Origin of the sequence: Arthrobacter sp. Leaf337, assembly GCF_001423745.1 — a bacterium.
In the GTDB taxonomy this organism is placed as follows: Bacteria; Actinomycetota; Actinomycetes; order Actinomycetales; family Micrococcaceae; genus Arthrobacter.
Map to the genome: position 1 here is coordinate 112470 of NZ_LMPC01000029.1, position 57671 is coordinate 170140.

Sequence of the window (57671 nt, forward strand, 5' to 3'; positions counted from 1 at the left end):
GGGCGACACCTTCGGTGCCGTCTCCGGTGTTGCCAAGGGCGGCTACGTCCTGGCCGAAGCGTCCAAGGACGGCAAAACCGCAGACGCCCAGGTCATCCTGATCGGCACCGGGTCCGAGGTCCAGCTGGCCGTGAACGCCCGCGAAGCGCTCCAGGCCGAAGGCATCCCAACCCGCGTGGTGTCGATGCCGTGTGTCGAGTGGTTCAACAAGCAGGACGCCGCCTACCGCGACGCCGTCCTCCCGGCCAGCGTCAAGGCACGTGTCTCCGTCGAAGCCGGGCTTGCCCTGGGCTGGAAGGAATTCGTTGGCGACGCCGGCCGTTCCATCAGCCTCGAGCACTTCGGCGCCTCCGCCGACTACAAGCGCCTCTTCCAGGAATTCGGCATCACCGCCGAAGCAGTCACCGCCGCCGCGAAGGAATCCCTCGCAGGTCTCGCCAACTGATCCAACACCACGGTTCCGGGGGACCCAGGTCCCCCGGAACCCATGATTTCCAGGAGTTAATGACATGACTACCCCCACCCAGCAGCTCTCGGACGCCGGCGTCTCGATCTGGCTTGACGACCTCTCCCGCGGCCGCCTGCAGACCGGCACCCTGCGCAAGCTCATCGAAGAGAAGAACGTCGTTGGCGTCACCACCAACCCGTCCATCTTCCACGCCGCCATCACGACCGGCCACGACTACGACACCGTCATCGCAGCCCAGGCAGCGGCCGGCGCCACCGTTGAAGAGACCGTCTTCGAAATCACCACCACCGACGTCGCCGACGCCTGCGACCTGTTCGCTCCCGTAGCCGCCGCGACCAAGGGTGTTGACGGCCGCGTGTCCATCGAAGTGGATCCCCGCCTCGCCTGGGACACCGCCGGCACCATCGCCGAAGCGAAGCACCTGTACAAGAAGGTCGGCAAGGACAACGTCCTGATCAAGATCCCGGCAACCCTTGAAGGCCTCGAAGCCATCACGGCGACCCTGGCCGAGGGCATCAGCGTCAACGTCACCTTGATCTTCTCGCTGGAACGCTACCGCGCTGTCATCAACGCTTTCCAGTCCGGCCTGGAGCAGGCCAAGGGCAACGGCCACGACCTCTCCAAGATCCACTCGGTCGCGTCCTTCTTCGTCTCCCGCGTGGACGCCGAAATCGACAAGCGCCTCGACGCCGTCGGAACCGACGAAGCCAAGGCACTCAAGGGCAAGGCCGGACTGGCCAACGCCCGCCTGGCTTACCAGGTCTATGAAGAACTCTTCTCCACCGAACGCTGGGCCCTGCTGGCCGAAGCCGGCGCCCTGCCGCAGCGTCCACTGTGGGCTTCCACCGGTGTAAAGGACCCGGCCTACCCGGACACGCTCTACGTCACCGAACTCGTCGCACCCGGCGTGGTCAACACCATGCCGGAGAAGACCCTGGACGCCACCTTTGACCACGGCGTCGTCACGGGCGACACCGTCACCCGCGGCTACGACGACGCGAATGCAACGCTGAACGCCCTCGACGCACTGGGGATTTCCTACAACGAAGTCGTGGCACTGCTTGAATCCGAAGGCCTGGACAAGTTCGTGGCCAGCTGGAAGGAACTGCTGGGTGACGTCGAAGGCGCCCTGGCCTCTGCACGGAAGGCTTCCTAACCCATCATGAGCACACTCAGCTACGACGCCACCGGCGCAGCCCGCGAGGCACTTGAGCAGCACCTCCCAGCACTGCTGGAAGACCGCATTGCCACCCGGATTTTCGCGAAGGACCATACCCTGTGGGGTCCGGACGCCGAACAGGAATCCGCCATTCGGCTGGGCTGGGTCGAGGCGGCTACCGTCTCCCAGCCCCTGGTCAGCGGCATCCTGGAACTCCGCGATGCACTGAAGGCCGAAGGCGTGACGCGCATTGTCCTCTGCGGCATGGGCGGCTCCTCGCTGGCACCTGAGGTCATCGCGGGCACCGCTGGCGTCGAGCTGACTGTGCTTGACAGCACCGACCCGGAACAGGTCAGTGCTGCATTGGTGGACCGTCTTGCCGAAACCGCGATTGTGGTTTCGTCCAAGTCGGGTTCCACGGTGGAGACGGATTCCCAGCGTCGGATCTTCGAGCAGGCCTTCACCGACGCCGGCATCGATGCCAAAAGCCGCATCGTGATCGTCACCGATCCGGGCTCACCGTTGGACAAGGCCTCACGGGAGGCGGGCTACCGCGCCGTCTTCAACGCCGACCCCAACGTCGGCGGCCGCTTCTCGGCACTGACCGCCTTCGGACTGGTCCCCTGCGGCCTGGCCGGAGTGGACATCCAGGGTTTCCTGGATGAAGCCGAAGAGGCAGCCGAAATCCTCAACGAGGACGCACCCGAGAACATCGGCCTCGCCCTGGGAACGGCCCTTGGCGGCACCAACCCGCTGCGCAACAAGATCGTCATTGCGGAAGACGGATCCGGCATCGTCGGCTTCGCCGACTGGGCCGAACAGCTCATCGCCGAATCCACCGGCAAGCTCGGCACCGGAGTACTTCCGGTCGTAGCCGGCCCGTCCGCGCCGGAGGTCACCTCGGGTGCGGCTGACGTCCTGGTGGTGCGCCTGGTGGCGGCCGACGCCGACGACGTGCAGCTCGGCGAAAACCAGGTCGCCATTGCCGGCGGCCTGGCAACGCAGATGATGGTGTGGGAATTCGCAACGGTAGTGGCCGGCCGACTGCTCGGCATCAACCCGTACGACCAGCCCGACGTCGAGGCCGCCAAGATAGCGGCCCGCGGACTGCTGGACGCACAGCCGGAGCCGACCCCCGCCAATTTCGTCGACGGCGCCATTGAGGTCCGCGGCGGCGACTGGCTGGGTGATGCCTCCACGGCGTCCGCAGCCGTGTCCGCACTGCTCTCTCAGCTCGCTGACGACAGCTACCTCAGCGTCCAGGCCTACTTCGACCGGCTGGCTTACGCCCCGTTCGAAGGGGTCCGCGACCAGCTCGCTGCGGCCACCGGTCGTCCGGTGACGTTCGGCTGGGGCCCGCGCTTCCTCCACTCCACCGGCCAGTTCCACAAGGGAGGACCCGCCATCGGCGTGTTCCTGCAGGTAACTGCCGACTCCCCCACGGACCTGTCCATCCCGGAGCGGCCGTTCACGTTCGGTGAGCTGATCTCGGCGCAGGCCACCGGCGACGCCCAGGTTCTCACCGAGCACGGCCGTCCCGTCCTCCGCCTGCACCTCACGGACCGCGCTGCCGGCGTGAAGCAGCTGCAGGACATTGTTTCAGAGCTCGCCGGCCAGGCAGCATCCCACACTGAAAGTTAAGGCACCGAAGCAACCATGCCAGAAACTGAAAACGGCAGCAGGAAATCTGCTGGGCGGGGCCGCAACCCGCTGAGGGACCCCCGGGACCGCCGGCTGAATCGTATTGCCGGTCCCTCCTCGCTGGTCCTCTTCGGAGTAACCGGAGACCTCGCCCGCAAGAAGCTCATGCCTGCTGTGTATGACCTGGCTAATCGTGGCCTGCTGCCGCCGAGCTTTGCCCTGGTGGGCTTTGCCCGGCGGCAGTGGGAGAACGAGGACTTCGCCGCCGAGGTGAAAGCTGCCGTGATGGCCTACGCCAGGACCCCGTTTGATGAGGCGGTGTGGAACCAGCTTTCGGAGGGCATCCGGTTTGTCCAGGGCGAGTTCGACGACGATGACGCCTTTGAGCGGCTCGGCGACACGATCGATGAACTGGATGAGCAGCGCGGAACGCGCGGGAACCACGCGTTCTACCTGTCCATCCCGCCGAAGGCGTTCGAGCAGGTCTGCCGGCAGCTGTCCAAGCATGGCCTGGCGCAGGCGGAGGGCGATAAGTGGCGCCGTGTGGTCATTGAGAAGCCGTTCGGGCACGACCTTGAGTCGGCCCGGCAGCTCAATGACATTGTGGAGTCCGTGTTCCCGCCGGATGCGGTGTTCCGGATCGACCACTACCTGGGCAAGGAGACGGTTCAGAACATCCTGGCGCTGCGCTTCGCGAACCAGCTGTTCGAGCCGCTCTGGAATGCCAATTACGTTGACCACGTCCAGATCACCATGGCCGAGGACATCGGCACCGGCGGCCGGGCCGGCTACTACGACGGCGTGGGCGCTGCCCGCGACGTCATTCAGAACCACCTGCTCCAGCTCCTGGCGCTGACGGCCATGGAGGAACCTATTTCCTTCAACGCCGACGACCTGCGGGCCGAGAAGGAAAAGGTTCTGGCTGCCGTAAAGCTCCCGGATGACCTGTCCACCCACTCGGCGCGCGGTCAGTTCGCCGGCGGCTGGCAGGGCGGCGAGCAGGTCCTCGGCTACCTGGAGGAGGAAGGCATCCCCGCCGACTCCACCACGGAAACCTACGCGGCCATCCGCGTGGACATCCACACCCGGCGCTGGGCCGGTGTGCCGTTCTACCTGCGTGCAGGCAAGCGGCTGGGACGCCGCGTGACGGAAATTGCCGTCGTCTTCAAGCGCGCCCCCAACCTGCTGTTCCGCGACCACGGCGAGGACGACTTCGGCCAGAACGCCGTGGTCATCCGGGTCCAGCCCGACGAAGGCGCGACCATCAGGTTCGGATCCAAGGTTCCCGGCACGCAGATGGAAGTCCGCGACGTGACGATGGACTTCGGCTACGGCCACTCGTTCACCGAGTCCAGCCCCGAAGCGTACGAGCGGCTCATCCTGGATGTGCTGCTGGGCGAACCGCCGCTGTTCCCGCGGCACCAGGAAGTGGAACTGTCCTGGAAGATCCTGGATCCCTTTGAAGAGTACTGGGCAAGCCTGGGCGAACAGCCCGAGCCGTACGCCCCCGGAAGCTGGGGCCCGGCCGCGGCCGACGAGCTGCTTGCCCGTGACGGACGAACCTGGAGAAGGCCATGATCGTAGATCTTCCCGATACAACAACCTCAGCCATCTCCAAGAAGATCATGTCCCTGCGCGAGCAGGGCGGCGTGATCGCACTCGGACGGGTGTTGACCCTCGTGGTGGTCACTAAGTCCGGGCTGGAAGAGGAGGCCATCGAAGCGGCCAACGACGCCAGCCGGGAACACCCCTGCCGGATCATCGTCCTCGCGGACGCCGGCGCCAGCGCGCCGACCCGCCTGGACGCCCAGATCCGTGTGGGCGGGGACGCCGGTGCCTCCGAAGTGATCGTGCTGCGGGGTTACGGCGAGCTCGCCGAGGAAAGCGAGTCCCTCGTGGCCGCACTGCTGCTCCCCGACGCGCCGATCGTGGCCTGGTGGCCGCACGGTGCACCCAAGAGCGCGTGTGAGACCTCCATCGGCCGGATAGCCCACCGCCGGATCACCGACTCCGCCAACGAGGAGGACCCGCAGAAGGCGCTGGACAACATCCGCAACACCTACAAGGCCGGCGACACCGACCTCGCCTGGACCCGCCTCACCAACTGGCGGATACAGCTCGCGGCCGTTCTCGACCAGGTGGACTCCTCGCCCGTCACGGCCGTCGCCGTGGAAGGCGCCTCGGACTCCCCCAGCACCCTCCTCCTGGCGGCATGGCTGACATTGGCCCTGGATGCCCCGGTGACCATCGTGGCCGACCCCGCCGGAACCGGCATCCGCCGAGTTCGGCTGAGCCGTGCCAGCGGCGACGTCCAGCTGTTCCGTCCCGGCCTGTCCGTGGCGGAGCTGACCCAGCCGGGCCAGCCGGCACAGCGCATCTCGCTCCCGCGCCGAAGCCTGCGCGACTGCCTCGCCGAAGAACTCCGCCGACTGGATCCCGACGAAGTGTTCGGTGAAGTGATTACTATTGGACTGCCCCGTACAAATCTAAGGAGTGTCCGTCCCAGTGAGCGCTGATCCCAGAGTAAGCATCCACCCCGACTCATCCGTATTGATGGCGGCCATCGCAGCGCGGCTCATCACCAAACTCGTGGACGTCCAGGACAAACACGGTGAGGCGACGGTGGTGCTTACAGGCGGCACTGTGGGGATCGGAACGCTCAAGGCGGTTGCCGACTCCGCGGCGGCACCGGCCGTGAATTGGTCGAAGGTTAATTTCTGGTGGGGCGACGAGCGATTCGTTGGCGGCACCGACAGCGACCGGAACACGCTCCAGGCCCATGAGGCCCTGCTGTCCCACATAGCGGTTGACCCGGAACGGGTGCACGAACCGGGTTCAACGGACGACTTCGCCAGCCCGGAGGAGGCTGCCGCCGACTACGCGCGCCGCCTTGCCGAGGCAGCCGCGGAGGAGCATGCCGCGGACATGTCCGATGACCGTCCCGAGAACCCGGGGACACTTCCCCGGTTCGACGTGGTCCTTCTTGGCGTGGGTCCGGATGCCCATGTGGCCTCGTTGTTCCCTGAACAGGCAGGCATCAGGGAAAAGGAGCTCACGGTCGTGGGGGTCCGGAATTCTCCGAAACCCCCACCCGAACGGATTTCCCTGACCCTACCGGCAATCAACACGGCCAGCGAGGTCTGGATGGTTGTCGCGGGCGAGGACAAGGCCGGCGCTGTGGGGCTCGCCCTGGCTGGCGCCAACCCGGTTCAGGTTCCGGCGGCTGGGCCCACCGGGCGCTCACAGACGCTCTGGCTGATCGATGAGAATGCAGCCGCACGGGTTCCCGAGCAGCTAGTCCGTAAAGGTCCCGCGGGCTCGTAGCCGTTCCAGCGCTCCAGCCAGCACATCTTCTGCGTCCTGGCTGGAGCGCCGCTCTTTAACGTACTCAAGGTGACTCTTGTAGCCTTCTTCGGCATGATGCGGGAGCTCGACCCGGCTCTCGTCCCGCGATGCCATGCCTCCGCAGCGGCGGCAGTCCCAGACGGCCGGTATCTGGTCTTCCGGGAGCTTAATGAAAACTGGCCGCGTCTCGTGTCCCTTGGCGCACCAATAAGAAACACGAATACGCGGCAAGCGTTCACCGACGACGTCGTTAGGCTGAATTTTTGGGGCCGACCCTTCGGCCGCCCCGACACGGGTTCCCCGGAACCCTGAAGCAGCATGCACCATCGGGAACTCCTGGCTACTTGACTGACCGGTATTGGACACCAACAGCCACAGTGTAATTCGGAGTTCCCGACGGCGGCAGGGCCGTTAGTACCGGGAATGTGTAAATTCCTGGAAAATTCCCGGTCCCGATTCTGTGCGGAAAAGCAGCTGCTAGGAGTCGCCGCCGGAGAAGCGCATCAGCAGGCCGAGCGCGATAATAACAACGCCCCAGGTGACCCCGAGGATGACCGTGAACCTGTTGAGGTTGCGTTCGGCCACGCCGGACGAGCTCAGGCCCGAGCTCATGCCGCCGCCGAACATGTCCGACAGACCGCCGCCCCGTCCCTTGTGGAGCAGGATGAGCAGCGTCAGCAGGAGGCTGGTGATGCCCAGGAGGATCTGCAGAATGACATGAAGAACGTCCACGACGGCCTTTCAGAAGTTGATGATTGCGGGGGTCACGCCTGTGTCCGGACTAATCCGTCAGCAGGTGACTCTCGAACCTGACAATATTAGCAAACTCAGCGGGATCGAGGCTGGCCCCGCCCACCAACACGCCGTCGACGTCGCGTTCGTTGAGGATGGCCGCGACGTTGTTGGCCTTGACCGAACCGCCGTAGAGCAGGCGGACCTTCGCGGCGACTTCGTCACCGAACAGGCTGACGAGTTCGGCCCGGATGGCAGCACACATTTCCTGGGCGTCCTGCGGTCCGGCAACCTCGCCGGTGCCGATGGCCCAGACGGGCTCATAGGCGACCACGAGTTCAGCGGCTTCTTCGGCGGCAAGGCCCTCGACGTCGGCGCGGAGCTGGTCAAGGGTGTGCTGGACATGGGTCCCGGCCTGCCGGATTTCCAGGCCCTCGCCGACGCAGAGCACCGGGGTGACGCGGTGGCGGAAGGCAGCCTTCACCTTGGCGTTCAGGACTTCGTCGGACTCGTTGTGGACGGTGCGCCGTTCGCTGTGGCCCACCAGGACGTACTTGCAACCCAGCTTGTTGAGGAACTGGCCGCTGATATCACCGGTGTAGGCACCCGAATCGAACTGCGACAGGTCCTGGCCGCCGTAGACGACCTCCAGTTCATCGCCCTGAACCAGGGTCTGGACGCCCCGAAGGTCGGTGAAGGGCGGGAAGACAGCAACTTCCGCGCGGCTGTAGTCATGCTTGGCATCAGACAGGGTCCAGGCCAGCTTCTGCAGCAGGGTGATGCCCTGGACGTGGTCCATGTTCATCTTCCAGTTGCCGGCGATGAGGGGCGTGCGGTCGAACTTGCCGTTCGTTGACGTTGTCACGTGTTCTCCAAAAGTGCTTGTCCAAAAGGGGCTGGTGATGGAAACAGCCGGCAGGGCCCCCGGATATTTCAGCGGGGTGCCCTGCCGGCTGGAGGATCTAGCGGTCCAGGACGCTGAGTCCCGGCAGTTCCTTGCCTTCGAGGTACTCCAGGCTGGCGCCGCCACCCGTGGAGATGTGGCCGAACTGGTCGTCCGCGAAGCCCAGCGTACGGACGGCAGCTGCGGAATCGCCGCCGCCGACAACGGTGAAGGCATCCGCCTCAGTAAGGGCCTGCGCGATGGCACGGGTGCCGCCGGCAAATGCTTCGAACTCGAAGACACCCATGGGGCCGTTCCAGAACACGGTCTTGGCACCCTTGATCCGGCCGGCGAAGGCAGCCGCCGATTCGGGTCCGATATCCAGGCCGATGCCCTGTGCTCCGAAGCTGCTGCCTTCGATGGCGTCAGCGCTGACCGTCTCGTGGTCGGCATCCGCGGCGAACTTGGCCGCGACCACGACGTCCGTGGGCACGATGAACTCAGTGCCTGCGTCCGCCGCCCGCTTCAGGTAGTCCTGCACCACGGGGATCTGGTCTTCTTCCAGCAGGCTTCCGGCCACTTTGTGGCCCTCGGCTGCGAGGAAGGTGAACAGCATTCCGCCGCCTACCAGGATGGTGTCCGCCTTGCCGATCAGGTTGTCAATGACGGCGAGCTTGTCCGAGACCTTTGAGCCGCCGAGCACCACAACATAGGGCCGCTGGGTCTCCGTGGTGAGCTTGCGCAGCACCTCGACCTCGGTGTGCACGAGGTCGCCCTGGTACGACGGCAGCCGCGTGGCGACGTCGTACACGCTGGCGTGCTTGCGGTGGACGGCGCCGAAAGCATCATCCACAAACGCGCCGTTATCACCGGTCAATGTCACCAGCTCGTCCGCAAAGGCGCCGCGTTCGGCGTCGTCCTTGCTGGTCTCACGGGCATCGAAACGGACGTTTTCAAGAACCAGCGCTTCGCCGTCCTGCAGCGAAGCGGCAAGCTCCTTGGCCGAAGCACCAACGGTGTCCCCGGCCAGGGCGACCTTGAAGGACGCCAGCTCAGCCAGCCGCGTCACGGCGGGCTTGAGGGAGTATTTTTCTTCCGGGGCGCCCTTGGGGCGGCCGAGGTGGGCTGTGACCAGCACGCGGGCACCGGCGTCCGTGAGCTTCGTCAGTACTGGCAGGGAGGCCTTGATGCGGCCGTCGTCAGTCACTTCAGAGCCGTCGAGCGGCACATTCAGGTCACTTCTGACCAGAATGTACCGCCCGCGGACACCATCAGCGATCAGTTCGTTGAGGGTGTGGAATGTCATGTGTCTAACCCTAGCCCAGCTTGGCTGCGACGAGCTCCGTGAGGTCGACAAGGCGGTTCGAGTAGCCCCATTCGTTGTCATACCAGGAAACAACCTTGACCTGGTTGCCGATGACCTTGGTCAAACCGGAGTCAAAGATCGACGATGCCGGGTCGCCCACGATGTCGGAGGAGACGATCGGCTCATCCGTGTAGGTCAGGAAGCCCTGGAGCGCGTCGGACTCGGATGCCTTCTTCAGCGCTGCGTTGACTTCTTCAACGGTGGTCTCGCGGGATACGGTGACCGTGAGGTCGGTGGCTGAACCGGTGGGGACGGGAACGCGGATGGCGTAGCCGTCCAGCTTGCCCTTGAGCTCGGGAAGAACCAGGCCGATGGCCTTGGCCGCACCGGTGGAGGTGGGGACCATGTTGATGGCGGCGGCGCGGGCACGGCGCAGGTCGTTGTGCGGGCCGTCCTGGAGGTTCTGGTCGGCGGTGTAGGCGTGGATGGTGGTCATCAGGCCACGCTCGATGCCGAACTCGTCGTTGACTACCTTGGCCAGCGGGCCGAGGCAGTTGGTGGTGCAGGAAGCGTTTGAGATGATGTGGTGCTTGGCGTTGTCGTACAGCTCGTGGTTCACGCCCATCACGATCGTGATGTCCTCGTCAGAGGCCGGGGCGGAGATCAGGACCTTCTTGGCGCCGGCGTCGATGTGCTTCTTCGCGGCAGCAGCCTTGGTGAAGAAACCGGTGGACTCGATAACGATGTCAACACCCAGCTCGCCCCAGGGGAGGTTGGCGGGATCGCGTTCGGCGAGAACCTTGACGACGTTGCCGTTGACGACGATGTTGCCGTCCTTGACCTCGATGGTCTCCTTCAGGCGGCCGCCCACGGAGTCGTACTTGAAGAGGTGGGCCAGCGCCTCGGGGCTGGTGAGGTCGTTGACTGCAACGATCTCGAGGTCAGCGCCCTGTGCGAGTGCTGCGCGGAAGTAGTTGCGGCCGATACGGCCAAAGCCGTTGATACCAATACGGGTCGTCACTTTTTCAGTCTCCTTGGTGCTTGTAGAAGCACAACTAGTTGAGCGGGCGTTCAAGCCAACTAACAGATCCCGCACGCCATTGGGCAGAGATGATTACCAGATCGGAGGGCGACCAGCCACATTGCTGAAGGCTAACCGCCTTCCGTGATCCATCTTACGTTTAAGTAGGTCGGCCCCCGCAAGTGCGGGGGCCGACCTTCCACGATTCGGTCCTAAACGGCCTAAATGTGAAGTTTGTTACAGGCGGGTGTCGTGTCCGTCACGCTTAGAGGGTGATGAGGCCCGTAGCGTTCTGGCGCGCACCGTCGAAGCGCTTGGCGACGTCGGCCCAGTTAACGATGTTCCAGAATGCCTTGACGTAGTCGGCCTTGACGTTGACGTAGTCCAGGTAGAAGGCGTGCTCCCACATATCGAGCATGAGCAGCGGCGTGGTGCCGAGTGCAACGTTGCCCTGCTGGTCGTACAGCTGCTCGATGACGAGGTTTCCGCCGATGGGCTCGTAGGCGAGGAAGCCCCAGCCCGAACCCTGCAGGCCGAGCGCGGCAGCGCTGAACTGCGCACGGAAGGCGTCGAAGGAACCGAAGGCATCGTCGATGGCCGCGGCCAGTTCACCCTCGGGCTTGTCGCCGCCGTCCGGAGACAGGTTGTTCCAGAACACGGAGTGGTTGACGTGGCCGCCGGTGTGGAAAGCCAGGTCCTTCGAAAGGCGGTTGATGTTGGCGAAGTCGCCCTTGTCGCGTGCCTCAGCCAGCTGGGCCAGCGCGTTGTTGGCGCCGGCCACGTATGCAGCGTGGTGCTTACTGTGGTGCAGCTCCATGATGCGGGCGGAGATGTGGGGCTCCAGCGCTGCGTAGTCGTAGCTAAGTTCAGGCAGTACGTACTCGGTCACAAATTCCTCCATTGTCGTGGACGGGTTGTCCGGTTTGCTAACTCTCGGATTGTGCATCCGGATGACTGGTCACCCGGAAATTTAGCGGGTTTCCGTTACCCGGTCTCGATTCTAGGGGCGCCGTTACTCGTCCAGCATTTCCGGCGTCACATTGGCCTCGGTCCCGGGGATTCCCAGGTCGAGGGCACGCTTGTCCGCCATCGCCAGGAGCCTGCGGATCCTGCCGGCAATGGCGTCCTTGGTCATGGGCGGATCTGCCAGCCGGCCGAGTTCGTCCAGGCTGGCCTGCTTGTGCGCCACGCGCAGTTCACCCGCGTATTTCAGGTGGTCCGGGACGTCGTCACCGAGGATCTCCAGGGCGCGGTCCACCCTGGCCCCGGCGGCCACGGCAGCCTGCGCCGAGCGGCGCAGGTTGGCGTCATCGAAGTTGGCCAGCCTGTTGGCCGTGGCCCGCACCTCCTTGCGCATGCGGCGTTCTTCCCAGACCATCAGGGCGTCGTGCGCGCCCATTCGCGTGAGCAGGGCGGCGATGGTGTCGCCGTCCCGGATGACCACGCGGTCCACTCCCCTGACTTCGCGGGCCTTGGCCTGGATGCCGAGGCGGCGGGCCGCGCCAACCAGCGCCAGCGCCGATTCGGGTCCTGGACACGTCACTTCCATGGCGGAGGAGCGGCCCGGTTCGGTCAGCGAGCCGTGGGCCAGGAACGCCCCGCGCCACACGGCTTCCGCGTCGGCGGCGGAGCCGTTGACCACGGCCGAGGGCAGCCCCCGCACGGGACGCCCGCGGGCGTCCAGCAGCCCGGTCTGGCGGGCGAGGGCTTCGCCGTCCCGCACCACCCGGACCACATACCGGTTGCCGCGGCGGAGCCCGCCGCCGGAGACGACGATGATCTCGCTCTGGTGGCCGTAAACCTCCGCGATGGCCGCCCGGAGCCGGCGCGCCGTGGACGCGAGGTCCACCTCCGCTTCGATCACGATCCGGCCCGAAATGATGTGGAGGCCGCCGGCGAATCGCAGCATTGCGGAGACTTCAGCCTTGCGGACCGAGGACTTCTTAATGTCCAGGCGGGACAGTTCTTCCTTGACTGATGATGTCAGTGCCATGGCACCTTCCTAACTGTTCCCGAAAATATCGTGGTACGCCGTTGCCAGACGCAGGGGGTCGTGGATCGGACGGCGGCTCGACGCCCCTACTTTACCCAACACCACCTCGGCACCCAGCATCCCGGCGGCCTGCTTGAACTCCTCGACGTCCGGCACGGACACGGGGTCCGCGAGCACGACGTCGATGCTGAAGTCGGGCGCATAGCTGCGCAGCACATGCAGGTGGTCGGCGGCGGACATTCCGGAGGTCTCCTTGGTGTCCGTGGCCAGGTTCATGGTGAGGCACCGCCTCGCGGGCGTATCGGAAAGCGCCTGGCGCATCTCCGGCAGCAGCAGGTGCGGCAGCACGGAGGTGTACCAGGACCCGGGGCCGAGGATGACCCAGTCAGCCAGTTCGATGGCCGTCAGGGCTTCGACGCAGGCATGTGCCGATTCCGGCAGGAGCCGGACGCTTTCCAGCGAACCCGCCACCGCACACTTGGCCTGGCCTCGGACCGTCTCCAGGGTGGACGTTCCGTCCGGACCGGGCACCCGGACTTCGCCTTCGATCGTCAGTGGCTCACTGGACATGGGCAGGACCTGTCCGCGGGCACCGAGCAGCGCGCCGGCCCACTTCAGGCCGCCCACGGTGTCACCCAGCAGCTCCCAGAGGGTGACGATGAGCAGGTTGCCCATGGCGTGGTCGTCCAGGGAACCGCCGCGGCCTGCCCCCGGCTTGAAGCGGTGTTGCATGACGTCCCGCCAGGTCCGGCCCCAGTCGGTGTCGTCACACAGTGCCGTCAGTGCCATCCGGAGGTCGCCGGGCGGGAGGACACCGTACTCCTCGCGCAGGCGGCCGGAGGACCCGCCGTCGTCCGCTACGGTGACGATGGCGGTCAGGTCGGAGGTGAGCAGGCGAAGCGCGGACAGCGAAGCGGAGAGCCCGTGGCCCCCGCCGAGGGCGACGACGGACGGCCCTTTGTCCAGCTGCCCGCCGATGGTCCCGCCGGCAGGCGGAACCAGGGGCAGCGGCCCGGTAAGCAGTCCCATTACTCCCGGCCCAGGTCCCGATGCGTGGTGGTCACAGTGACCCGGGGATACTGTGCAAGCTTCTTTGACAGCTCCATCGCGACCGCGACCGACCGGTGCTTGCCGCCGGTGCAACCCACGGCGATGGTGGCGTAGTGCTTGTTCTCCCGGCGGTAGCCGTCCAGCACGGGCTCGATGGCCAGGACGTAGCGGTCCACGAAGCTCTTGACCCCTTCGGCCTCAAGGACGTAGTCGCTGACGTCCTTGTCCAGGCCCGTGTGCGGGCGGAGCTGCGGAACCCAGTGCGGATTCGGGATGAAGCGCGCGTCGACCACGAAGTTCGCATCCACCGGCAGGCCGTACTTGAAGCCGAAGCTCATGACATTGAGCCGCAGGGCCACGGGGCCGGTTTCACTGAAGAGTTCAGTGATGGCCGTGGCCAGCGCGTGGACGTTGAACTCGGAGGTGTCCAGCACAATGTCTGCGGAATCGCGGAGTTCATGCAACAGCTCCCGCTCCGCGGCGATGCCGTCGAGGATCCGTCCGCCTTCCTGGAGCGGGTGCGGACGGCGGCCCTGCTCGAAACGGCGGACCAGGACATCGTCATTGGCGTCCAGGAACAGGACGCGGAACGTGACACCGCTCGCCTCAAGGGTTTTCAGCGCGGTCCGGATATCAGTGAAGAGCGCCTTGCTGCGGACGTCCACCACCACGGCGAGCTTGGGTATGGACTGCGGGGCGTGGGACACAAGCTCAGCCAGGGTGCCGAGCATCTGCGGCGGAAGGTTCTCCACCACATACCAGCCATGGTCCTCGAGGGCGTCCGCAGCGGTGCTGCGTCCTGCCCCGGACATACCCGTCACGACGAGCAGCTCCGCTTCAACGGGCCTGACGGGCGTCATGCCGTCCTGTTCCGCTTCGGATCCTGCCGTTGACTCTGCCATGAGCAATGCCCCATTCCTGCTGTGTAATTCGACGCAACCGCGCGTTCCGCTTCAGGTCCTTACCCTAGCTAAGTTTCAATGATTTCGCCGGTGGTCATGTTGATTGCCGGCGCTTCCGCCCCCGAGGCTGCGGCAGCGCTGCTGAAATGGCTGACAATGGCGTCCGCCAGCGAGGGTCCGATGCCCTTGGCTGTGGCCAGTTCGGCCGCACTCGCTGTGCGGATGCTCTTGACGGAGCCGAACTGTGCCAGCAGTGCTTTGCGTTTGGCCTCGCCCAGGCCCGGGACGCTGTCCAGGGCCGAAACCGTCATGGCCTTGCCGCGCTTCTGGCGGTGGAAGGTGATGGCGAAGCGGTGGGCTTCATCGCGGATGCGCTGGAGCAGATAGAGTCCCTCGGACGTCCGCGGCAGGATCACCGGGAAATCACTGTCCGGGAGCCAGACCTCTTCAAGGCGCTTGGCCAGGCCGACCACGTAGACGTCCTCGATCCCGAGCTCCGCCAGGGCACGTGCGGCGGCATTGACCTGGGGCTTGCCGCCGTCCACCACTACAAGGTTGGGCGGGTAGGCGAATTTTGCCCGCGGGGCGGGGGTGGTGGTGTCCTGCATGGAAGCGACGGCCAGGGCCTCAAGCGCGGCCTGGTGGCCGGGAAGTTTCGCCGCTTCCGCATGAGCCTCCTGCTCCTGGAGGTAGTTCCGGAAACGCCTCGTGAGAACGTCGTGCATGGCGGCCGTGTCGTCCGTGGCTGCCGCGCCGGTGATGGAGAATTTGCGGTAGTCGGACTTCTTGGGAAGGCCGTCTTCCACCACCACCATGGAGGCCACCACGTTGGTCCCCTGCACGTGGGAGATGTCGAAGCACTCGATGCGGAGCAGCGCCACAGGTAGGTCGAGGGCTTCCTGGAGTTCCTGCAGGGCCAAGGACCGGTTGGTCAGGTCTCCGGCCCGGCGCGACTTGTGCAGCTTCAGTGCATGCTCGGCGTTTTCCCGCACCGTGGACATGAGCGCTGCCTTGTCGCCGCGGCGCGGGACCCGGATGTCCACCTTCGCGCCCCGCAGGCCGGAAAGCCACTGGGCGAGTTCGTTTGCGTTGCTCGGCTCTTCGGGCACCAGGACTTCGCGGGGCATCCGTCCCTGCGTTTCACCTTCTTCGCCATAGACCTGCTGGAGCAGGTGCTCGACGAGGTCCGGCGTCGTGAAGTCTTCGACCTTCTCCACCACCCAGCCGCGCTGGCCGCGCACGCGGCCGCCCCGGACATGGAACACCTGCACGGCTGCCTCCAGCTCGTCCTCATGCAGCGCGAAGATATCGGCGTCAGTGTCCTCCGCGAGAACCACGGCGTTGCGTTCGAAGACCTTCCGGAGGGCGATGATGTCGTCCCGGACCCGGGCGGCACGCTCGTAGTCAAGCTCGGCAACAGCCGCGGCCATGTCCTTTTCCAGCCGCCCGATGAAGCGTTTGGCTTCGCCGCCCATGAAGGAACAGAAGTCCTCCGCCAGTGCCCGGTGTTCCTCCGGCGTCACCCGGCCGACGCACGGCGCGGAGCATTTGTCGATGTAGCCGAGCAGGCAGGGCCGCCCGCTCGCCTGCGCCCGCTTCAGGACCCCGGGGCTGCAGCTGCGGACCGGGAAGACGCGCAGCAGCGTGTCCATGGTTTCGCGAATGGCTCCGGCCGTGTACGGGCCGAAGTAGCGGGTGCCCTTGCGGCGTTCTCCGCGCAGCACCTGCACGCGGGGGAACTTCTCCCCCATGGTGACGGCAAGGTAGGGGTAGGTTTTATCGTCGCGGAAAACGACATTGAACCGCGGCTTGAATTCCTTGATCCAGGTGTACTCCAGCTGGAGCGACTCAAGCTCACTTCCGACGACCGTCCACTCCACACTGCTGGCAGCGTGGACCATGGCGTACGTCTTCGGCAGCAGCCCTCCGGGATTGGCGAAGTACGAGTTCAGGCGGGACCGCAGGCTTTTGGCCTTGCCGACGTAGATGACCCGGCCGTGCGGATCCCGGAAGCGGTACACGCCCGGGTTGGTTGGAATCTCACCCGTTTGGGGTCGGTAACTAGCTGGATCTGCCACGATTCAAGTCTACTGACGCTGCAGGGGACTTCCGGACAAAGGGACTTCCCTGCAATGATCTTCCCGCCGGCAGACTCCCGGCCGGGGGCCTCCGGCCGGCGGCCGAAGGCGCTACTCCGCGGCCTTGCTTTGGTTGTAGCTGGTGGAACGCTCCTGGCCGCTGAGCTCTGCAATGGCGTCCATGATGCGGTCCGTGACCTGGCGCCGCGCCGGCAGTGAGTGGTCCGGTCCCGTCTTTTCGAAGTACAGCGGCTCGCCCACCTTCATGGTGAAGTGCTGCGGCTTCACGCCGTTCTGCCCCGCGGGCTGGAGGTTTTCGGTGCCGATGAGGCCGACGGGAATCACGGGCGCTCCGGTGGTCAGGGCAAGCCAGCCGACGCCGGTGCGGCCACGGTATAGGATACCGTCCCTGGACCGCGTGCCTTCCGGGTAGATGCCGATGCCTTTCCCGGCCTCGAGGATGTCCAGCAGCGTCTTGAGGGCTGCCACGCTCGCAGCCTGCTCCCCTCGCTCCACCGGAATGGAGCCTACGGATTCGAAGAAGGACTTCATGACCTTCCCCTTCACCCCGCCCGTGGTGAAGTATTCGGCCTTGGCGAAGAAGGCCACCGGACGTGGCATGAGCGCTTGCACGATCACGCTGTCCAGGAAGGAGAGGTGGTTTGGCGCCACGATGAACGGTCCCTCCTTGGGGACGTTTTCCAGCCCGATGACGGTGGGCCGGCAGGTTCCGGAGATCAGCGTGCGGGTGGTCCAGCGGATTGCATCAAACAGTGCCATCGTTGCGCACCTCGCTTAGGGCAGCGGCGCGTACGGCATCCATGCCTTCAACCACCGCGACGAGGTCTGTTGTGGAGTGCACGATAGCCACGGCGCCGGCCTCATGCAGTTCGCCGTCGGGAGCGAATCCCCAGCTGACGCCGATGCAGTCCAGCCCGTTGGCCATGGCGCCGGCCACGTCCTGGGCGCGGTCCCCCACCATGACGGCATGTTGTGTGCGGAGATCGGACATGGCGGCGGCAATGATCTCCGTCTTTCCGCGCGGGGCGTTGGTGTGGGCGGCCTCATCGGCCGCCGAACCGCGGATGAAGCTGAAGGAGGCCGCGATGCCATGGTGGTCCAGCACGATCCGCGCGAGCCCTTCCGGCTTCTGCGTAGCAACGGCAATCGGACGGCCCGCGACGGCGTAGCCTTCGAGGAGTTCCCGGATGCCCGGGTACAGGCGGCTCTGGGCGATGCCGGTCTCAAGGTAGTACGCCCGGTACAGGCGGATGACCTCCGCCAGCTGCTCCTGCGGAACTCCTGCGATATGGAGGAGGGAGTCGCTGAGTTTCGGACCGATCATCGCGTCCAGTTGGGCCTGGGCAGGGACCCTGATGCCGAGTTCGGTAAGGGCCGCGGAGATTCCGCCCGTTATTCCCCCCGCCGGATCGACAAGAGTGCCGTCCAGGTCGAAGATCACGGGCACTGTTGAAAGGGTCACCGGCTTAGTTTCCCACAACTGCGCGAATGGCTGAAACTCGCATTCCCCGGCGGGAATACTTCTTCCCGCCGGGTCAGCAAGCTCCAGCCATTCAGCGTGCTTGGGACTCCGGCTAGCTGAGGATCTCCGCCAGGAACGAGGCCGTGTAGCTCGTGGTGGACTTCGCGACCTGTTCGGGGGTGCCGGTTGCGATGATCTGTCCGCCGCCGGAACCGCCGTCGGGCCCAAGGTCCACGATCCAGTCCGCGCTCTTGATGACGTCGAGGTTGTGCTCAATGGTGATCACGGTATTGCCCTTGTCCACCAGGCCCTGGAGGACCATGAGGAGTTTGCGGATGTCCTCAAAGTGCAACCCTGTGGTGGGCTCGTCCAGGACGTAGATGCTGCGGCCGTTGGACCGCTTCTGGAGTTCAGCAGCCAGCTTGACGCGCTGGGCTTCACCGCCGGACAGCGTGGTGGCGGGCTGCCCCAGCCGCACATAGCCAAGGCCGACGTCCACCAGCGTGCGGAGGTGGCGGGCGATCGGGGTGAAGGCGGCGAAGAAGTCCGCCCCCTCCTCGATGGGCATGTCCAGGACATCTGCGATGGTCTTGCCCTTGTAGTGGACTTCCAGGGTTTCCCGGTTGTACCGGGCGCCGTGGCAGACCTCGCAGGGCACGTAGACGTCCGGCAGGAAGTTCATTTCGATCTTCAGGGTGCCGTCGCCGGAGCAGGCCTCGCAGCGCCCGCCCTTCACGTTGAACGAGAACCGCCCGGGCTGGTAGCCGCGGACTTTGGCTTCGGTGGTCTCGGCGAAGAGCTTTCGGATGTTGTCGAACACACCGGTGTACGTGGCGGGGTTGGAACGCGGAGTCCGGCCGATGGGGCTTTGATCGACGTGCACCACCTTGTCCAGGTGCTCAAGGCCCTGCACGGCCTTGTGCCGTCCGGCCACCTGCTTGGCGCCGTTGAGCTTGTTGGCCAGCACCTTGTAAAGGATTTCGTTGACCAGCGTGGACTTGCCGGAACCGCTCACGCCGGTCACCGCCGTCAACAGACCCAGCGGGAAGGCGGCATCCACATTGACCAGGTTGTTTTCCCGGGCTCCGATGACCTTGAGCTCACGCTTCTTGTCGTACTTGCGCCGCTTCTTGGGAATTTCGATTTTCTTCCGGCCGGAAAGGTAGTCACCGGTGAGGGACTCCGTGTTTTCCAGGAGTTCCTTGTACGAACCGGAATGCACCACCTGGCCGCCGTGTTCGCCGGCGCCGGGTCCGATGTCGACCACCCAGTCGGCCTCCTGGATGGTGTCTTCGTCGTGCTCCACCACGATGAGGGTGTTGCCGAGGTCGCGCAGGCGGGTGAGCGTTTCGATCAGCCGCCGGTTGTCCCGCTGGTGCAGGCCGATGGACGGTTCGTCCAGGACGTAGAGGACGCCGACCAGGCCGGAACCGATCTGGGTGGCCAGCCGGATGCGCTGCGCTTCGCCGCCGGACAGTGTGCCGGAGGGACGCTCCAGGTTCAGGTACTCCAGCCCGACGTCCAAAAGGAAGGTCAGTCTCGCCTGGATTTCCTTCAGGACCTGGTGGGCAATCTGGGCTTCACGGCCGGTCAGCACCAAGGTGTCCAGGAAGTGCGCGCATTCACGCATGGGCATGGCGGCGACCTCGGCAATGGACTTGCCGTTGATCAGCACGGAGAGCGAGGCCGGGTTGAGTCGGGCGCCGTTGCAGGCCGGGCACGGAATCTGCCGCATGTACTCTTCGTACCGGTCGCGGGCCGAGTCCGAGTCCGTTTCCACGTGCTTGCGGTGCACGTACTGGATGACGCCCTCGAAGCCGGTGCTGTACTTGCGCTCCCGGCCGAAGCGGTTGCGGTACTGCACCACGACCTTGTGGTCCTTGCCGTGCAGCACGGTCTGCCGGATGTCCTTCGGCAGCTTCTGCCACGGCGTGGTCATCGAGAAGCCAAGCTCCTTGGCCAGCCCTGACAGCAGCCGGTTCCAGTACTCGCTGGTCGCCGTGCCGAGCGACCATGGCGCGATGGCGCCCTCACCCAGGGAGAGCTCGCCATTGGGAATGATGAGTTCCTCGTCAACTTCCAGCTTGGTGCCGATGCCGCTGCAGGCGGAGCACGCGCCGAAGGGGTTGTTGAAGGAGAACGAGCGGGGTTCGATTTCGTCGATGGCAAGAGGGTGCTCGTTGGGGCACGCGAGGTGCTCGGAGAACGCGCGGACCCGTTCCGGATCCCCCGCTTCGAGGTCCACGAACTCCGCCAGGACGCGGCCCTCGGCCAATCCGAGTGCGGTTTCCACGGAGTCGGTCAGGCGCTGGCTGATGCCCTCCTTGACCACGAGCCGGTCCACCACCACTTCGATGGTGTGCTTGAACTGCTTGCCGAGCTTGGGCGGGTCGCTGAGCTGGATCAGCTTGTCATCCACCCTGGCCCGCGAGTAGCCCTTGGCCGTGAGTTCCTTGAAGAGCTCCACGAATTCGCCCTTGCGCCCGCGGACAACGGGAGCAAGCACCTGGAAGCGCGTGCCTTCCGGCAGTTCCAGTAGCTGGTCCACGATCTGCTGCGGGGTCTGCTTGGCCACTTGCTCCCCGCAGATCGGGCAGTGCGGACGGCCCACACGGGCCCAGAGCAAACGCATGTAGTCGTAGATCTCGGTGATGGTGCCCACCGTGGACCGCGGGTTCTTGCTGGTCGATTTCTGGTCGATGGAAACGGCCGGGGACAAGCCTTCGATGAAGTCCACGTCCGGTTTGTCCACCTGCCCCAGGAACTGCCGTGCGTAGGCAGACAGGGATTCCACATAGCGGCGCTGGCCCTCGGCGAAGATCGTGTCGAACGCCAGGGACGATTTTCCGGATCCGGACAGGCCGGTGAAAACGATCATCGAGTCCCGTGGCAGGTCCAGGTCCACGTTCCGCAGATTGTGCTCCCGTGCCCCTTTCACGACGAGCCGGGAAAGGTCAGGGCGCGCCGGTTTTCCCTGGTTCAGGGGGACGACGGCGGGGCGGGCATCAACGGCTGGTTCTTCAGCTACGGCTTTAGGCACTCACTAATGCTAATCGAAAACTTCTTCGAATTTCTATTGAGGGCGCCTATTCGGCGTCGTACGCGGCTGCCAGCAGCTGCACTGCCTCCGCGAAGCTGGCGCCCTGCGCCTTTGCCGCCGTGGCGAATTCGGCCGCAGCCGCGGTCAGGGAGGTCCAGGCCTCGTCCCGGGCGCAGACGATGGTTCCGTGCCTGCCGCGGGTGGCGACGACTCCTGCCGCCTCCAGCTCCTTGTAGGCGCGGGCCACGGTGTGCGGCGCCACGCCCAGTGCTGCGGCAAGGCTGCGCACGGCGGGCAGCCTCGTCCCGGGGGCAAGGGTGCCGCTGTCCGCCCGTTCGATGATGTTCAGCCGCAGCTGTTCGAAGAGCGGCACGGTACTGCCCTGGTTCGGCTTCCAGGTCCCCGGAAATTCCTGCACGCCGCTCACAGGCCGGACTCCGGCGCGCGCAAGGTCTCTTCCCCGCCGGCAAACTGTGCGGCGTACAGCCTGCCGTAATGGCCGTTGGCCGCCAGCAGCTGTTGGTGGTTCCCTTGCTCTACGATTCGTCCATGGTCCATGACCAGAATTAGATCAGCGTCCCGCACGGTGGACAAACGGTGGGCGATGACGAAGCTGGTCCGTCCCCGCCTCAGCCGCTGCATTGCCTGCCGGATCTGCACCTCTGTGCGCGTGTCGACGGAGCTCGTCGCCTCGTCCAGGATCAGGATGCTCCGTCCGGCGAGGTGGGCGCGGGCAATGGTGATGAGCTGCCGCTGGCCCTGGCTCAGGGTGTCGCCGTCGTTGCCCAGCACGGTCGCGTAGCCGTCCGGAAGGGCCCTCACGAAGTGGTCCACCAAGGTTGCTTCGGCAGCTTCGAGAATGTCTGCCTCGCTCGCGCCGGGACGGCCGTATTCAATGTTCTCCCTGATGGAACCGGTGAACACCCAGGCGTCCTGCAGCACCATTCCGATCAGGGAGCGCAGCTCGTCGCGGGAGCGCCCGGTGATGTCTTCGCCGTCAATGGTGATCCGGCCGGAGTCGAGCTCATAGAACCTCATGAGCAGGTTCACCATGGTGGTCTTGCCCGCACCGGTATGGCCCACGATCGCGACGGTCTGCCCGGGCTCGGCGGTGAAGGACAGTTCTTTGACCACCGGCACGTCACGGCTGTAGCCGAAGGTGACGGCGTCGAACACCACCCGGCCGGCGGTGACGCCACCTTCCGTCGGCCCGCCTTCGGCCGGACCGGCGTCCGGCGGGTCAGCCTCGGCCGTGTCCTCACCCGTGCCGTCGCGTGGAATCTCCGGCGCGTCCAGCAAGGCGAACACGCGTTCAGCCGACGCCACGCAGGACTGGATCAGGGTCAGCATGCCGCCGATCTGGCCGATCGGCTGGCTGAAAAGCCTGCTGAACTGGATGAAAGCCTGGACCCCGCCGATGGTCATGGCACCTGTCGTGACCTGCAGGGCCCCCACCACGGCCACCGCAATGTAATTGAGATTTGAAACAAACACCAGGAGCGGCTGCACGGCGCCGGAAACGTACTGGGCACGTGCGCTGGTCCGGAAAAGCCTGTCATTGCTGTTAGTGAAGACCTCGGTGGCCATCCCCTGCCGGCCGAAAGCCTTAAGAACCTCGTGCCCCGTGATGTACTCCTCCAGGTGCGCGTTGAGCTCACCCGTGGTGGTCCACTGCTCGGAAAAGTGCGCCTGGGACCTGCGGGCGATCAACACAGTCACCACCGTGGAAAACGGCACGGTCACCAGGGCAATGACCGCCAGAAGCGGCGAAAGCCACAGCATCATGGACAACGCGCCGAGGAGCATCAGCACCGACAGGATCAGCTGGTTCAGCAACTGGTTCATTGCCTGCGAGATGTTATCGACGTCGTTCGTTGCCCGGCTGAGGACGTCGCCGCGCCGCTGCTCGTCGAAATGCGCGGACGGTAGCCTCGCCAGTTTGTCCTCCACCGCGGCCCGCAGCCCGTAGCTCACCCGTTGCACCGCAAGGGCGGTCACCGCTCCCTGGACCCAGCTGAACACCGACGCACCGATATACATCACCGCCACGATCACCAGCAGGGCGGCCAGCTGCTGTTCGTTGAAGGTCCCTCCAAAAACACCTTCAACCACGACGTCGGTGGCGTCACCCAGCAGCTTGGGGGCCGACACGTTGAGCGCAACAAACGCACATGTGGCACCCACGGCTGCGAGCATGCGCCATTTAACTGGCCGGAGCAGTCCAAGGAGGCGCCTCCCGGCGGCCCAGGCGCCCGCACCCGCTCCGGCCACCGCCGTTGTCGGTGTTGTGGTGGCTGTGCTCATAGCCGGCCTCCCAACGCGAGCTGAGAGGCGGCGATTTCCTGGTAGACCGTCGAGGTGCGCATGAGTTCGGTATGCGTCCCCTGGGCAACGAGCCTGCCCTGGTCCAGCACCAGGATGAGTCCGGCGTCAAGGATGGTGGCGATGCGCTCCGCCACGATGATGACGGTGGACCGGTGCGTGAGCGGGACGAGGGCCTGGCGGAGGCGGGCGTCCGTGGCGTAGTCCAGCGCCGAAAGACTGTCGTCAAAAAGGTACACGGGAGCGTCCCGGAGCAGAGCGCGGGCGATGCACAGGCGTTGGCGCTGCCCGCCGGAAAAGTTTGTTCCCCCCTGGCTTACGGGGCTATGGATACCGTCCGGGAGGTCGCGCACAAAGTCCTCCGCCTGGGCGGTGCGGAGCGCGCGAAGGAGGTCGTCGTCGCTGGCTTCCGGGACCGCTATCCTCAGGTTCTCTGCCACGGTGCCGGAAAAGAGGTAGGCGCGCTGGGGCACCAGAGACAGGCTGTCCCGCAGGAAATGCAGCGGAAGTGATTTGACGTTGTGGCCGCCGATCAGCACCTCCCCGGAAGTGGTTTCCAGGAACCGGGGCAACAGGTTGAGCAGCGTTGACTTTCCGCTGCCCGTGGAACCGATGATGGCGGTGATTGTGCCCGGCGAAGCAGTGAAACTGATGCGGTCCAGCACAGCTGCTTCCGCTCCGGGGTAAGCAAAAGTGACGTTGCGGAATTCCACCGTGCCGCCGGGGGTGCGCCGCGCGTGCGGCAGTCCGGCCCGGGAAATCGGCGGATCCGCGATCGCGGGGCGGGTGTCCAGTACGGCCTGGATCCGCTCAGCGCACACGGCGGCGCGGGGAGCCGTCATCAGTACGTACATCGCCATCATGATGGCGATGAGGATCTGCAGGATGTAGGCGATGAAGGCCGTCAACGAGCCGAGCTGCATATCCCCGGCCTGGATCCGGTGGCCGCCGAACCACACCACGCCCACCGATGACAGGTTCACCACGATCATGATCAGCGGCAGCATCGCTGCCACCAGCAGCGCTGACTGCAGGTTGTTGCGGGTCAGTCCACGGTTGACGACGGCGAAGCGGTGCGCCTCGTGTGCTTGGCGGACGAAGGCGCGGATGACGTTGGCTCCGATGATCTGTTCGCGCAGCACCCTGCTGATGCGGTCGATCAGGACCTGGCCCTCCCGGTACAGGGGCACGAGCCGGCGCACGATCACGAACATGATGAGCACCAGCACGGGAATGATGGCCACCACAATGCCGGACAGCACCACGTCCTGGTTGAGGGCCAGCACGATTCCGCCGATTCCCATTGCGGGAGCGGCCACGAGCATGGTGAAGACCAGCACGGCCAGCGCCTGGATCTGCTGGACATCATTGGTGGCACGGGTGACCAGGCTGGGTACGCCGAAGGCGCCAACCTCCTGCGAGGAGAGCGACTGGACTTTGGCGAAGAGTTCCTGGCGGAGCTGGTGGCCGAGCTTCATGGCCACGTTGGCGCTGAAGTACCCGGCGCCAAGGGCAGCCGCCACTTGGACGGCGGCTATTCCGGCCATCCAGCCGCCCAGCCGAAGGATAAGGTCGGTGTTCCCCTTGACGATTCCGTCATCGATGACGGCGGCATTGAGCGTGGGCAGCAACAGGTTGGCCGTGGTCTGGACAAGCTGCAGCAGCACGATGGCCAGCACCACCGGCTTATGCTCGGCGAGCAGCCGCAGCATCATGCCTCGGAGCACCGCACCTCCCCCCGCCGGGACGGCATGTCAGCCCCGTTTCCGCGCGACTGCGAAGATCCTCCGGAACGGAAAGACGGTGCCGTGGGCGGTGGCAGGATAGGCGTCCCTGAGCAGCGCCGAATATTCGGCTTCGAATTCCGCGGCCTCGGCCGGGGCGAGCGCCGACAGCACAGGCCGCAGTCCTGCGCCCCTGACCCATTCCAGGACCGGATCCGGTCCGTGGAGAACCTGCTGGTAGGTGGTCTCCCAGGCGTCAGCGTCGCAGCCGGCGTCGAGCATGATGTTCAGGTACCCGGCGGGTTCAGCCACGGCGTCGTCGTGGCGCAGGATGCCGCCGAGAGTATCCTTCCAACGGCCGGACTCGGCGAGTTGCCTCATCAGCACATGCGAGGGCGAACGGAAATTTCCGGGAACCTGCAGGGCGAACCAGGCGCCGGGCCGGAGTGCCTCGAGCCAGCCGGCCAGCAAGGCGGGGTGGCCGGGGACCCACTGGAGGGCCGCGTTGGACACCACCACGTCGGTTTGGTCCGAGGGCATCCATTCGGTGATGTCCTGCAGCGCGAAGGAAAGGTTGGCGGACTGTGCCTGCTCCGCTGCCTGCCGCAGCATCTCGGCGGAGGAGTCTATTCCCACGACGTCGGCCTGGGGCCAGCGCTCTGCGAGGGTGGCCGTCAGGTTGCCGGGGCCACAGCCGAGGTCCACCACGTGCCGGGGCTTCTCAGCAAGGACCCGGGCTGTGAGGTCGAAATACGGCCTGTCGCGATGGTTCCCGAACTCCACATACTTCGCAGGATCCCACTTCAAAGACGCCCTCCAATGACTCGTGCTGTTGCCGTCAGGCCGAGCCTAGCCCGGCCCGGCCCCGCGACCAAGGAAGAACCACCATTGGCGGCGGGCACTAAGCTTGAAAGCAATGAAACTCGTTGAGCAGCTCCCTGTCCCGGCCGAACGCACCTCCAGCGGGACGGACCATGATCCGGACGAGCTCTACACCCGCTTCGTCGAATGGACGGAAAGCCGCGGACTGTCCCTTTACGCCGCCCAGGATGAAGCCATCATGGAGCTGGCGTCCGGGGACAACGTCATTCTGGCCACTCCGACGGGTTCGGGCAAGTCCCTGGTGGCGATCGCCGCGCACTTCCAGGCCATGGCGAGGGGTGACCGCAGCTACTACACGGCTCCCATCAAGGCCCTTGTCTCGGAGAAGTTCTTCGCCCTGTGCGAGATCTTCGGGGCCGAAAACGTCGGCATGATCACGGGTGACTCCGGGGTCAACCAGGACGCCCCCATTATCTGCTGCACGGCTGAAATCCTTGCCAACATTGCCCTGCGCGAGGGCGCCGGAGCAGATCTGGGCGCGGTGATCATGGACGAGTTCCACTTCTACTCCGACCCCCAGCGGGGCTGGGCCTGGCAGGTACCGCTGCTGGAGCTCCCGCAGGCGCAGTTCCTGCTGATGTCCGCCACGCTGGGTGACGTCAGCCGCTTTGAGGCCGGCCTCACCGAGTTGACGGGGCGTCAGACGACGACCGTCAGTTCTGCTGAACGCCCGATTCCGCTGCACTACTACTACGAGCAGACGCCGGTCCACGAGACCTTGGAGGAGCTGCTCTCCACAAAACAGGTCCCGGTTTATGTGGTCCATTTCAGCCAGCTTGAGGCGATCGACCGCGCGCAGAACCTGATGAGTATCAACGTCTGCACCCGCGAGGAGAAGGACAAAATCGCGGAGCTCATTGCCGGTTTCCGTTTCGCGGCCGGCTTCGGAAAGACCCTGAACCGGCTGGTTCGGCACGGCATCGGCGTGCACCACGCCGGCATGCTGCCCAAGTACCGGCGGCTGGTGGAACAGTTGGCGCAGGCCGGCCTGCTCAAGGTCATCTGCGGGACGGACACACTCGGCGTGGGCATCAACGTGCCCATCCGGACCGTCCTGCTCACTGCCCTGAGCAAGTACGACGGCGTCCGCACCCGGCTGCTGAACTCGCGCGAGTTCCACCAGATCGCGGGGCGCGCGGGCAGGGCCGGCTACGACACCGCCGGCACTGTGGTGGTGCAGGCTCCCGAGCACGTGATCGAAAACGTCAAGGCGATGGCCAAGGCCACTGCCAAATTCGGCGATGACCAGAAGAAGCTCCGCCAAGTGGTCAAGCGGAAGCCGCCGGAGGGCTTCGTGTCCTGGGGCGAGCCCACCTATAACCGTCTGGTGGACTCCGTCCCGGACCCGCTGACGTCGAGCTTCACCGTCACGCACGCCATGCTGATGAACCTGATGGAACGGCCCGGTGACCCCTTCAAGGCCGCCCGGCGGCTGCTCACGGAAAACCACGAACCCCGCAGTTCCCAGCTGCAGCTGATGAAGAAGGCCCTGGGCATCTACCGGGAACTTCTGGCCGCCGGAGTGGTGGAGCGGATTCCGCCCGGGGAACAGGGCCCCGATGGCAGGACCGTCAGGCTCACGGTCCACCTGCAGGCCAACTTCGCGCTGAACCAGCCGCTCTCGCCGTTTGCACTGGCCGCGCTCGAGCTCCTGGACCCGGAGTCGCCGTCGTACGCCCTGGACGTGGTGTCCGTGATCGAATCCACGCTGGAAAAGCCCCGGCAGATCCTGTCTGCCCAGCAGAAGAAGGCCCGCGGCGAAGCCATTGCAGCCATGAAGGCCGACGGCATTGAGTATGACCAGCGCATGGCCATGCTGGAGGACGTCACCTACCCCCAGCCGCTCGCGGAAATCCTGGGCGAGGCCTTCGACGTCTACCGGAAGGCCGCACCCTGGATCGGCGATTTCGAACTTGCCCCCAAGTCCGTGGTCCGGGACATGTACGAGCGGGCGATGAACTTCGGCGAATTCGTCCAGTTTTACGGGCTGGCGCGTTCCGAGGGCATTGTGCTGCGGTACCTCGCCGACGGTTTCAAGGCGCTACGCCAGACGGTTCCGCAGGACTCCCTGCGGGAGGACCTCGAGGACCTGATTGCCTGGCTGGGCGAGCTGGTCCGGCAGGTCGATTCGAGCCTCCTGGACGAATGGGAGGAGCTGACCTCCGGCGCCGCACCGACGCCGCACGACGCTCCCCCGCCCCCGCCGCCGTCGCTGACGTCCAACATCCGGGCCTTCCGCGTGATGGTCCGCAACGAGATGTTCCGGCGCGTGGAGCTTTTCGCCGACGAGGCGGCCTCAGAACTCGGCGAACTCGACGCCGCTGGCGGCTGGGACGCCGACCGCTGGGAGGACGTCCTGGACGACTACTTTGACGAACACAACGACATAGGCACGGGACCGGACGCCCGGGGGCCGGGCCTGCTGATCATCACCGAAGAGCCGGGGACGTGGAAGGTCCGGCAGATCTTTGACGATCCCGCCGGCAACCACGACTGGGGGATCTCGGCGGAGGTGGACCTGGCGGCCTCCGACGAAACCGGAACCGCAGTGGTCCGGGTAACGGACGTGAACCGGCTGTAGTCGCTAGTAAACTCGAATGATGAGTGCAATCCGGCCCGCCACCGTTGAAGATGTCCCCGTCATCCTGCAGATGATCCACGAATTGGCTGTCTACGAGAAGGAACCCGACGCCGTCCGGAACACACCGGAAATGCTCGCCGGGGTCCTGTTCGGCGAGAACCCGAGGGTCTTTGCCGCCATGGCCGAGAACGAAGCCGGCGTGGTCCGGGGCTTCGCTCTCTGGTTCCTGAACTATTCCACCTGGGAAGGTGTCCACGGGATCTACCTCGAGGACCTGTATGTGACTCCGGAGGCGCGCGGCGAGGGCCACGGCAAGGCGCTGCTGCAGCACCTGGCGGCCACCGCCGTCGAACGCGGTTATGCACGGGTTGAGTGGAGCGTCCTTGACTGGAACGAACCGTCCATAAACTTCTACAAGAAACTGGGCGCATTCCCCATGGAGGAATGGTCAACATTCCGGCTGACCGGGGAAGCCCTCGAGTCGTTCGGGACCGCCCGTGAGGCGCACGTCCTTGGCTGATCTTCCGATGACCGGACTGGCGGCCGTGGGGATGTTGGAGGCTGCGGCTGCCGCCCATGTGCCGGCTGTCCCCCACACGGTTAGAGCACGGCACGAGTACCGCGGAATGCGGACGGCCGAGCACTTTTTTGAGGTGCCGCTTGACCACTTCAATGGCGGCGCCGGGGAGACGATCACCGTGTTTGCGCGGGAGTACGTCTCCGCTGACCACAGTGAGGAAGACGCCGCCAGGCTTCCCTGGCTGCTCTACCTGCAGGGCGGCCCCGGCGGAAGGGGCAACCGGTTTCCCTCCCTCGGTGGCTGGAGCAAAGCCGCCGCCAGGGACTTCCGGATCCTCATGCTGGACCAACGCGGCACAGGTCTGTCCGCCGCGATCGACCGCAACACCCTCCCGCTCCGCGGAAACGACGCCGACCAGTTGGAGTACCTGACCCACTTCCGGGCGGATTCGATTGTGGCTGACGCCGAGGCGATCCGGCATGCCCTCGGGTCCGGCCCGTGGACCATCTACGGGCAAAGCTACGGCGGCTTCTGCGCGCTGAGCTACCTCTCCTACGCCCCGGAGGGACTTCGCGAGGCGCTCATCACCGGTGGGCTTGGGCCGCTCCACGGACCTGCCGACAGGGTGTACCAGGCCACCTACCGCCGCGTGGCCGCCCGCAACGCCGAATACTTCAAGTCGTACCCCGAGGACCGTGCTACGGTCAGCCGGATTGCCCGGCACCTCCGCGAAACCGAGGAGCACCTGCCCGACGGCCAACGGCTCACCGTAGAGCGTTTCCAGATGGTGGGGTCCTACCTGGGCGGAAACACCAGGGTGGACACCCTGCACCACCTGCTGGAGGACGCCTTCGTGGCCACGCCCGACGGCGACCGCCTCTCCGACTCCTTCCTGGAGCAGGTCCGCGCCATTGTCACCCGCGCAGGGAACCCGCTGTACGCCCTCATGCACGAGTCCATCTACGGTCAGGGGGAAGCCACGGACTGGGCCGCGCTGCGGGTGCTCCAGGACTTTCCCGAGTTCCGCCCCGACGCCGCCGAGCCCCTGCTGACCGGCGAAATGGTCTATCCCTGGTACTTCGAGCAGGACGCGGCGCTCCGTCCGCTGCGGAATGTTGCCCGGCTGCTGGCCGAGAAGTCCGATTGGAAGCCGCTTTACGACCCGGAACGGCTTGCCTCAAACACCGTTCCCGTTGCCGCCGCGGTGTACAGCGAGGACATCTACGTCGACCGGGACCTCTCCCTGGAAACGGCGTCCGCCGTTCGCGGACTCCAGGTCTGGGAGACCGCGGACTTCCACCATGACGGCATTGCGGACGACGGCGAAGGCATCTTCGGGCGCCTGCTGGGAATGGTGCGCTCAGTCCGCAAGTGAGCGGCCGCCGGCGGTTCCGGACACCCGTCCCGCGTGCCCGCCTGCCCGTCCGGGCAGGAGGGCCATGACGGCGGCGGCAAGCACGACGCCGGCAACCGCGCCTCCGGCCAGGTTGAGTCCGGGGTAACCCGCCCAGCTGAGGATGACGCCGGAGGACGCGCCGCCTACGGCGCCCGCTGCTCCCATGAGCATGTCCGAAACGCCCTGGACCATCACACGTTCCTCCTGGCGGACGCTTTCCGCCAGGAGCGTGGACCCGGCGACCGTGGCGGCGGACCATCCGAGTCCCAGCAGTACCAGTCCCACGGCCACGGCGGTGGTTGACCGCTGACCGGCACCGGCCACGGCCACAGCTGCGACCAGCAGGGCGAACCCGATGACCACCGTCTGCTTTCGTCCCGCCTTGTCCGTCAGCCACCCCATCACGGGCGACAACGCGAACATCCCGGCGATGTGCAGCGAGATCGTGAAGCCAATGATCACCAGAACGTCGCCCGAGGCCATGTGCCCGGCGTGGGCGGCCGCGCCGGGCCCGGCGACCAGCTCCTGCAGGTGGAGGGGCGTCACGGACATCACCCCCACCATGACGGCATGGGCTCCCACGACGGCGGCCAGCGCCAGGATGGCGGACGGCGAGCTGCGGGCAGCGCGCAATCCCCGGGCAAGGGCGCCGCGCCGTGGCGTGACGGCTGGTGGCTGGCTGGCTTGTTGCTGGCCGGTGGGTTGTTTGGTTGCCGGTTGCTGGCCGGCGGCCGCGAGCTGCCGGGCGAACAGCAGCGGGTCAGGCCGGAGCCCTGCGAGCAGAAGGACACAGGCCAGCACAAGCCCGGCGGCGGAAATGATGAAGGGGCCGGCGATGGGCGGGAGCCCGACTGCCTGGCCCACAACCGCGCCGGGCTGGATGAGGTTGGGTCCCGCCACCGCGCCGATGGTGATGGCCCAGACGACGGCGGACAGGGAGCGCCCGCGATGCTCGTCATCGGCGAGGTCCACGGCCGCGAAGCGCGCCTGCAGGTTTGAGGCCGTGCCGACTCCCACTCCGGCAGTGCCCAGGAGCAGCAACAGGAAGCTCCCGGAGACTACGGAAACCACGATGCCCGCGACACCGGCGAGGGCGGCCGCGAGACCTGTCACCAGCCCGGCCAAGCGCCCGCGGCGGTCCGCCAGCGAAGCCAGCGGCAGCGCGGACAAGGCGGCGGCGAGGGTCATCACGGTGGAAACGGAGCCTGCCCAGGCGCTGGAACCGGAGAGGTCTACCGCGAGCAGTGAGCCGATGGAAACAGTGGCTCCCGTGCCGATTCCGCTCAGAAGCTGCGCCGACCCCAGGAGGATGACGGTGCGCCGCTGGACGCTATGGCGTTGCAGGGTCCGCCGCTGATCGTGGCGCACGCCGGGCTCCGCCCCGGAAGTATTTGCCATCCCTAGAGCATAGTCCTGCCCGTGCCAGGACAAACAGGCCCGTCAGACGCAGGCAACCCCGGCCAACGATATGACCGGGGTTGCCTGGCAGGTAGCTGAAACGGTGCGGTGACTACTCGGCGTCGCTCATGCTCTTGCGGGCGTCCTCTTCGAGACGGGCGTCCAACTTCGACTGTGCAGCCTTGGAGCTCACCAGGCTGGCGATCACGGCGACAACGATGGTGCCCACGATGACAGCCAGCGACACGAACGTCGGGATCTCCGGAGCCCACTCGATGTGATGGCCGCCGTTGATGAACGGAAGTTCGTTGACGTGCATTGCGTGGAGGACCAGCTTGACGCCAATGAATGCCAGGATGAAGGACAGTGCGTGCTTCAGATAGATCAGGCGGTTCATCAGGCCGCCCAGCAGGAAGTACAGCTGGCGCAGGCCCATGAGGGCGAAGAGGTTTGCGGTGAATACAATGAACGGGCTCTGGGTCAGGCCGAAGATCGCCGGAATGGAGTCGACAGCGAACAGCAGGTCGGTCAGGCCGATCGTGACAAAAACGATCAGCATCGGGGTGAAGACCTTCTTGCCGTTAACCGTGGTGCGCAGCTTGCCGCCGTCGAACTTCTCCGACATCGGAATCACCTTGCGGAGCCTCGCGATCAGCGGGTTTTCCTTGTCCTCTTCGTCCTCGCCCTCGTCCTGGGCCTGCTTCCAGGCGGTCCAGAGCAGGAAGGCGCCGAAGATGTAGAAGACCCAGCTGAACTGCTCGATCACGATGGCGCCGAGCAGGATGAAGATGCCGCGCAGGATCAGCGCGATGATGATGCCCACCATCAGCACTTCCTGCTGGTACTTACGGGGCACGGAGAAGCGCGCCATGATGATGATGAAGACAAAGAGGTTGTCGATGCTGAGGCTGTATTCCGTCACCCAGCCGGCAACGAATTGGCCGCCGAACTCCGGGCCGGTGAAGGCGAACATCGCGCCGGCAAAGACCAGGGCGAGCGATACGTAGAACGCCACCCAGAGGCCGGCTTCCTTCATGGAAGGTTCGTGGGGGCGCCGGACAACCAGCAACAGGTCAATGAGGAGGATGAGGCCGAGGACGACGAGTGAGCCGACCTCGAACCAGACGGGTAGTTCGAGCACAGGGATGCCTTTCGCAGGGTACAGAGATGCGGTGTAAGTCTCTCCGGCTTGCCTGCGCACTTGGTGCTGAAACGGCAGCCCGCTACGCCCGGCAGGGCATCTATGCCGTGCGTGTTGACGATCGTAGCGCTTGGGATACTCCCCTACGTGACAACAACTTTACCCTAGGCGTGGCCGGCGGCCTGCATCTGCCGCAGTTCCTTCTTCAATTCCCCTACTTCATCTCGCAACCGGGCGGCCAGTTCGAACTGCAGTTCGCCGGCCGCGGCGTGCATCTGTTCCGTCAGCTGCTCGATCAGGCCCACAAGGTCCTCCGCCGGTGCGGCCGCGAGGCCGTCCTGGCGCACCTTTGACGCGCCCTTGCCCTTGCCCCGGGTTTTCCCTGCAGCGGCCAGCAGTTCGCGGGTGTCCGCATCCTCCTTGGCCAGCTGGTCCGTGATGTCCGCGATCTTTTTCCGCAGCGGCTGCGGGTCGATGCCTTTTTCCGTGTTGTAGGCAACCTGGATGGCACGGCGGCGGTTGGTCTCGTCGATCGCGTGCGCCATGGAATCGGTGATGCGGTCGGCGTACATGTGCACCTGTCCCGACACGTTACGGGCGGCGCGGCCGATGGTCTGGATCAGGGAGGTTGAGGACCGTAGGAAGCCTTCCTTGTCCGCGTCGAGGATGCTGACCAGCGAAACTTCGGGGAGGTCGAGGCCTTCCCGGAGCAGGTTGATGCCGACCAGGACGTCGAAGACACCCATCCGGAGTTCCCGCAGCAGCTCCACCCGGCGGAGCGTGTCCACGTCGGAGTGCAGGTACTCCACCTTCACGCCGTGGCCCAGCAGGTAGTCGGTCAGGTCTTCCGCCATCCGCTTGGTGAGGGTGGTGACCAGGACACGTTCGTTCTTCGCGGTGCGGGTTTTGATCTCCCCCAGCAGGTCATCGATCTGGCCCTTCGTGGGCTTGACCACCACCTCAGGGTCGATCAGGCCGGTCGGACGGATGATCTGCTGCACGAAGCCGTCGGACTTGCCGAGTTCGTACTTGCCGGGAGTGGCGGAGAGGTACACGGTCTGGCCCACGCGCTCCTGGAACTCGTCCCACTTAAGCGGCCGGTTGTCCATCGCCGAGGGCAGCCGGAAGCCGAAGTCCACCAGGTTCCGCTTGCGGGACATGTCGCCCTCGTACATGGCACCGATCTGAGGCACCGTCACGTGGGACTCGTCGATAACCAGCAGGAAGTCATCCGGGAAGTAGTCGATGAGGCAGTGCGGCGCCGTGCCGCGGGCGCGGCCGTCAATGTGCGACGAGTAGTTCTCGATGCCGTTGCAAAAGCCCATCTGCTGCATCATTTCGAGGTCGTATGTGGTGCGCATGCGGAGCCGCTGGGCTTCCACGAGCTTATTCTGGCTTTCGAGGACCTGCAGCCGTTCGGCCAGCTCGTCCTCGATCCGCTTGATGGCCCGGGCCATTCGTTCCGGTCCGGCCACGTAGTGCGAAGCAGGGAAGACGTACATCTCGTCTTCGTCCCGGATCACCTCGCCGGTCAGGGGGTGGAGCGTGTGGATGTTCTCGATCTCATCGCCGAAGAACTCGATCCGGATGGCCAGTTCCTCGTACATCGGGATGATTTCCACGGTGTCGCCGCGGACCCGGAAAGTGCCGCGGTGGAAGTCCATGTCGTTGCGGGTGTACTGCATGGAGACGAATTTCCGAAGAAGGTCGTCGCGGTTCATCTCCGCGCCCTTGCGGAGCGTCACCATCCCGGCGATGTACTCTTCCGGAGTGCCCAGGCCGTAGATGCAGGACACGGTGGCCACCACGATCACGTCACGTCGGGTCAGCAGGGAATTGGTGGCGGAGTGGCGGAGGCGTTCGACCTCCTCGTTGACGGAGGAGTCTTTCTCGATGAAGGTGTCCGTCTGCGCCACATAGGCTTCCGGCTGGTAGTAGTCGTAGTAAGACACGAAGTACTCGACGGCGTTGTTCGGAAGCAGTTCGCGGAATTCGTTGGCCAGCTGCGCGGCGAGGGTCTTGTTCTGCACCATCACCAGCGTGGGACGCTGGACCTGCTCAATGAGCCATGCCGTCGTCGCGCTTTTACCGGTACCGGTGGCGCCAAGCAGCACTACGTCCTTTTCGCCGTTCTTGATACGCTCGGTCAGCTCCGCGATGGCGGCCGGCTGGTCGCCCGCCGGCTTGAACTCACTGATGACCTCGAACGGAGCCACGACACGGTTGATTTCCTGGGCAAGACTCATGAATATAATCTACCGCCGGGCTCTGACAACGTGCCCCAATTCAGCTTTGGGCAGTACCGCTGACGGCACCGGCAGCCGCACCAGTGGCTGACGCTGTTGCGTACGACGGCGGCTGCCACCCCGTGCGCTGCACCCACGCGTCCATCCTGCCGGCAGCATGCTCCGCGAACCATGCTTCCTTGTCCGCCGCGTAGCCCGCCGTCGACTTGTCTACGCTGTGGAGGGCGGCGACCCTCCGCTTCTCGGCCAGGTAGTCGCTCCTGGCCGCAGCATCGCCACGGAGCCAGTCCCGGAAACACAGGGCAAACCGCCAGCCGGGCGAGCCCGCGGGCCGGACATGCAGGTTGACGGGCCGGCCGGGGTCGGCGTTCCCGTGCAGGCGCTTGGCCCAGTCGGCCGGATCAGGGTGCGACGGTTTCGGGCTGTCGGCAAACACTCCCGGCCACAGCGGAAAGCCCGCCGCGGCGAGGAGCAGCGCGATCCGGTCCGCCGTCGCAAGATCCGCAACGGTCAACTGGAGGTCAATAATGTCTTTGGCGTCAAGCCCCGGCACGGCGGTGGAGCCGATGTGATCCACCGCCACGATGTCCGCGGGAGCCGCAACCTGCAGCCGGGCGGCGAGGCGGGCGGCTTGGGCTTCCCACGTCGGATCGGCTGGCGCAAGCACCGGCCCGCCCGTCCGCGGCGCCGCCCGCTGCTTGCTGATGTTATCCGCAAAAGGGGCCAGCCGACTGGTCCACAGGACGTCAACGGCGGCTTTTAGTTCATCAATGCTTCCGGAGTTGTCCAGCACTACGTCCGCGGCGGCCAGGCGGTCGTCCCTGGCGGCCTGCACCGCCATCCGTGACCTGGCCTGCTCTTCGGTCATGTTCCGCAGTTCCACCATGCGCCGCACCCGCACCTCATCGGGTGCATCCACTACCAGCACGAGATGGAAATTGCTGCCCTGGCCCGTTTCCACGAGCAAGGGAATGTCCTGTACGACGACGGCGCCGCCGGGGGCGGCGTCAATCATCGCGGCGGCCCGCTCCCGGACCAGGGGATGAACGATGCCGTTGAGCACCGCGAGCCTCTCCGGGGCGCCAAACACCAGCGCGCCAAGCCGGGCCCGGTCCAGCCCGCCGTCCGCAGCCAGCATGTCCGCCCCGAATGCTTCCACCACGCGGCCTAGTCCGGGGGTTCCCGGCTCCACCACCTCACGAGCGAGGGCATCGGCGTCGACCAGGACGGCCCCCAGTTCGCGCAAACGCAAGGCTACAACTGACTTCCCCGAGGCGATGCCGCCCGTCAACCCGATCTTCAGCACCCCACCAGACTAGTCCCCACCCACCGCCACCCCTGACCGCGAGGGCCCATCCCCGGACTAGACTTGGGCGGTGCAAGAGCATGAAAGCAGGGCCACTGCCTACACCACCCTGGCGGCCGGGCCGGATTTCCGCCATGAACTCGAGATCAAACGGTCGCGGTTCATCACCGTGATCCGGCGTAGCGGTGACGAAGAAGGCGCAAGGAACCTGGTGGCCGGACTGCGCAAGGAATTCCACGACGCCCGGCACCACTGCTCCGCCTTCGTCCTGGGACCGGACCGTGACATCCAGCGCTCCAACGACGACGGCGAGCCGTCCGGAACCGCCGGCATCCCCATGCTCGAGGCCCTCCTCCGGCGGGAGACATTGCCCGGGGTGACTGACCTGAGCGACGTCACCGCCGTCGTCGTCCGCTATTTTGGCGGGATCCTGCTCGGTGCGGGCGGTCTGGTACGCGCCTATTCGGAATCGGTGTCCTCCGCGCTGGACCTGGCACCGCTGGTCCGGCGCCGCCGGCTTCGGATCTGCTCCGTGGAGGTTCCGCACTCCGCCGCCGGAAGGCTGGAAAACGACCTCCGCGCCGCCGGCTATGTGATGGCGGAGACAAGCTACGGGGCGAGGACCACTGTTCTCAGGGTGGCCCTTGCCGACCAGCCTGACGAACTCGACCGGGCCGCCGCACGGCTTGCGTCCCTGACAGCCGGCAGCGCCGTCCTGCGGCCGGAAGAAGCGGAATGGATCGATGTCCCCTTCTGAACAGTCTTCGCATTCTGAATACGCACCGCTCCTCGCGGGCAGTGTGGAGCTGCTCGACGTCAACGAGGAAGTTTTGGCAGCGCTGCTGGACCTGGCCCTCTCGGACGCCGCTGCCGACGAGGTCACTCCCCCGTTGGGTGCCACCTCCGGCTGGAACGCTGAGCGGATCGGCTGGTTCCGTGACTACCACCGCGCTGCGGCGGCCGGCCTCGACAGCCCGGCCGGCCAGAAATCCTGGGCTGTCAGTTTTGGCGGCCGGGTGGCCGGCTCGATCCGGCTCAAGCGCACCGGAACCACCACGTCCGGGATGGCGTCGCTGGAAACCGGGCTGTGGCTGGGCCGCAGCTTCCGGGGACGGGGAATCGGCCGGGAAGCATTGAAAATTGTCTGTGCTGTGGCGTTAGGCTCCGGCGCTGCGTGGCTTCAGGCAGAAACCACTGCCGGAAATTCAGCAGCGCAGGCACTTCTGCGTTCCGCGGGCGCGGAGCTGGCTGCAGACGGTGCGGGTTCCCAAGTGACTGCGCGGATGAAGCTGCGCTGAGGCTGCCTCGCCACGCGGCCGGGCCGGTGGTTGGATGGATGGACAGTGTCCGGCTGAGTTGAGGAGGCACCAGGTGGAAGATCCCTTCGACCTTGAACGGTTCGTGCAGGCCCAGGATGCCAACGGGACCTACCAGAGGGCCCTCGAAGAGCTAAAAGACGGGGAGAAGCAGAGCCACTGGATGTGGTTCATCTTCCCGCAGATCGCCGGCCTCGGACAGAGCGCCACGTCCCGGAAGTATGCCGTCACGTCGCTGGCGGAGGCGAAAGCTTATCTGGAGCACCCGGTGCTTGGTCCGCGACTCCTTGCCTGTGCACGGGCTGTTGCCGCCCACACCGGACTCAGCGCCGTCGGGATCTTCGGCGGGATCGACGCCCGGAAACTCCAATCCTCCATGACGCTGTTCCTGCGGGCGGACCCTGCGGAACCGATCTTCCTGGAAATCCTCGACCGGTACTTCGACGGCGTCCCGGACCCCGCAACCGACCGGCTCCTGGCTTAACGAAAAAGGTGGCCGCCCCCTTTCGGGGACGGCCACCTTCAGCTAGCTAACAGCCTGGCACCTGAAGATCCCGTCCTCAGGCCAACCGGGAAATTAGTTGCCGGTCAGCTTCTCGCGCAGTGCTGCAAGAGCCTCGTCCGAAGCAAGCGTGCCTGCACCGGTCTCGGCTGCAGCAGGCTCGGAGGAGTAGCTGGTGGTGCCGGAATCGCTGTCACCGGACGTTGCAGCTGCAGCGTCGTCGGCAGCGTGCTGGGCAACCTGCTTCTTGTGTGCTTCCCAGCGGGTCTGGGCGTCAGCGTACTGCTGCTCCCAGGCTGCGCGCTGGTTCTCGTAGCCTTCAAGCCACTCGTTGGACTCCGGGTCGAAGCCCTCCGGGTACTTGTAGTTGCCCTCTTCGTCGTACTCAGCGGCCATGCCGTAGAGAGCCGGGTCGAATTCGGTGCTGTCGGCGTCAACGCCCTCGTTAGCCTGCTTGAGGGAGAGGGAGATGCGGCGGCGCTCGAGGTCGATGTCGATGACCTTGACGAACAGCTCGTCGCCAACGGAGACAACCTGCTCAGCCAGCTCCACGTGGCGGACTGCCAGCTCGGAGATGTGCACGAGGCCTTCGATGCCGTCTTCGACGCGAACGAACGCACCGAACGGAACGAGCTTGGTGACCTTACCCGGAACAACCTGGCCGAGGGCGTGGGTGCGGGCGAAGGTCTGCCACGGATCTTCCTGCGTAGCCTTGAGCGACAGGGAAACACGCTCGCGGTCCAGGTCGACCTCGAGAACCTCGACGGTGACTTCCTGGCCAACTTCGACGACCTCGGACGGGTGGTCGATGTGCTTCCAGGACAGCTCGGAAACGTGAACCAGGCCGTCTACGCCGCCCAGGTCCACGAAGGCACCGAAGTTGACGATGGAGGAAACGACGCCGGGACGAACCTGGCCCTTTTCCAGCTTGTTGAGGAACGTGGAGCGGACCTCGGACTGGGTCTGCTCGAGCCATGCACGGCGGGACAGCACAACGTTGTTGCGGTTCTTGTCCAGCTCGATGATCTTGGCTTCGATCTGCTGACCGATGTACGGAGCAAGGTCGCGCACACGGCGCATCTCGACGAGGGATGCGGGCAGGAAGCCGCGCAGACCGATGTCGAGGATAAGACCACCCTTGACAACCTCGATGACGGTACCGGTGACGACACCGTCTTCTTCCTTGACCTTCTCGATGTCGCCCCAGGCGCGCTCGTACTGAGCACGCTTCTTGGAGAGGATCAGGCGGCCTTCTTTGTCTTCCTTGGTGAGCACCAGGGCTTCGACCTGATCGCCAACGGAGACGACGTCTCCGGGATCAACGTCGTGCTTGATGGACAGCTCGCGGGAGGGGATGACACCTTCGGTCTTGTAACCGATGTCGAGCAGAACTTCGTCGCGGTCGACCTTGACGACGGTACCCTCGACGAGATCTCCGTCGTTGAAGTACTTGATGGTGGCGTCGACTGCTGCGAGGAAGTCCTCAGCGGTACCGATGTCGTTAATCGCGACTACGGGGGTACCGGGCTTCTCGGTGGAGGTGATGGTCATGTAGTAGGGGCTCCGTTGTGGATAGTTAGTCGGTCAGGCGGACCGCCGCCCACCCGTATTGACGAGTGCGCGGATGTTGGCAGAACGCATGGTTCTACCAGGTTCATCCTGATTTGTGGATTCTAGATACGCGCACATAGTACACGCCCGTTTATTCTAGTCGTACCCTCCAACGCCGGTCAAAGCGGCAGGGGCGGGAACGGCGGCCCGAAACCCCTTTAGAAATGCGTCAGGCAGTGGGGCGCGCGTTCGACGGCGAACATGAGCCTTGCCCGGAGTGCGGCACCGGACGTGTGTTCCCGAATCCGCCCCGCCGCCTTCAACGTCACCGGACACACGGCGCCGAGGTAGATGGAGGCGAGATCGGCCACGTCCATCGACAGGTCGGGGCGCGCCCCTGCCTGTGCTCCCGAGACACTGGCCTCGCCGCCGCTGACGTCAAGGATGAACGTTCCGCCGGCGAATCCCAGGGCATCTTCGAGCTCCAGGACCAGCCGTCCGCCTGCGGAGTATCGGCGGGCACCGAGCGCCTGAACGCTGTCCAGGATCCGGAGCCAGAGCATATCCCGGTGGTCGGAGGCTTCGACGCAGCGCGGGTCCGCAAGCGCCCACACCAGAGGATCGTCCACCGGTGCGTCCGCCCAGCTGACACGCTGGATGAGGTCGATGCTGCCCAGGAACTGCCAGAGCTCCAGGTAGGCATCATCCGTTGCTGCCACCAGGTCCACGATTTCCACCGTGTAGGGCTTGGTGTCCCAGCCGGCGAATTTATACGAGACGTAGCCGTCCACTGCTCCGGCAGCGTCGTAATGCAACGCGCACTTGATGGCTTCATCTTCGTTGCCGTCGCGGCCCACAGTTCCGGAGATGTTCTGCCGGTAGGCATCCTGCCGGACGATGGAACCGGGAGTGTGGCGGTGAACGCGCTCGAACACTTCAGGGGCCAGTTCGAGGAGCACCTTCCGGTCGGCGATCTCCACCGTGCCGGAAGGCTGGTGGCGGAGATCGAACCGTGGTCCGGTATCCACCTTGATGCTGCGCTCAAACGTTGCAACGCCGTAGCCGAACCTCCCGTAGATGGAGCCCTCGGAGGCGGTCAGCGCCGCAATCGCCAGACCGTCCGCCTTCGCCGCGGTAAGGTCTTCGGTCATCATTCGGCGCAAAAGGCCCTGACGCCGGTGGGTTCCGCGCACGGTCACTGCCGTCACCATGTGCGTGAGAAGCTGGCGGCCGTACCCGACATTCAGTTCCCGGCGGAGCGTGCCGAATGTTGCCACGGGGACACTGGCACCCAATGAATGCTGTGCCACTGCACCCGTCTGGTAGACGCCGGTCAGCTCGCGTCCATCCGTGCGGTACATGGCCATGATCTTGTCCACGTATTCGTCGTTCCGGCGGGTGTCGTGGAATCCGAAGCCCACGGCCTGGATCCAATCGGTTCCCTGCTCATAGCCGGGCACACCCTTCTCCGCTGCCCTGAATCGACGGATCTCGTACTTTTCTGCCACGTGCTGCTCCCCCTTGAACCGAATGAACCACCGCGCGGGACGCCGTGTCGGCGGCGCCCTGCGCGTCCTAAAACTGCTAGTGCCCGGCGTCGTACCAGCTCGGACCGACGCCGATCTGGACGTCCAGCGGCACGCTGAGGGCCGCGGCGGAGCCCATCTGCTCGGTGACCAGCTTCTCCACTGCAACACGCTCGCCGGGGGCAACTTCAAGCACCAGTTCGTCATGGACCTGGAGGAGCATGCGCGATTTCAGGCCCTGGGCCTTCAGTTCCGCGTGCACGCCCAGCATGGCCCGTTTGATGATGTCTGCCGCCGAGCCCTGGATCGGTGAGTTCAGCGCGATGCGTTCCGCATTTTCGCGCAGCTGCCGGTCCGTGCTGGTGAGGTCCGGTAGGTACCGCCGACGGCCCTCGATGGTGGCGGTGTAGCCGTCGATCCGGGCCTGATCCACCACGCCGCGCAGGTAGTCGCGGACGGCTCCGAAGCGGTCGAAGTACTCCTTCATCAGGGTTCGGGCCTCGTCAACGGAAATCTCCAGTTGCTTGGAGAGCCCGAACGACGTCAGGCCGTAGGCAAGGCCGTAGGACATCGCCTTGACCTTGGAACGCATGGCGCTGGTGACCTGGTCCGTGGGCACGTGGAAGATATTCGATCCCACGAACCGGTGCAGGTCCTCGCCGTCCCGGTATGCCTGGATCAGGCCTTCATCCCCCGAGAGATGCGCCATGATCCGCATTTCGATCTGCGAATAGTCCGCGGACAAGAGGCATTCATAGCCGTCGCTGACCACGAAGATGCCGCGGACCCGGCGGCCCTCCTCGCTGCGGATGGGGATGTTCTGCAGGTTGGGGTTGTTGGACGAGATCCGGCCGGTGGCGGCGACATTCTGCGCGTACGTAGTGTGGATCCGGCCGTCCTCGGTCACGGACTTCTTGAGCGACTCCAGCATCTGGCGCAGCTTCGAGGACTCGCGGTGCGCCATCAGCTGCACCAGGAATTCGTGCCCGGTCTTTTCCAGCAGGTTCTTCAGCGAGGCGGCGTCGGTGGTGTAACCGGACTTGATCTTCTTCGTCTTCGGCAGCTGCAGTTCCTCGAACAGGACGGTCTGCAACTGTTTGGGCGATCCCAGGTTGACTTCGTGGCCGATGGCGGCGAACGCCAGCTCCTGGGCGTTGTCGATCACCTTGGCCAGGTCAGCCAGCTGCTCATCCATCCGCTGCATGTCGATCGCAATGCCGGCGAGCTCCATGTCAGCCAGCACCCTGCTGACCGGCAGCTCAAGGGTGGAGAGCAGTTCCTCCGCCTTGCGCTCCTTCAGCTCCGCTTCAAAGTAGCGGCTGAGCGTCTGGACGACGGCAGCGGCGTGGACAAGTTCGCCGGCTGCTGCCGAGTCGTCGCCGTCGAACGCCAGCTCCAGCTGTCCGGCCTTCGCAACGGCGGTGGAGATTTCGATGTTGAGGTGGTGCTGCGCCAGCTCCGCGAGCTCGTAGGTGCGGCGGTCGGGCTGGATGAGGTAGCCGGAAATCGAGGTGTCGTCCACGACGCCTTCAAGTTCCAGGCCGCGGGCGGTCAGCGCTTTCAGTGCGGCTTTGAAACCGTGCATCACCTTGGGCGCTTCGGGGTCGCGCAGCCACGCGGCCAATACGTTTTCGGCCTCGGCATCCTGGCTCGAAAGGTCGATGTAGGCGGCGGCTCCGTCCCGGACGATTGCCAGCGCGGCGGCGTCCTCCCCGATCCGTCCCGGAACGAGGTCTACAGCGAGTGCGGACCGCTGCCCGGCGCCTGCCGCCAGGAAAGCGCTCAGCTCGGCTGCTCCAGCCGGCGTGACGTAGTCCGGGATGTCCAGGCTTTCCCGTTCTGCGAGGTCCACGTCGTCGCTCCCGTAGAGGGCGAAGAGGCGGGTGCGGATGGTCTTGAACTCAAGCTCATCGAACAATTGCTCCAGGGCTGCCTGGTCCGGCCGCGGCTCTGCCAGGTCGTCAAGCGTCACGGGCAGGTCCAGGTCGGTGTGGAGCCTGTTCAGCCGGCGGTTGCGCTTGACGGACTCCACGTTCTCGCGGAGGGCGTCACCGACTTTGCCGCCGATCGAATCGAGGTGTTCCAGCACGCCTTCCAGCCCGCCGTAGAGGTTGATCCACTTGGCGGCCGTCTTGGGACCGACGCCGGGCACGCCCGGGAGGTTGTCCGCCGACTCCCCCACCAGGGCGGCGAGGTCGGAGTACTCGGCCGGGGTGACGAAGTACTTTTCCTGGATGGCAGGGGCGTCCAGGCGGGGAATATCGCTGACGCCTTTCCTGGGGTACAGCACGAACACGTTGTCCGTAATCAGCTGGAAGGCATCGCGGTCGCCCGTCACCAGCAGCACTTCGTAGCCTGCCTTTTCGCCCATGGCGGCGAGGGTTGCCAGGATGTCGTCCGCTTCGTAGCCGGGCATCTTGATGGTCTTGATGCCCCACGCACCCATGACCTTGTCGATGAGGTCGATCTGGCCGCTCATCTCCCGGGGCGTCTCATTCCGGCCGCCCTTGTACTCGCTGTATTCGGCTTTGCGGTGGGTGGTCTCGTCCGAGACGTCGAAGGCCACGGCGACGTGGGTGGGCTGCTGCTCCTTGATCAGGTTGATGAGCATGGACGTGAAACCGTGGATCGCGTTGGTGTGCTGCCCCGCAGCGGTGGAGAACTTGTCCGCAGGCAGGGCGAAGAACGCCCTGAACGCCATGGAGTGCCCGTCCAGCACCAGGAGGCGGGGCTGGTCGGTGATGGGAATCACGGGGGCCACGGTGGCGGAAACCGGCTCCGCGGTACGTGTTGTGTTCCGGGCGGGCTTGGCTGCAGCCACTGAGGTGGACTCTGTTGCGGGTAGGACGTCTGCTGCAGTGCCTGCAGAAAGAGGGGCAGGGGCCGGTTTGGTAGTTTCACTCACAGGTGCCAGCCTAGTTCCCATGATGGACAATTTCACGCCCGGGCAGTTCGCCAACGAACTGGCAGCCGCTGGCGTTCCCGAAGAAATGCATGAGTGGCTCGGCGAATACGGCGTTGGCGCGCTGGTGGTGAAGATGGGGATCCATTTCCTCGAAATGAGCCCCGAACGCACCGTGGCCACCATGCCGGTTGAAGGCAACACCCAGGTGGCCGGGATCCTGCACGGCGGCGCCCACGTGGTGCTGGCCGAGACGCTTGGCTCGTTCGCTGCCGGGATGCATGCCGGTCCGGGACGGCAGGCTATGGGGATCGAGGTGGGAGCGACCCATCACCGGGCCATTGCCTCGGGCACTGTGACAGGAACCTGCACGGCCATCCACCTGGGCCGCACGCTCACGACCCACGAGGTCGTGATGACCGACGAGACGGGCCGCCGGCTGTCCACGGCCCGCATCACCAACCTGATCCGGGATATCGCCCCCTGACCTTCCGGCCGAGCACGTTCAGCCGAGCCGGTACCGCAGCTCGACTATTCCCCTGCCCATGGTGTTGGACGCCACCAGCTCCAACGGCCGGGTGGGACCTGTCTTGATGGGCAGCACAGGCTTACCGGCACCGAGCACCACCGGGATGATGGACACGATGATTTCGTCCAGCAGGCCGGCGTCGGCGAACTGGGCCGCGAGCTCTCCCCCGCCTACCAGCCAGATGTTCTTGCCGGCCGCCTCCGCCGTGAAGTCGTCCATGAACTCGCGGACGTCGCCGCGGATAAACGTGATGTCCGCTCCCCGCGGGGCCGAATGTTCGTGGTGGGTGAAAACCCAGCTGGGGGTGTCAGGGTAGGGCCAGTTGCCGGGCTCGTGCTCCATGAGCCAGGCGTATGTTTCGCCGCCCATCACGATGCAGCCGACGTCGGCCATGAACGTTTCGTAGCTTTCCCGGCCGCCTTCGAACCCGTCGAACTGGAGGAGCCATGCCAGGTCGTCGTCGGACGTGGCAATGAATCCGTCGAGTGACGACGCCACAAAATATTGGAGACTGGACATGGCCCCAGCCTAGTCATTTGGACTCGGGGTTCCCATACTCCACGCGCATACCGGGATCATCACGGAGCACCACCACTTTGCCGCTGCGGAGCGTCCAGCCCTCGTTGAGCAGGAATATGCGCCCGCCGCTAACCACCAATAACCGCAGGCCGCTGTACTGGTAAACGGGATGTTCCGCTGTTCCGCTGTACTGTTCGCGGACGTTGGGCGCACTGATACCCAGCCGGTCCTTGCTGTACACAACGGCGGTGGGCAGGAGCGCGGACCGTTCCTCATAGCTCACCGCAAGTCCCCGTCCCAGCGCCTGGGCGAAGTCCGAGGTGCCCCAGAACAGCAGCAGGGTCACGAGGCAGAAGACCAGCGTCTTCTCGGACCCCCGCGACAGCGCGGCAAGGCTGCGTCCCGACGCTTCAGCGGTCCGCCGCCAAAGACTCAGGCCCCAGGCCGCGAGCAGCACACCGCCAGCCATAATGTACGGCACGAACAGCACGGTGCGTTCAGGTTGGACTATCACCACCAGCCACATGGCAGCTGCACAGGCCAGCCCGGTAAACAGAATTACCGCCGCGAGCCGCCGGATCCCCGCTACCCTGCCGGCGGCGAGTTGTCCGGCCAGGAGCCGGTCCAGGGACAGCCATGCGACAGCGACAAGCAGCAGCCAGACCAGCGGGATGAACAACGACGGGATGCTGCGGAGCACGAAATCCTGCACCGTGTACCCGAAGAGGCTGACGTCCAGCCCCATCGCCTTCGCTTGGGCATCCGTCCGTGCCCAGCCGAAGTAGACCAGCAATGCCGTGGCGATGGTTAACGGCGGGCCGATGACCGCCAGCATGTCGACGGCGCGCTTCCAGCGGGGGTCCGCCTCCGGCTCGCCGCTCATGACTGCGGTTCCGTCAGCCGTGTTGTGGCCCCTGTCTGCGGCGGCGCGGACGGCGGCGCGGTCGTGGCGGGGCCTGACGTGGCCGGTTCAGACGGCGTGGGGCCGGGACCGGGCGGGGTCTCGTCGGAATACACCAGCACTGCTGCCCCGGAAACCGGCGGAGTGGCCTCCACTGTGACTCTGACAGAGGAGGCACCTGCGGCCGGAGGAGCGGAAAATACGAACGGACCGAACTGCGGGCCGAACTGCTGGCCGCCGTCGTCGATTGGAGTGCCGTCCACCAGGATTCTGTCCACGTTCACGAAGAACCCTTCCAGCCGCACCTGGGTGCCGCCGGCAGAGGAAACGGTGGGGGTGGGCTGGCCGGCAAATGGCCCGTCAAGGACAGTCAACCCTGTCAGCCGCCGGGGGCAGTCATCACCGGCGCCTGCTGAATTTATTTGAAGCTGGGCTCCCGGGTGGGCGGTCCGGAGGTCCACGGCCTGGCGCAGGGATTCCGTGACCTTGATTTCCCAGCACCTTTCGGGCGGCAGGCCTGTAACACCAGACAGCGCGGACCGGGCCCGGTCCCAGTCTCCGGGCAGACCCGTGGCCAGCGCCTGGCAGGTGGCCTCCGCAGCCGTCCACACGGCAGGAAACGCCGTGTTGAGGGTCGATTCGCGCAGGCCGGCGCAGTTGCGGTCCCGCACGAGTTCGTACAGAGTCCCCTCCGGCGGGTCAGAGGGCGCGGCCGGGCCGATGGGCACCCAGCGAATGACGACGGCGCCGGGCGCGGGCGGAGGCCCGTCGCCGGGCCCCGGGAGCGGGGCAACCGTTGGCGGGGCGTTAGAGGAGGCCGTCGATGTGGTGCCGGACCCGGCAGCGGATGCCGCCGTCGTCGTGGTTGTCCCAGGGCCCGGAGCCGGGGACGGCGGGATGACACATCCGCTGGTGAGGAAGAGCGGCCCCAGAGCCGCCATGGTTCCCAGCAGCCCGACCAGGAGCCGGCCGGGTCGCCGGCCTGTTCGTCGGGCTGTTAGCCCGGCTGCTGCCCCGGTTTGACTGTGCATGACAGACCCACCTGCTTGCGGTTCCCGGCAGGGGAACCGGCCTGGATAGAACCCTTCGGGATGACTCCCGGCATCGGCCGGCACCGGGGCCGGACCAAACACGCTGAAACAGTGTTAACTATTCCCCCGATGGGCGATATCCGCCAGAGCAGCACCTTGCGTTCCAGCCTTGGCGCCGGGGCCGGCGCTGATGCTACTTGCTGAAGTACGGAATGATCAGGTACAGCCCGAAGAGCACCGCGAGGCCGCACAGTCCGAAGCAGGCGTACGCCAGCGACTTCATCCACCGCGGCGTGGCCTGCTCGGAATCACCCGCGATCGCGGTGAACCGGACTCCGACGGAGTAAAGGACCACAACCGTCACCGCCGCCAGGAGCGTGGCGCCCGCCACCTGGACCAGTTCCAACCATTTCATTTGTTTCCACCGTTCAGCTTGTGGGCGCGACTGGCGGCCAGTGCCTTCTTCTTGCGGAAGCGGACGGCCTGCCCTGCTTCCTCGACCTCCACGGCATTGTGGTGGCCCACATGGGACTTTCGGGACTGCACGAACATGAACAGCACGGCGCCAGTTCCGGCCACAGCGGCAATGACCACTCCCACGACGCCGGTCTTCACCAGCAGGGCGGTCAGGGCGCCGACGATCCCGGCGGCAGGAAGCGTAAAGAGCCAGCCGACGGCGATCCGTCCGGCGGTGCCCCAGCGCACGGAGGTGCCTTTGCGGCCCAGCCCCGAGCCGATCACGGAACCGGACGCCACCTGGGTGGTGGACAGCGCAAAGCCCAGGTGCGAGGAAGCCAGGATCGCCGAGGCCGTGCTGGCTTCGGCTGCGAATCCCTGGGCGGGCTTGACGTCGGTAAGGCCGGAGCCCATGGTGCGGATGATCCGCCAGCCTCCGGCGTACGTGCCGATGGCAATGGCGAAGGCACAGGCTGCAATGACCCAGAACTGCGGACCGGAGCCCGGCTGCTGCGTTCCGGCGGCAATCAGCACGAGGGTGATGATGCCCATGGTCTTCTGCGCATCGTTGGTTCCGTGCGCCAGTGCCACGAGGCTGGACGTGAAGATCTGGCCGGTGCGGAAACCGCCACGCTTCTGGGTGAGCTTGCTGCCGGTCTCCGGGTCGTGCCGGGACGTCAGTGCGTAGGCGAGGCGGGTGCAGACGTAGGCCACGCCGCCGGCAATGACCGGAGCGAAGATCGCTGGGAGGATGACCTTCTGCATGAGGGATTCAAAGTTCACCGAATGGATGCCGATGCCGGCGATCGCTGCGCCGATGAGGCCGCCGAAGAGGGCGTGTGACGAACTTGACGGGAGTCCCTTAAGCCACGTGATCATGTTCCAGAGGATGGCGCCCATCAAGCCGGCAAAGATGATGTCCGGGGTGATCTGGATGCCGTCGGACCCTTCCTTGATGATTCCGCCGGAAACAGTCTTGGCCACTTCGGTGGAAAGGAAGGCTCCGACCAGGTTCAGGACCGCTGCGAGGGCAACCGCCGTCTTGGGTTTGATGGCACCGGTGGCAATAGGCGTAGCCATTGCGTTCGCGGTGTCATGAAAACCGTTGGTGAAGTCGAAAAAAAGTGCCAGCGCTATTACCAGCGCCACCATGACGGTGATTTCCACCTGTTGCCCAATCTGCAGAGTCGACGGTCAGCAGTTCCACTTCCCCGGTGCCCCGTCCGCACGCAGCGTTACCCCGGTGTTTGCCGGAAGTTCAGGTGGTGTTGTTCGGAAGGGGCTTGAAACCTTATCGATCGTACGCGTCAACGCCGTGAGGACAAAACAACCGGCGGTCAAAGGAAAGCACGCACGGCCTCCAGCTCAGCGCGGGACAATCCACGCCTGGGCTGCGGCGAAATCAGCAGCAGGCGCGGGCCAAGGATGGAAGCCCACGCCCGGGCCTCGGTCTCGAAATCGAGCTGGTCGTCGATCCAGACGGCACGGTCCGGCGCAGACACCTCGATGTCCCGCTGCAGTGCCTGCAGTTTCCACCAGCCTTCGCCGCTGCCCAGTCCATTGCTCGCCAGCACAGGCCATTCCTGCCCGGCAAGGCCGATCGCGGGGCACAAGTAATCCGGTGCCATCTCCTCCCAGCTGGTAAGCCAGACGCATCGGAGGCCGGGTGTCCTGGACAGTGCGTTGAGGGACTCCACGAGCTCACCGGCGTATGCGACTTCAAGCAACCCGGCGTCGGAAATTCGCCACCGGCTCCCCCAGTCCGTGGTGCCGGCCGCCCCGAACGGGCAAATCACGCCGTCCACGTCCAGGTAGAGGGAGACATTCCTCACGCCCGGGTCCTTTCCTCCAAGAGCTCCACGCCCTTCAGATGCTCCACAAAAAACGTTACCGACGGCGGGTGGGACGGGCAACCGCCTCCGTGCCAACGGGAAAAGTGCCGGACACGGTCACGAGTCCGGCACTTCCCAGGGTGCAGCGTTAGGGCTGGAGCGTAAGACTAGGCGGGGACTTTCGCCGCCGCTGCCGCATTCCGTGCCGCGGGAACTCCCTCGCCGGCCTGGCCGTACAGCCAGTCGTTGTACTGGAAGTCGTTGTCCTTCCGGCTCTTGAAGAGCAGATTGCGCAGGGTCCGGGCAAGCCCGGAGACGTGCCAGGATTCGCCCCAGACGCGGGCAGTGCGCTGGACCCTGGCGGTCCGGCCGGCACGAATGCTGTTGAAGTCCTTGATCGCACCGTCCCAGGCTTCCGGGTTGATGCCTTCCGCGGTGAAGACGGTTCCGTTGCTGACGTCCTGCAGCACAGCGGCGTCTTCGAGGGCCTGGCAGGCACCCTGGGCGAGGTACTGGAGCATCGGGTGCGCGGCGTCGCCCATCAGCACCATCCGGCCGGCCACCCAGTTCTCGATCGGGTCGCGGTCGTACATGGGCCACCGGATGCCGGTGGCCAGGTTCTTGAGCGCGTCCTGAACCGCCGGAACGCAGTCCTTGTAGGCCGCCTCGAGCTCGTCGACGCCGCCGTACTGCTCTTCGCCGCGCTCGAAGGAGGCGGATTTGAAGACGGCCACAGTGTTCAGCAGCTCGCCCTTGCGCAGCGGGTACTGTACGAGGTGGCAGTCCGGGCCGAGGTAGACGATGACGTCCTCGAGGTCGGTCTTGGGGGTGTTTTCGGTGATGGGCACGGTGCCGCGGTATGCCACGTAGGCCGAGGGCACCGGCTCGTCGCTGGCCACGAGCGGACGCAGGGTGGACTTGAGTCCGTCGGCGCCGATCACGACGTCGGCCTCGAAGTCCACGCCGGCCGCCGTGTGGGCCACACCGCGGCCGTTCACGGTCTCAACGCTCTCGACCATGACGTCGTTGACCAGCGTCACGCCGGCCGCTTCACAGCCTTCGAGGAGGACACGGTGCAGGTCGCTGCGGTGGATTACGACGTACGGGGCGCCGTAGCGTTCCTCGAACTCCGCGCCGAGCGTCTGGCGGGTCAGCTCCTCGCCGGTGACGGCGTCGCGGAACACCAGGTGCTTGGGCTGGACACCGATTTCCAGTGCCTTTTCCAGCAGGCCCCAGCGCCGGAGGACGCGGGAAGCGTTGGGGGCCATCTGCAGACCCGCGCCCACCTCGCCGAATTCGGGGGCACGCTCCACGAGGGTGACGTTGGCGCCGTTTTCACGCAGCGCGAGGGCTCCGGCCAGTCCGGCCATTCCCCCTCCGATGACGAGGACATCGGTGGACGTGGCGTGCTCAGACATTGCTTGCTCCTGTAGGTGAGTGTGAGGTTGAAATTTTTGACTTGAGTTTGAGGCCGACGGCGGCCAGCAGCACCGCTGCGATGGCTGCTGCCCCGGCGAAGGCGATGAAGTTGGAGTTGACGCCCATTCCGGCGGCCAGCAGGAGGCCACCCACCTGGGGTGCGACGACGGCGCCGATGCGGCCTGTCCCGAGCGCCCAGCCCAGCGCGGTGCCCCGCAGGTGTCCGGGATAGTGGCTCGCGACGGCGGCGATGATCAGGCACTGTGTGCCGTGGGTGCCGACGCCCGCAAGGACCAGCATGAGGTAGACCACGGTGACAGGAGGTCCCGTGACCAGTACCACGAGCGCACCCGCAGCGACCGCCGCGGCGGCGATCGCCGTCGGAATCGGACCGAAGCGGGTCCCGGCCCAGGCAGTAATGACTGAACCGGCCACCGCACCCAGGTTGAGGGCCAGGGTGAAGGTCAGGGCGGATCCCAGGTTGTATCCGGCCAGTTGCATGAGGTTGGGCAGCCAGGTTCCGAGTCCGTACCAGGCGAACAGGGTGGCGATCGTCGCCAGGGCAAACAGCAGGCTTACCCCCAGGTACGGTGCCCGGAGCAGGGAAGAGAAGCCGGACGGTTCCCTGACTGCGCGGCCCTTCCCGGCGGCCTTCGCCGGGCCTTGACCTGCGGCCTTGTCTGCTGCACTGACCGGAGTCAGTGTCTCCGGGAGGTATTTCAGTCCCAGCGGCACGACGATCACCAGGGCCAGGACGGCCACGAGGAACATCGACTGCCAGCCGAAGGCGGGAATCAGCTGGATGCCGACCAGTGCGGCGATTGATCCGCCGATGGGGACACCGGACATCATCAGGGTGGCGATGGTGGACCGCCACTTGGTGGGGACGAGTTCGGCAACAAGGGCGTTCGCCGACGGCACCAGGCCGCCGAGCCCGATGCCGGCAAGGAGCCGCATAACGCCGAAGACGGCAGCGTTGGGAGCGAAGGCGCAGAGGACAGTGAAGATGGAGAAAACGACGGCGCAGCCCAGGATGGTGCGGCGGCGGCCCCACGAGTCGGCCATCCGGCCGGCAAAGATCGCCCCGATCATCATGCCGAGGAAGGCCATGGATCCGATGGTCCCGGCGGTGGCCTTGTTCAGGCCCCAGCCGGTCTCGGTGATCAGGGACGACTGGACAGTCCCGTAGACGATGAGGTCATAGCCATCGAAGACCACCAGTAGCCAGCAGACGAGGACGGCGGCGGCCGAAGCTTTCGAGAACCGCGATGCAGGCCCATCAACGGTTGTGGGGGCGGAAGCCCCCGGCGAGGACCGTTGCGGCACTGCAGCGGAAGGTGTGTGATTCATGCCACTACTGTCATGGCCGTTGGAGGTGAACCACAATACAATTCTGATGTGCAGAAAGAGCCAGCCCCCAAACCCGCATCCAGAACAGTCCGGAAACCCGTGCAGAAGCGGCCCACCTATTCCATCGAGGCAGTGGACAATGCGCTGCAGCTTCTGCAACTGCTCCGCGACGGCGGGGCGCTGCGGCTCAAGGACGCAGCGGAGGAGCTGGCCGTTGCTCCGTCCACCGCCCACCGCCTCCTGGCGATGCTGGTCTACCGCGGGTTCGCGGTGCAGGATGAAACCCGCCGCTACGTGCCAGGTCCGGCCATGGGTGTCGGGCCGGCCGGGCTGAGCTGGACCAGGCTGCTCCGCTCCCTCGCCCAGCCGCACATGGAGCTGCTGTCCGCGCAACTCAACGAGACCGTCAACCTCATGGTGCGGGTGGGCACGAAAGCGCGTTTCCTGGCCACCGTGGAAGGAAACAATGTGTTGCGAGTGGGTGACCGGCAAGGGACGGTGATGCCTGCCAACAAGACCTCCGGAGGCAAGGCCATGCTCGCCGAACTGGAAACGCCAATGATTGACCAGCTTTTCCGCAGCAACAACGCCGAAATCGGTGGCGACACCATCCCTGACGCGGAATACCCGGCGTTCCTCCGCGAGCTGGAATCCATCCGCAGCAACGGTTTCGCCGCCAATTTCGAAGGAACGGAGGAGGGGGTCAGCGCCCTCGGGATTGCCCTGCACAACCGTCACGGAAACGTGGTCGGCGCGCTCAGTGTCGCCACTCCGGCGACCCGCTTCCGCCGGGTGTTCGACGCCGGGCTCGTCCGCGCCCTGCGGGAAACCTGCCGTCAGCTGGAGATAGACATCGCGGCCAATCCGGCCGACGCGGACTAGCAATTCTGGCCAGCAGAATATGTTGGAGCTCACAGGGAAGCCCTCCGTAGAGTCGAGACACGCCAACGAACTGTTCCGCACTCACCGAGGAGGCACCTGTGTCCATCAGCGCCGAGAACACAACTCATGAATCAGTGGCCGCCAGCCACGCCTTGCCGGAGCCGACGGCGGAGGAGGCTGCGCAGCTGGAGCAGCTGTACCGGGATTTTGATCGGGAGAACCTGATCCCGTTGTGGACTGAGATCGCGGATTTGATGCCGATGGTCCCGTCCCCGAAGGCGGTGGCCCATGTGTGGCGGTGGAGCGACTTGTACCCGTTGGCGGCCCGTGCCGGTGACCTGGTCCCGGTGGGCCGTGGCGGGGAACGCCGTGCTATTGCCCTGGCGAACCCGGGCCTTGCCGGTACCCCGTACGCGACCCCGACGTTGTGGGCTGCGATCCAGTACCTCGGTGCGCGTGAGACCGCGCCGGAGCACCGCCACTCGCAGAACGCGTTCCGCTTCGTCGTCGAGGGCGAGGGTGTCTGGACGGTGGTGAACGGGGACCCGGTGCGGATGTCCCGCGGCGACTTCCTGCTGACCCCGGGCTGGAACTTCCACGGCCACCACAACGACACTGATGAGCCGATGGCCTGGATCGACGGGCTGGACATCCCGTTCGTGCATTACGCGGACGCCGGGTTCTTCGAGTTCGGCACCGAGCGGGTCACGGACGAGGCCACCCCGGACATTTCCCGCTCCGAGCGGCTCTGGGCCCACCCCGGGCTGCGCCCGCTCTCGGGCCTGGATGACACCACCAGCTCCCCCATCGCGGCGTACCGGTGGGAATACACCGACCGGGCCCTGACCGAGCAGCTTTTGCTCGAGGACGAGGGCCACCCGGCCACCGTGTCCCAGGGCCACGCCGCGGTCCGCTACACCAACCCGACCACCGGCGGGGATGTGATGCCCACCATCCGGGCCGAATTCCACCGCCTCCGCGCCGGCGCGACCACTGAAGCGGTCCGCGAGGTCGGCTCCAGTGTCTGGCAGNATGCCCACCATCCGGGCCGAATTCCACCGCCTCCGCGCCGGCGCGACCACTGAAGCGGTCCGCGAGGTCGGCTCCAGTGTCTGGCAGGTCTTCGAAGGCACCGGCACCGCCACCCTGAATGGCGAGAGCAGGACCCTGGAGAAGGGTGACCTCTTCGTTGTCCCGTCCTGGGCTGAATGGTCCCTGCAGGCCGGGACCGGCTCGAAGGCAACCTTTGACCTGTTCCGCTTCAGCGACGCCCCGATCTTTGAACGACTGAACTTCAACCGCACCTACATCGAAGGACGCACCAAGTAATGAGACTCCTCNGCAACCTTTGACCTGTTCCGCTTCAGCGACGCCCCGATCTTTGAACGACTGAACTTCAACCGCACCTACATCGAAGGACGCACCAAGTAATGAGACTCCTCACCCTCCGCACCCCCGCCGGCAACGCTAACGGCACCGTGGCTGTCCGCCAGGACGGGACCACCCTGACCGAAATCGACGGGTTCGCCGACGTCGGAGCGCTCCTCCGCACCGAAGGCTGGGAAGCGACCGCGAAGGCCGCGGCCGGCGCGACGCACCCGCTTGAGGGCGCGGACCTTGCCCCGGTGGTCCCGTTCCCGGGCAAGATCATCTGCGTGGGCCACAACTACCGCAACCACATCAAGGAAATGGGCCGGGACATCCCGGAGTACCCCACCCTGTTCGCGAAATACCAGGAATCCCTGATCGGCCCGAACGACGACCTGGCCCTGCCGCAGGAATCGGACACCGTGGACTGGGAAGCCGAACTCGCCGTGGTGATCGGTAAGAAGGGCCGCCGGATCAGCGAAGCGGACGCCAAGGACTACATCGCCGGGTACTCGGTGCTGAACGATGTGTCCATGCGCGACTACCAGTTCCGCACCATCCAGTGGCTCCAGGGCAAGACCTGGGAGAAGTCCACCCCGTTCGGCCCGGCCCTGGTCACGCGGGATGAGTTCACCGCTGGCCCGCTGATGACCTCGGCCGTGGACGGCGAGGTCCAGCAGTCCACCCCGACCGGTGACCTGGTGTTCACCCCGGAATTCCTGGTCTCCTACATCTCCACGATCATCACCCTTAACCCCGGTGACGTGATCGCGACCGGCACCCCGGGAGGGGTGGGCCACGCGCAGGACCCCAAGCGCTACCTGCAGGAAGGCCAGATCCTGGTCACCACCATCGAGGGCCTGGGCCAGCTGAGCAACCGCGTGGTCAAGGAAGCCTGATGGTCGCCCGCCACGACNGACCGGCACCCCGGGCGGTGTGGGCCACGCCCAGGATCCCAAAGGTACCTGCAGGAAGGCCAGATCCTGGTCACCACCATCGAGGGCCTGGGCCAGCTGAGCAACCGCGTGGTCAAGGAAGCCTGATGGTCGCCCGCCACGACCAGACCACGGACCCGGTCCTGCTCGAGGGTTTGCTGCAGGCACGGCGGGGCACGGCGTTTTTCGCCCGCAAGCTCAACGAGCTCACCGACGCGGACCTGGACGGGGATTCGCTGCTGCCGGGCTGGACCCGGCGGCACGTGACGGCCCACATCGGCTACAACGCGCGGGCCATCGCGCGGCTGATCGAGTGGGCCGCCACCGGCGTGGAGACACCCATGTACGCCTCCACGTCGGTGCGGGACCACGAAATCAACTTCGGAGCCACCCTTCCGCCGATCGCGCTGCGGCACCTGTTCGACCACTCCGCGGTGCACCTGAACGTCGAATGGCGGGACCTCCCGGCCGAGGCCTGGCACCACAAAGTCAAAACAGCCCAGGGCAGGATCGTCCCGGCCGAGGAAACCGTGTGGATGCGGACCCGGGAAGTCTGGGTCCACGCCGTGGACCTGGACAACGGCGCCAGCTTCCGGGACATCCCCGAACCCGTCCTCGAACGGCTCCTGAAGGACATCACCAGTGCCTGGCACACCCGCGGCACCGACACCGGACTACTCATCAAAGTCACCGACCAGCCGGACGCCCTGACCTTCGGCGACACCAACGCCGAAACACCAACACTGATCACCGGCCCGCTCACAGCCATCACCCAATGGGCCACCGGACGCGGCACCCACGGCGTGAGAGCAACAAGCACCACAGCAACAGCCGGCACAGCGGCGGATGCCGCGACACCGGCGTCGGACGCTGACCTGCCCGAAGTACCCCCAGCACCCAAATGGATCTAGCACCCCGGCGGATCTAGTTCGCACGTGGATCAAAGGCGCATTACCTGGCACCCAAGAACGGTCAGTGAAGCGGGCAACTGGTTCCGGACGCGAAGGTGGCCCCCTCCACGGAGGGGGCCACTTTTCGTGCACCGGAGGTGTGCCTGCTATTCCTCGTGCTTGATCTTGTGCACCCGGGTGACCACTGTGGGGCACGGGACCCGCAGCAGGACCGCGTGGGCGGTGGAACCGAGCACGAGCCTGCTGAACCCGCCGCGTCCGCGGCTGCCGATCACCAGGAGCCGCGCGTTCGCGGCGGCCTCCACGAGGGCCTTGGCCGGATCAGTGTCCTTGTCGAGCACCTGGTTCACCACCAAGTCCGGGTACTTGTCCCGCAGCCCGGCGACCGATTCGGCGAGCACGATTTTGTCCTCTTCCTCAATGACTTCAGCCAGGCCGCTCGCAGGCATCCCGCTCTGGACCCAGCGGGCGGGGCGCCGGAACGCCAGCAGGGCAGTCAGCTCATCCCCTTCACGGTCGGCTTCCGCCGCGGCAAACGCCACAGCCTGCAAGGACTCCTCCGAGCCGTCCACGCCCACTACGACGCCGCGTCCCTGCGGCCCCTGGGCCTGCGGTATGACTGCCACCGGGCTGTCGGACGCGGTAACCACCTGAAGGGCGCGGTCCGTCATGGGTCCTCCGTCGGCCCAGTGGCGGTGGTGCGAGCCGATGACCAGCATGGCGGCCTCTTTGGATATTTCCTTCAGGGCCGAGCCTGCGCTTCCGTGCCGCAACTGCACATCGACGGCAACGCCGGGTTCCTTCTTGGCGGCATCCTCCTGGACCTGCCTAAGCAACTCCATGCCTGATTCCCTGATCAGTTCGTGATACTGGAAGTCCGGCGACATCCACCGGTCGTCCACTGCATGGACTGCAATAACCGGGAGCTTCAGCTTGGCCGCCCGGTGCAGCGACCACGACATTGCGGCCTCACTTCCCGCGGAGCCGTTGATACCGACGACGATTGGTTTGCTCATTCGAATCCTGCTCTTCTCCATCGCGTTTTCGGATCAGCACGCCGATGGCCGCTGACACCTTCAGTGTGCTCCGGGGGCCGAGGCAGGGGTTAGGGCCTTAAGCCCCT

At 65.6% G+C, this 57671-nt stretch carries 50 protein-coding genes and 1 pseudogene (1 of these 51 only partly in view); 18 read left to right on the top strand and 33 right to left on the bottom strand.

The genetic code is table 11. The features are described 5' to 3' along the window. The 6 genes from tkt to pgl form a co-directional block, all read left to right on the top strand. On the top strand, positions 1-445 hold the final stretch of the coding sequence (gene tkt / locus ASF98_RS20225; RefSeq protein ID WP_055805885.1) for a transketolase. It extends 1673 nt beyond the left edge of the window; only the last 445 of its 2118 coding nucleotides appear in the window; the start codon falls outside the window, past its left edge; its stop codon occupies positions 443-445. A 64-nt stretch (positions 446-509) separates the two neighbouring features. Next, a complete protein-coding gene (gene tal / locus ASF98_RS20230; RefSeq protein WP_055805888.1) occupies positions 510-1625 on the top strand; it encodes a transaldolase in 1116 nt (371 codons plus the stop codon). A gap of 6 nt (positions 1626-1631) precedes the next feature. Further along, on the top strand, positions 1632-3269 hold the full coding sequence (locus ASF98_RS20235) for a hypothetical protein (RefSeq protein ID WP_055805890.1): 1638 nt from the start codon (positions 1632-1634) through the stop codon (positions 3267-3269). Between the two features lie 15 nt (positions 3270-3284). Beyond that, positions 3285-4847, top strand: a complete 1563-nt coding sequence (zwf, locus tag ASF98_RS20240; protein ID WP_055805893.1) for a glucose-6-phosphate dehydrogenase — start codon at positions 3285-3287, stop codon at positions 4845-4847. Next, the gene (locus ASF98_RS20245) at positions 4844-5785 is read left to right on the top strand and encodes a glucose-6-phosphate dehydrogenase assembly protein OpcA (protein WP_055805896.1); all 942 of its coding nucleotides are present in this window, start codon (positions 4844-4846) and stop codon (positions 5783-5785) included. Before zwf ends, ASF98_RS20245 begins: the two co-directional genes overlap by 4 nt. Further along, positions 5775-6593 (top strand): 6-phosphogluconolactonase, encoded by an 819-nt coding sequence (gene pgl / locus ASF98_RS20250; RefSeq protein WP_055805899.1) that lies wholly within the window; start codon positions 5775-5777, stop codon positions 6591-6593. Before ASF98_RS20245 ends, pgl begins: the two co-directional genes overlap by 11 nt. Here pgl and ASF98_RS23880 read toward each other — a convergent pair. The 17 genes from ASF98_RS23880 to ASF98_RS20330 all read right to left on the bottom strand — a co-directional run bounded on the left by ASF98_RS23880 (position 6564) and on the right by ASF98_RS20330 (position 25955). Beyond that, on the bottom strand, positions 6564-6941 hold the full coding sequence (locus ASF98_RS23880) for an RNA polymerase-binding protein RbpA (RefSeq protein WP_082506971.1): 378 nt from the start codon (positions 6939-6941) through the stop codon (positions 6564-6566). The genes pgl and ASF98_RS23880 overlap by 30 nt on opposite strands. A 150-nt stretch (positions 6942-7091) precedes the next feature. After that, positions 7092-7346, bottom strand: a complete 255-nt coding sequence (secG, locus tag ASF98_RS20255) for a preprotein translocase subunit SecG (protein ID WP_055805901.1) — start codon at positions 7344-7346, stop codon at positions 7092-7094. Between the two features lie 49 nt (positions 7347-7395). Then, on the bottom strand, positions 7396-8211 hold the full coding sequence (tpiA, locus tag ASF98_RS20260) for a triose-phosphate isomerase (RefSeq protein WP_055805905.1): 816 nt from the start codon (positions 8209-8211) through the stop codon (positions 7396-7398). Positions 8212-8308: 97 nt separating this feature from the next. Next, positions 8309-9535, bottom strand: coding sequence for a phosphoglycerate kinase (locus ASF98_RS20265; RefSeq protein WP_055805908.1), 1227 nt, complete (start codon positions 9533-9535; stop codon positions 8309-8311). A 10-nt stretch (positions 9536-9545) separates the two neighbouring features. Beyond that, positions 9546-10556: a type I glyceraldehyde-3-phosphate dehydrogenase gene (gene gap, locus ASF98_RS20270; protein WP_055805911.1), complete on the bottom strand. Its 1011-nt coding sequence runs from the start codon at positions 10554-10556 to the stop codon at positions 9546-9548. A gap of 265 nt (positions 10557-10821) precedes the next feature. Beyond that, positions 10822-11445, bottom strand: coding sequence for a superoxide dismutase (locus tag ASF98_RS20275; protein ID WP_055805923.1), 624 nt, complete (start codon positions 11443-11445; stop codon positions 10822-10824). Positions 11446-11568: 123 nt separating this feature from the next. Beyond that, entirely contained in the window at positions 11569-12549 is a 981-nt protein-coding gene (gene whiA / locus ASF98_RS20280; protein WP_011691931.1) for a DNA-binding protein WhiA, read from the bottom strand. Positions 12550-12558: 9 nt separating this feature from the next. Continuing rightward, complete coding sequence (locus ASF98_RS20285) at positions 12559-13578, bottom strand: gluconeogenesis factor YvcK family protein (protein WP_055805926.1); 1020 nt, start codon at positions 13576-13578, stop codon at positions 12559-12561. After that, on the bottom strand, positions 13578-14501 hold the full coding sequence (rapZ, locus tag ASF98_RS20290; RefSeq protein WP_055806640.1) for an RNase adapter RapZ: 924 nt from the start codon (positions 14499-14501) through the stop codon (positions 13578-13580). Before rapZ ends, ASF98_RS20285 begins: the two co-directional genes overlap by 1 nt. A gap of 68 nt (positions 14502-14569) precedes the next feature. Beyond that, complete coding sequence (gene uvrC, locus ASF98_RS20295; protein WP_055805928.1) at positions 14570-16579, bottom strand: excinuclease ABC subunit UvrC; 2010 nt, start codon at positions 16577-16579, stop codon at positions 14570-14572. 111 nt (positions 16580-16690) lie between these two features. Next, the gene (locus ASF98_RS20300) at positions 16691-17359 is read right to left on the bottom strand and encodes a lysophospholipid acyltransferase family protein (RefSeq protein WP_011691927.1); all 669 of its coding nucleotides are present in this window, start codon (positions 17357-17359) and stop codon (positions 16691-16693) included. Beyond that, positions 17346-18062 carry an HAD hydrolase-like protein gene (locus ASF98_RS20305; RefSeq protein WP_055805931.1) on the bottom strand — a complete coding sequence of 239 codons (717 nt, stop codon included), beginning with the start codon at positions 18060-18062 and terminating at the stop codon, positions 17346-17348. Before ASF98_RS20305 ends, ASF98_RS20300 begins: the two co-directional genes overlap by 14 nt. Before the next feature lie 112 nt (positions 18063-18174). Further along, entirely contained in the window at positions 18175-21102 is a 2928-nt protein-coding gene (gene uvrA / locus ASF98_RS20310; RefSeq protein ID WP_055805934.1) for an excinuclease ABC subunit UvrA, read from the bottom strand. A 46-nt stretch (positions 21103-21148) separates the two neighbouring features. After that, a complete protein-coding gene (locus ASF98_RS20315) occupies positions 21149-21529 on the bottom strand; it encodes a GntR family transcriptional regulator (RefSeq protein WP_055805937.1) in 381 nt (126 codons plus the stop codon). Then, positions 21526-23406 (bottom strand): ABC transporter ATP-binding protein, encoded by a 1881-nt coding sequence (locus tag ASF98_RS20320; protein ID WP_082506972.1) that lies wholly within the window; start codon positions 23404-23406, stop codon positions 21526-21528. The genes ASF98_RS20315 and ASF98_RS20320 overlap by 4 nt, the downstream gene beginning before the upstream one ends. Continuing rightward, positions 23403-25139 carry an ABC transporter ATP-binding protein gene (locus tag ASF98_RS20325; RefSeq protein WP_082506973.1) on the bottom strand — a complete coding sequence of 579 codons (1737 nt, stop codon included), beginning with the start codon at positions 25137-25139 and terminating at the stop codon, positions 23403-23405. The genes ASF98_RS20320 and ASF98_RS20325 overlap by 4 nt, the downstream gene beginning before the upstream one ends. Positions 25140-25178: 39 nt before the next feature. Continuing rightward, a complete protein-coding gene (locus tag ASF98_RS20330) occupies positions 25179-25955 on the bottom strand; it encodes a trans-aconitate 2-methyltransferase (protein WP_055805942.1) in 777 nt (258 codons plus the stop codon). 109 nt (positions 25956-26064) lie between these two features. On the opposite strand from ASF98_RS20330, the gene ASF98_RS20335 reads away from it, so the two are divergent. Genes ASF98_RS20335 through ASF98_RS20345 form a run of 3 tightly spaced genes read left to right on the top strand, consistent with a single transcriptional unit; the run spans position 26065 to position 30506 of the window. Continuing rightward, entirely contained in the window at positions 26065-28611 is a 2547-nt protein-coding gene (locus ASF98_RS20335; RefSeq protein WP_055805945.1) for a DEAD/DEAH box helicase, read from the top strand. 19 nt (positions 28612-28630) lie between these two features. Then, positions 28631-29131: a GNAT family N-acetyltransferase gene (locus tag ASF98_RS20340; RefSeq protein ID WP_055806645.1), complete on the top strand. Its 501-nt coding sequence runs from the start codon at positions 28631-28633 to the stop codon at positions 29129-29131. Between the two features lie 31 nt (positions 29132-29162). Beyond that, positions 29163-30506, top strand: a complete 1344-nt coding sequence (locus ASF98_RS20345) for an alpha/beta fold hydrolase (protein ID WP_055806648.1) — start codon at positions 29163-29165, stop codon at positions 30504-30506. Here ASF98_RS20345 and ASF98_RS20350 read toward each other — a convergent pair. From ASF98_RS20350 to coaE, 4 genes are all read right to left on the bottom strand, one after another. After that, on the bottom strand, positions 30492-31925 hold the full coding sequence (locus ASF98_RS20350) for an MFS transporter (protein ID WP_082506974.1): 1434 nt from the start codon (positions 31923-31925) through the stop codon (positions 30492-30494). The two genes, ASF98_RS20345 and ASF98_RS20350, sit on opposite strands and share 15 nt — an antisense overlap. Before the next feature lie 112 nt (positions 31926-32037). Beyond that, positions 32038-33066, bottom strand: a complete 1029-nt coding sequence (locus ASF98_RS20355) for a TerC family protein (protein ID WP_055805948.1) — start codon at positions 33064-33066, stop codon at positions 32038-32040. A 164-nt stretch (positions 33067-33230) separates the two neighbouring features. Beyond that, positions 33231-35312 (bottom strand): excinuclease ABC subunit UvrB, encoded by a 2082-nt coding sequence (uvrB, locus tag ASF98_RS20360; RefSeq protein WP_055805950.1) that lies wholly within the window; start codon positions 35310-35312, stop codon positions 33231-33233. A gap of 40 nt (positions 35313-35352) precedes the next feature. After that, the gene (gene coaE, locus ASF98_RS20365; protein ID WP_055805953.1) at positions 35353-36618 is read right to left on the bottom strand and encodes a dephospho-CoA kinase; all 1266 of its coding nucleotides are present in this window, start codon (positions 36616-36618) and stop codon (positions 35353-35355) included. Positions 36619-36688: 70 nt separating this feature from the next. Here coaE and ASF98_RS20370 point away from each other — a divergent pair, with 70 nt between their 5' ends. The 3 genes from ASF98_RS20370 to ASF98_RS20380 all read left to right on the top strand — a co-directional run bounded on the left by ASF98_RS20370 (position 36689) and on the right by ASF98_RS20380 (position 38418). Continuing rightward, positions 36689-37375, top strand: a complete 687-nt coding sequence (locus tag ASF98_RS20370) for an IMPACT family protein (RefSeq protein ID WP_055805955.1) — start codon at positions 36689-36691, stop codon at positions 37373-37375. Continuing rightward, positions 37362-37916 (top strand): GNAT family N-acetyltransferase, encoded by a 555-nt coding sequence (locus ASF98_RS20375; RefSeq protein ID WP_055805958.1) that lies wholly within the window; start codon positions 37362-37364, stop codon positions 37914-37916. Before ASF98_RS20370 ends, ASF98_RS20375 begins: the two co-directional genes overlap by 14 nt. A 73-nt stretch (positions 37917-37989) precedes the next feature. Beyond that, positions 37990-38418 carry a DUF1810 domain-containing protein gene (locus ASF98_RS20380; RefSeq protein WP_055805960.1) on the top strand — a complete coding sequence of 143 codons (429 nt, stop codon included), beginning with the start codon at positions 37990-37992 and terminating at the stop codon, positions 38416-38418. A 93-nt stretch (positions 38419-38511) separates the two neighbouring features. On the opposite strand, the gene rpsA is transcribed toward ASF98_RS20380, so the two are convergent. From rpsA to polA, 3 genes are all read right to left on the bottom strand, one after another. After that, complete coding sequence (gene rpsA / locus ASF98_RS20385) at positions 38512-39987, bottom strand: 30S ribosomal protein S1 (RefSeq protein ID WP_011691911.1); 1476 nt, start codon at positions 39985-39987, stop codon at positions 38512-38514. A gap of 218 nt (positions 39988-40205) precedes the next feature. Next, positions 40206-41495, bottom strand: coding sequence for a GNAT family N-acetyltransferase (locus ASF98_RS20390; RefSeq protein ID WP_055805963.1), 1290 nt, complete (start codon positions 41493-41495; stop codon positions 40206-40208). A 76-nt stretch (positions 41496-41571) separates the two neighbouring features. Further along, positions 41572-44214 (bottom strand): DNA polymerase I, encoded by a 2643-nt coding sequence (gene polA / locus ASF98_RS20395; protein WP_055806653.1) that lies wholly within the window; start codon positions 44212-44214, stop codon positions 41572-41574. 223 nt (positions 44215-44437) lie between these two features. Here polA and ASF98_RS20400 point away from each other — a divergent pair, with 223 nt between their 5' ends. Then, the gene (locus ASF98_RS20400; protein ID WP_055805966.1) at positions 44438-44902 is read left to right on the top strand and encodes a hotdog fold thioesterase; all 465 of its coding nucleotides are present in this window, start codon (positions 44438-44440) and stop codon (positions 44900-44902) included. Positions 44903-44920: 18 nt separating this feature from the next. Here ASF98_RS20400 and ASF98_RS20405 read toward each other — a convergent pair whose 3' ends face one another. The 8 genes from ASF98_RS20405 to ASF98_RS20440 form a co-directional block, all read right to left on the bottom strand. Beyond that, a complete protein-coding gene (locus ASF98_RS20405; RefSeq protein WP_055805969.1) occupies positions 44921-45463 on the bottom strand; it encodes a dihydrofolate reductase family protein in 543 nt (180 codons plus the stop codon). A gap of 13 nt (positions 45464-45476) precedes the next feature. After that, positions 45477-46346 carry a hypothetical protein gene (locus ASF98_RS20410; RefSeq protein ID WP_055805971.1) on the bottom strand — a complete coding sequence of 290 codons (870 nt, stop codon included), beginning with the start codon at positions 46344-46346 and terminating at the stop codon, positions 45477-45479. Continuing rightward, positions 46343-47395, bottom strand: a complete 1053-nt coding sequence (locus tag ASF98_RS20415; RefSeq protein WP_156372489.1) for a hypothetical protein — start codon at positions 47393-47395, stop codon at positions 46343-46345. The genes ASF98_RS20410 and ASF98_RS20415 overlap by 4 nt, the downstream gene beginning before the upstream one ends. Before the next feature lie 193 nt (positions 47396-47588). Beyond that, the gene (locus ASF98_RS20420; RefSeq protein ID WP_055805976.1) at positions 47589-47810 is read right to left on the bottom strand and encodes a hypothetical protein; all 222 of its coding nucleotides are present in this window, start codon (positions 47808-47810) and stop codon (positions 47589-47591) included. Then, positions 47807-49018 (bottom strand): inorganic phosphate transporter, encoded by a 1212-nt coding sequence (locus tag ASF98_RS20425; protein ID WP_055805978.1) that lies wholly within the window; start codon positions 49016-49018, stop codon positions 47807-47809. The genes ASF98_RS20420 and ASF98_RS20425 overlap by 4 nt, the downstream gene beginning before the upstream one ends. 170 nt (positions 49019-49188) lie before the next feature. Further along, the gene (locus ASF98_RS20430) at positions 49189-49683 is read right to left on the bottom strand and encodes an HAD domain-containing protein (RefSeq protein WP_055805981.1); all 495 of its coding nucleotides are present in this window, start codon (positions 49681-49683) and stop codon (positions 49189-49191) included. Between the two features lie 167 nt (positions 49684-49850). Beyond that, positions 49851-51101 (bottom strand): FAD-dependent oxidoreductase, encoded by a 1251-nt coding sequence (locus ASF98_RS20435; RefSeq protein ID WP_055805985.1) that lies wholly within the window; start codon positions 51099-51101, stop codon positions 49851-49853. Next, positions 51094-52452, bottom strand: a complete 1359-nt coding sequence (locus ASF98_RS20440) for an MFS transporter (protein ID WP_055805988.1) — start codon at positions 52450-52452, stop codon at positions 51094-51096. The genes ASF98_RS20435 and ASF98_RS20440 overlap by 8 nt, the downstream gene beginning before the upstream one ends. A gap of 48 nt (positions 52453-52500) precedes the next feature. Between ASF98_RS20440 and ASF98_RS20445 the strand changes: the two genes are divergently transcribed. From ASF98_RS20445 to ASF98_RS20460, 5 genes and pseudogenes are all read left to right on the top strand, one after another. Then, complete coding sequence (locus tag ASF98_RS20445) at positions 52501-53334, top strand: IclR family transcriptional regulator (RefSeq protein WP_055805990.1); 834 nt, start codon at positions 52501-52503, stop codon at positions 53332-53334. Between the two features lie 98 nt (positions 53335-53432). Next, positions 53433-54365, top strand: a 933-nt coding sequence (locus tag ASF98_RS20450; RefSeq protein WP_235506097.1) for a cupin domain-containing protein, incomplete at its 3' end; no start/stop codon positions are given. Position 54366: 1 nt separating this feature from the next. Beyond that, positions 54367-54663 (top strand): annotated as a pseudogene (locus ASF98_RS24935) (cupin domain-containing protein); the annotation flags it as partial. 101 nt (positions 54664-54764) lie between these two features. Further along, the gene (locus tag ASF98_RS20455) at positions 54765-55601 is read left to right on the top strand and encodes a fumarylacetoacetate hydrolase family protein (RefSeq protein ID WP_055805993.1); all 837 of its coding nucleotides are present in this window, start codon (positions 54765-54767) and stop codon (positions 55599-55601) included. 143 nt (positions 55602-55744) lie between these two features. Next, on the top strand, positions 55745-56548 hold the full coding sequence (locus ASF98_RS20460) for a maleylpyruvate isomerase family mycothiol-dependent enzyme (RefSeq protein ID WP_055805995.1): 804 nt from the start codon (positions 55745-55747) through the stop codon (positions 56546-56548). Between the two features lie 146 nt (positions 56549-56694). On the opposite strand, the gene ASF98_RS20465 is transcribed toward ASF98_RS20460, so the two are convergent. After that, entirely contained in the window at positions 56695-57564 is an 870-nt protein-coding gene (locus tag ASF98_RS20465) for a universal stress protein (RefSeq protein WP_055805997.1), read from the bottom strand. Positions 57565-57671 lie beyond the last annotated feature (107 nt).

Bases quoted from the DNA above. Each gene is read 5' to 3' on its own strand.
- tal (WP_055805888.1), top strand. From the start codon at position 510: ATGACTACCCCCACCCAGCAGCTCTCGGACGCCGGCGTCTCGATCTGG.
- ASF98_RS20235 (WP_055805890.1), top strand. From the start codon at position 1,632: ATGAGCACACTCAGCTACGACGCCACCGGCGCAGCCCGCGAGGCACTT.
- zwf (WP_055805893.1), top strand. From the start codon at position 3,285: ATGCCAGAAACTGAAAACGGCAGCAGGAAATCTGCTGGGCGGGGCCGC.
- ASF98_RS20245 (WP_055805896.1), top strand. From the start codon at position 4,844: ATGATCGTAGATCTTCCCGATACAACAACCTCAGCCATCTCCAAGAAG.
- ASF98_RS23880 (WP_082506971.1), bottom strand. From the start codon at position 6,941: ATGGTGCATGCTGCTTCAGGGTTCCGGGGAACCCGTGTCGGGGCGGCC.
- ASF98_RS20265 (WP_055805908.1), bottom strand. From the start codon at position 9,535: ATGACATTCCACACCCTCAACGAACTGATCGCTGATGGTGTCCGCGGG.
- whiA (WP_011691931.1), bottom strand. From the start codon at position 12,549: ATGGCACTGACATCATCAGTCAAGGAAGAACTGTCCCGCCTGGACATT.
- ASF98_RS20285 (WP_055805926.1), bottom strand. From the start codon at position 13,578: ATGGGACTGCTTACCGGGCCGCTGCCCCTGGTTCCGCCTGCCGGCGGG.
- rapZ (WP_055806640.1), bottom strand. From the start codon at position 14,501: ATGGCAGAGTCAACGGCAGGATCCGAAGCGGAACAGGACGGCATGACG.
- ASF98_RS20300 (WP_011691927.1), bottom strand. From the start codon at position 17,359: ATGGCACTGTTTGATGCAATCCGCTGGACCACCCGCACGCTGATCTCC.
- ASF98_RS20320 (WP_082506972.1), bottom strand. From the start codon at position 23,406: ATGAGCACAGCCACCACAACACCGACAACGGCGGTGGCCGGAGCGGGT.
- ASF98_RS20325 (WP_082506973.1), bottom strand. From the start codon at position 25,139: ATGATGCTGCGGCTGCTCGCCGAGCATAAGCCGGTGGTGCTGGCCATC.
- ASF98_RS20335 (WP_055805945.1), top strand. From the start codon at position 26,065: ATGAAACTCGTTGAGCAGCTCCCTGTCCCGGCCGAACGCACCTCCAGC.
- ASF98_RS20340 (WP_055806645.1), top strand. From the start codon at position 28,631: ATGAGTGCAATCCGGCCCGCCACCGTTGAAGATGTCCCCGTCATCCTG.
- ASF98_RS20345 (WP_055806648.1), top strand. From the start codon at position 29,163: ATGTTGGAGGCTGCGGCTGCCGCCCATGTGCCGGCTGTCCCCCACACG.
- ASF98_RS20350 (WP_082506974.1), bottom strand. From the start codon at position 31,925: ATGGCAAATACTTCCGGGGCGGAGCCCGGCGTGCGCCACGATCAGCGG.
- uvrB (WP_055805950.1), bottom strand. From the start codon at position 35,312: ATGAGTCTTGCCCAGGAAATCAACCGTGTCGTGGCTCCGTTCGAGGTC.
- ASF98_RS20375 (WP_055805958.1), top strand. From the start codon at position 37,362: ATGTCCCCTTCTGAACAGTCTTCGCATTCTGAATACGCACCGCTCCTC.
- rpsA (WP_011691911.1), bottom strand. From the start codon at position 39,987: ATGACCATCACCTCCACCGAGAAGCCCGGTACCCCCGTAGTCGCGATT.
- polA (WP_055806653.1), bottom strand. From the start codon at position 44,214: ATGGCGTTCAGGGCGTTCTTCGCCCTGCCTGCGGACAAGTTCTCCACC.
- ASF98_RS20400 (WP_055805966.1), top strand. From the start codon at position 44,438: ATGATGGACAATTTCACGCCCGGGCAGTTCGCCAACGAACTGGCAGCC.
- ASF98_RS20405 (WP_055805969.1), bottom strand. From the start codon at position 45,463: ATGTCCAGTCTCCAATATTTTGTGGCGTCGTCACTCGACGGATTCATT.
- ASF98_RS20410 (WP_055805971.1), bottom strand. From the start codon at position 46,346: ATGAGCGGCGAGCCGGAGGCGGACCCCCGCTGGAAGCGCGCCGTCGAC.
- ASF98_RS20415 (WP_156372489.1), bottom strand. From the start codon at position 47,395: ATGCACAGTCAAACCGGGGCAGCAGCCGGGCTAACAGCCCGACGAACA.
- ASF98_RS20420 (WP_055805976.1), bottom strand. From the start codon at position 47,810: ATGAAATGGTTGGAACTGGTCCAGGTGGCGGGCGCCACGCTCCTGGCG.
- ASF98_RS20435 (WP_055805985.1), bottom strand. From the start codon at position 51,101: ATGTCTGAGCACGCCACGTCCACCGATGTCCTCGTCATCGGAGGGGGA.
- ASF98_RS20440 (WP_055805988.1), bottom strand. From the start codon at position 52,452: ATGAATCACACACCTTCCGCTGCAGTGCCGCAACGGTCCTCGCCGGGG.
- ASF98_RS20455 (WP_055805993.1), top strand. From the start codon at position 54,765: ATGAGACTCCTCACCCTCCGCACCCCCGCCGGCAACGCTAACGGCACC.
- ASF98_RS20460 (WP_055805995.1), top strand. From the start codon at position 55,745: ATGGTCGCCCGCCACGACCAGACCACGGACCCGGTCCTGCTCGAGGGT.
- ASF98_RS20465 (WP_055805997.1), bottom strand. From the start codon at position 57,564: ATGAGCAAACCAATCGTCGTCGGTATCAACGGCTCCGCGGGAAGTGAG.